This window comes from Pseudomonas sp. NBRC 111127, assembly GCF_001320345.1.
GTDB classification, from domain to species: domain Bacteria; phylum Pseudomonadota; class Gammaproteobacteria; order Pseudomonadales; family Pseudomonadaceae; genus Aquipseudomonas; species Aquipseudomonas juntendi.
The window spans coordinates 1-56,231 of the sequence record NZ_BCBD01000007.1 but is presented as its reverse complement, the minus strand read 5'-3'; the positions used below and the strand labels follow the sequence as shown (position 1 = coordinate 56,231).

Genomic DNA, 56,231 nt, shown 5'->3' with positions numbered 1-56,231 from the left:
GCCGAGGCGGCACCGATTCAGGAGACTGAAAACCTGCCCCTGGCCGAGGCGGAGGGCAGGGTACTGGCGACCGACCTGGTCGCCTCGCTCGACCTGCCGCCCTGGCCGAACAGTGCCATGGACGGCTATGCCCTGCGCCTGGCCGACTGGCAGGGCCAGCCGTTGCCTGTCAGCCAGCGCATCTTCGCCGGCCATGCGCCACAGCCTCTGCAGCCGGGCACCTGTGCCCGCATCTTTACCGGCGCCCCGGTGCCGGCAGGTGCCGATTGCGTCGAGATGCAGGAAAACACCCAGGTGCTGGAGGATGGCCAGGTATGTTTCGTCGAGGCGCTGCACGCCGGGCAGAACATTCGCCCGCAGGGCCAGGAAACCCGCAAGGGCGAGCAGGTGATGAACGCCGGCACGCGCCTGGGACCGATCGAACTGGGCCTGGCGGCGACCTTGGGCCACGCCCGGCTCGAGGTGGTACGCAAGGTCAAAGTGGCGGTGCTGTCCACCGGCGACGAACTGGTCGAGCCCGGGCTGCCGTTGGGGCCCGGCCAAATCTACAACAGCAATCGTCGGCTACTGGTCAGTTGGTTGCAGCGCCTGGGGTGCGAGGTGGTCGATGCCGGCATCCTGCCGGATGACCTGGCGCAGACCCGCGCCTGCCTGGCCGGGCTGGGCCACGTCGACCTGATCCTGTCCACTGGCGGCGTGTCGGTGGGCGAGGCCGATTACCTGGGGGCCGCACTGCGCGAAGCGGGCGAGCTGGCGCTGTGGAAGCTGGCGATCAAGCCGGGCAAACCGCTGACCTTCGGCCATTACCAGGGCGTGCCGGTGATCGGCCTGCCGGGTAATCCGGCCTCGACCCTGGTCACCTTTGGCCTGCTGACCCGGCCCTACCTGCTGCGGCGCCAAGGGGTGGGCAATGTCACGCCGCTGCGCTTCGACATGCCGGCGGGGTTTGACTGGCCCAAACCCGGTAGCCGCCGCGAATACTTGCGTGCGCGCATCGAGGACGGCCAGGTGCGCATCTACAAGAACCAGAGTTCGGGTGTGCTGCGCAGCGCAGCCTGGGCCGACGGGCTGGTGGAGGTGCGCGAAGGCAGCACGCCGAAAACGGGTGACAGCGTGCCATTCATTCCCTTCAGCGAACTACTTGGCTGAACGCCCCAGCCAGGCATCGGCCAGCGGCCCTGGCACCGGTGCTGCCTGGGTCAGGCGCATGTGCACGGTTTCCAGTTGATGAGCCGCCACGCTCCAGTCGTGGCGCTGGCGGGCGAACTGGCGCCCGGCCGCGCTCAACTGGCTCATGCGCCAGGGCTGGTTGAGCAACTGGGTGATCAGCAGGGCCAGTTGATCACTGTCATCGCTGCCCAGGTAATGCTCGCCGTTGTTCACCGCCAGGCCGGAAACGCCCTTGCCGGTACTGATGACCGGCAAGCCGGCAGCCATTGCTTCAAGAATTTTCACCTTCGAGCCACCGGCATAGCGCAGCGGCGCGAAAAACAGGGCTGAGCGGCTTTGCAGTTCACGCAGATCGGGTCGATAGCCGAGCCATTCGATCCGCGGGTCATTCCAGTGCAGCTTCCAGCTGGCCGGCATCGCATGCCCGGCAATCGCCAGGCGCACGGCCGGGTTGCTCAGCCACACCTGCGGCATGATGTCTTCCAGCGCCCACTCGATGGCTTCCAGGTTGGCGCCGTATTCAAAATTGCCGACAAACAGCAGGCGCTGGCTGTGCAGCGCCGGTTGCACCTGCTGGTAGAAATCACATTCCACGCCATTGACCACCACATTCACCGGGCGCCTGCTGATCTGCCCGATCAGCTCGGCGTCGTGAGCGCTGACGGCTACCAGCTCGGTGGGCTGGCCCAGCACGCGCTGTTCCCAGCGCCGGTAGCGCCAGCGGTCGAAGGCATTGAGCGGGCGTAGCCATAACGGCAGGCGGTCATGGCAGACGCTGCCGGTAACCGACTCCAGGTTGTGTTCGCTGAGCATGAAGGGCAGGCCGCGGGCCTGCAGGGCCTTCTCGAACGGCTGGAAGCTATAGCTGTGCTCGATCTGGATCACGTCCCAAGGTTCCTCCAGCAACTGCTCGAAGCGGTGCCGCAACGCTGCGCAAAGGCCGTTGATGATCGCCCGCATGGGGTAGTCGATGATCGGCGATGCCAGCAGGTTCAGCGGGCTATGCAGCGGCCTGCGCGGCAGGACTATCAGCCGTTCGAGGTACGGTTCCAGTGCCTCGCGTGCGGCGTCGCTGAGGGGTATCTTCGATTGCACCAACAAGGTGATGCGGTGGCCGCGCTGGGCCAGTGCCCGGATCAGGTGGTATTGGCGAGTCTTGCAGCCACTGGTGGTCGGCCAAGGCAGGTAAGGCAGTGTCCAGAGAATACGCATGACCGTGGTCCTCGCTGACGGCTGCAGAGGGCAAGACGCACCTGTCGGCCGGTTGCAGGAGAGGGCCGGGAGGTGCGTCCGTGGCGGGCAAGCCAGGGCATTTCACAGTCAAAATGCTGACTCGCCTGTGCTCATTCGCTTGTAGGGTCAAAAACCTGTCAAAAGTGTCTCGACTCAGCATAGCCGGGCATTGTCGGCTGTGGAAAAAATGCCATTATCTTCACTACCAGCCGAGCCGGCGCTGCTGCAGGGAACACCGCCTGCCACGCGCGACACGCCGCTGGCTGTTTTTGAACGCGACATGCAACGATCCACGCGTGCCCGTGGTCGAGATAGGGTTGGTCAACCTCAGGGAGATGCGCCTATGCAAGCGCGCAAGGCAATGCTGGTCCTGCACGGCAAGCAGGCGATGAACGACGAACTGCGCGATGCCGTGCACGACATGCGCGACAGAGGCTGGGTGCTGGATGTGCGGGTCACCTGGGAGGCGGGCGATGCCCAGCGCCTGGTGACCGAGGCGCTGGCGGCAGGTTACAGCCACATTGTCGCCGGTGGCGGCGACGGGACCCTGCGCGATGTGGCCGAGGCCATGGGGCAGGCCGGGACCGATGCCAGCCTGGTATTGCTGCCGTTGGGCACCGCCAACGATTTTGCCAAGGCCGCCGGCATTCCGCTGGAGCCTGCCGCTGCGCTGGCCTTGTTGAACGTGGCGGCACAGCCCATAGACCTGGGCCAGGCCGGCGACCAGCTGTTCCTCAACATGGCCACCGGCGGGTTCGGTAGTCAGGTCACGGCCAATACGTCCGAAGACCTGAAGAAGGTTCTGGGCGCCGCGGCCTATCTGTTCACCGGCCTCACACGCTTCAGCGAACTGCAGGCGGCTTCGGTCGAGCTGCAAGGGCCGGATTTCCACTGGCAAGGGGACCTGCTGGCACTGGGTATCGGCAATGGCCGCCAGGCGGGAGGCGGGCAGGAGCTGTGCCCGGATGCGGTAGTCGATGATGGCTTGCTCGATATCGCCGTGTTGCCTGCCCCACAGGAAATGCTGGGCACGTTGCGTGACCTGCTGGCCGGTGATGGCCTGTTCGTCCGTGCCAGGTTGCCCTGGGTCGAGATCAAGAGTGCCCAGGGCCTGGACCTCAACCTCGATGGCGAGCCCTTGCAGACTACCAACTTGCGTTTCGAAGCCCGGCCCGCAGCGTTGCGCCTGCACCTGCCTGCCGGGTCGCCGCTGCTCAGTCGTCCAGGCTGATGATCTTTTCGCGCACGGCAAACAGTACCAGGCCAGCCACGTCATGAATTTGCAGGCGCTTCATGATTTGCGAGCGGTGGGTTTCCACGGTCTTGATCGACAGGCCAAGGCCAGTGGCAATTTCCCGGGTCGACTTGCCGCGCACGATCAGGCGCAGGATCTCCAGCTGGCGCGCCGTAAGGTTGTGCCGGTCGCTGCCGCCCTGTGCGCCCGGCCTGTTGCGCTGCAGCGCCTGGTTGATGACGGTGTGGGCGATGGCCGGGCTCAGGTAGCGCTCGCCGTGGCGTACTGCCTCCAGCGCCTGCTCCAGCTCGGTGGCACTGGTGTCCTTGAGCAGGTAACCGTGGGCACCGCTTTCCAGGGCACGCATGATCAGGTCCGGATCGGTGTGCATCGACAGGATCAGCACCTTGCAGGTGCTGCCGCAGGCCCGCAATTGGGTCAGGGCGTCCAGTCCGCTGGTCGAGCGCATGGAAATGTCCAGCAGGACAATGTCCGGCGCCAGTGCGCGCACCTGCTCAAGCAACTGGCTGCCATCGTCGGCCTCACCGACCACGCTGTAGCCGGGAATATCGCAAACCAGCGCACGTACGCCGGCGCGGATCAGCGAGTGGTCGTCGACCAGCAGCAATCTACAGGTCATGGGCAACAGTACTCCTGGCGCGTTGCTGGGTGCGCGGTGGCCACGGGAACATCGCTTCTATCCGTGTACCCTGGCCAGGCTGGCTGGTGATCTGCAGGCTGCCCTGCAAGGCCGTTACCCGCTCCTGCATGCCGGCCAGGCCGCGCTGGTCGGCCTCGGCCGGGTGCCGGGCGGGGACGAAGCCGCGGCCATCGTCGTGAATCGACAACGCCAGCCCGGCAGGGGTGCGTTGCAGGCGCACAACCAGGTTGCGTGCCTGGGCATGGCGCAGCATGTTGGTGACCGCTTCCTGAGTGATGCGGAACACTGCCATGGCCACTGCATCGTCAATGCCGCCCAGACGTTGGTTGCACGCCAGGCTCCAGTGTACGCTGCTGCTGCCCAGCGTGCGGACCAAGTGCGCGCGCAAGCTGGCTTCCAACCCAAGACTCGCCAACTGCCTGGGGTTGAGCAGGCTCGACACGTTGCGTACCGTGCCCAGGGTGTCATCCAGGGTGCTGTGCAGCGCATCGCAGTGGCCCTGCAACTCGGCCGGCATGCGCCGTTTCAGCCACTGCAGTTGCAGTTTGGCGGCAGTCAGCAATTGGCCAATGTCGTCGTGCAACTCCCGGCTCAGGTGTTGCCGCTCGTCTTCCTGCACCTTCAGCATGCGCTCGGCCAGTTCAGCCGGCCGCAGGCTGATCGACCTCGCCCCCAATCCCAACTGCAGGGTGGCGGCCAGCGTTGCGGCCAACTGCAAAAGCAGCAGGCCAGCCGGGATAGCCAGGTTGGCCAGGTACAGCATCAGGTTGGTGACCAGCGAGGCCACACACAGCCCGACCGTCAGCCAGCGCAGCAGGGCAACGCGGCAGCAGCTACGCATGTAGAATTTCAAGCGTGGGAGCATAAATAGGGAAGCCACTGAAGTATTGCTGATAGAGGCCTTGCACAATGCGGGTCAGAGGCTTTGGCGCAGTACTTCCGCTGTTTGGTCGAGCACCTGATGTGCAAACTTTTTTGTGATTGCAAGTGTTTGTGGGGGCGCATATTACCACTTCGTACGGTGTCGGTCGCGGCTGGGTGACGCTCCGAAACGCCTGTTGGCAGGGCGGTGCCGGGTAGCAAAGTGCCACCCGCGGATCCCGCTGCTCGCACCCGCGCTGCAACTAAGGCGGTAATGATTCAACTTGGCCTTCCTGAAACTTTGCGAACTTTGCAAGTTCGACCAGCGCAGGGCTTGAGTGCATGTAGTTAGTTGCACTTCTGGTCAGGTTAATGCGCGCGGTACGACCGGCTGCCATGGCTGCCGGAGCGCATGACATCATGCGGGTGATCGCACGTTTTGCCTGCTTCATCGCAAGACGCGCAAGCAGGGGCAAGGGGTTGCTGCACGACCTTGGCCAGCTCGCCCAGCAGCACCAGTTGCTCGCCGATATCCAGGTTCAACCGCCCGGTTCGGCTGTCGAGCAACTCCAGTTGCCAGGCCAGCAGGGTCAGGCACGCCTCGATCGCAGGCAATGCCTCTGGCTGCAGGCAGCCGCTGTAGCAGGCTGGGGCCAGCAACTGGTGAAGCGCGGTGGCGTAATGGGCAACTTCGCGCGCGCCCAGGCGGGTGGCCTGCCCGGCGAGGCTGGCCAAGGTGCTGTCCAGGCAGCGGCAGGCGTCTGGATCGTTGTCGATCAATTCCAGATGCTGCAGGCATTCCTGGGCCTGGGTCAGCAGTACCTGGGCATCCAGCAGGAAGCCCTGCAGTGCGTTATCGAACGCTAAGGCAGTGTCCATGATCAGGTCCCCGCGCGTGGGGTAGGCGCAGGTGACGGGCACGCCGCAACGATAGCTAGCAAAAGCCTGACTCCATTCATGCAATGAGAATGGCGTCACATTAATGGCTAAAGGATATCGCGAATATCAGGTTTCACCTGACTGCCCCTAGGGGTTTCCCTGATACGGGTTGCCGAATTCGAGCGGGGTGCCGGCAGTAAAGCATGATGGTAAAGTGATATCAATTGCCGGGTCGGCATTTTCCCGCAAGGGTCAAGGTGTGCGGGAAGCCGCCGATACAGGGTAGATCAATTCACCTTTTTCGACTCAAGCCTGGGGGCTTTCCAATGGCTGGCATTCTCGACACGGTAGACCAACGCACGCAACTGGTAGGTGAGAACCGCCTGGAAATCCTGATGTTCCGCCTGTCGGGCCGCCAATTGTTCGCGATCAACGTGTTCAAGGTTCAGGAAGTGCTGCAACTGCCCAAGCTCACCCTGATGCCCCAGCGTCATGCGTTCGTCTGCGGTGTGGTCAACCTGCGTGGGCAGACGTTGCCGGTGATCGACCTGTCCCAGGCCATTGGCATGCGCCCGCTGCAACCCACGCCCGACAGCACCATCATCGTCACCGAATACAACCGCTCGGTGCAGGCTTTCCTGGTAGGAGGGGTCGACCGCATCGTCAACATGAACTGGGAGTCGATCATGCCGCCGCCGTCCAGCGCCGGACGCCAGCATTACCTGACTGCCATCACCAAGGTCGATGAGCAGCTGGTCGAGGTCATCGACGTGGAAAAGGTGCTGGCTGAAATCGTGCCTTACAACGCCCGGGTTTCCGGCGACAAACTGGCCGACCCCGTGCTGGCACGGGCGCGAGGCCGCGAGGTGCTGCTGGTGGACGACTCCAGTGTGGCCCTGGCGCAGTTGCGCGACACCTTGTCCCAGTTGGGCATGAAACTGCATGTGGCCAGTGATGGCCTGAAGGCACTGCGCATGCTCAAGGGTTGGGCCGATGCCGGCGAGGACGTGTGTGAGAAGCTGCTGATGGTGTTCACCGACGCCGAAATGCCGGAAATGGACGGTTACCGCCTGACCACCGAGATTCGTGGCGATGCGCGGCTGCGCCAACTCTATGTGGTGCTGCACACATCGCTGTCGGGCAGTTTCAATGAATCCATGGTCAAGAAAGTGGGCTGCGACAACTTCCTCTCCAAGTTCCAGCCCGATCGCCTGGTCGACGTGGTCAAGCAGCGCCTGTTGCTGGATACGGCCACCGCGTGATCGCCACGCCTGCCCGGTATAAGCTTGGCATTTGCCAAGACGCGAGGCGGCAGGGATGTTTCTGAGTGAGTTGTACCGATACCCGGTGAAGTCGTGCCAGGCGCAAAGCCTGCGCGCTTCGCCGGTGGGGCTGCTGGGCCTGCAGGGCGACCGGCGCTGGATGGTGGTCGAGGCAGAAAACGGACGCTTCCTGACCCAACGTGCCTGGCCACGCCTTGGCCAGATCGCGGCGCACGATGACGGCTGCGGCCAGCTGCTGTTGCAGGCGCCTGGGCGCGCCTCGCTGAGGGTGGCAGTGCCACCTGCCGATGAGGGCCTGCGTGGCGTGACGATCTGGCGCGATACCTTGCGCGTGCCAGACGCCGGCGATGGCGCGGCGGCCTGGCTGAGCGAGTGGCTGGGCAAGGCTGTGCGCCTGGTGCATTGCCCGGAGCAGCGTGCCCGTTATTTGCCCAACGGTTATGGCTTCAACAGCGATCGCGCGGCTTTTCCGGATGGTTTCCCCTTGTTGCTGATCGGCCAGGGCTCGCTGGACGAGCTTGACCGCCGCGTGGGGCGGCCCATGGAGATGCTGCGTTTTCGGCCGAACCTGGTAGTGCAGGGCGCCGAGCCTTTCGCCGAGGATGGCTGGAAGAGGATCCGCATTGGCACCCTCGAATTCCGGGTGCTCAAACCGAGTGTGAGGTGCATCTTTACCACTATCGACCCCGCCACCGGCGAGCGCAGTGAAGACCGTGAACCGATGGCCACGCTCAAGACCTTCCGCGAAAAGGAAGGCGATATCCTGTTCGGGCAGAATCTGGCGGTGGATGGCAGCGGGTGGCTTGAGGTCGGGATGGGCGTGGAAATCCTGGAATAGCTGTGTGCTGGCACCGGCCTGTTCACAGGTTTGCCCGTGAACAGGCCGGCAAGGGCTCAGCGAACCTTACATGTCATCGAAATACCGCTCATGCCAATCCACCAGCGGCTGCGGTGCATTCAGTTTCTGCCCGTAGATCACCGAATACGACAGCACGTTCTGCACGTATTGGCGGGTTTCGTCGAACGGGATCGACTCCACCCACACATCGAAACTCAGGTGCTTGGCGCCCCTCAGCCACTGGCGCACGCGCCCCGGCCCGGCATTGTAGGCTGCCGAGGCCAGGACCCGGTTGCCGTTGAACTGGCTGTGCACCTGGCTCAGGTAGGCGGCGCCCAGCTGGATGTTCTTGTCCGGGTTGAGTACTTGTGCCGGTGAGGCAAGCGGAATGCTGAACTTGCGGGCCGTTTCCTTGGCGGTAGCCGGCATCAGTTGCATCAGGCCGCTGGCGCCGACCGGGGAGCGTGCGTCTTCCATGAACGCGCTTTCCTGGCGGGTAATGGCAAATACCCAGCTCGAATGCAGGCCGCGCACGTTGGCTTCGCGCACCAGGGTATCGCGGTGGGCCATCGGGAAGCGGATGTCCAGGTCGTCCCAGTACTGGGCCTGGCTGATGGTGCGGATGGCCGGGAAGTACCAGCGCAATTCATAACCCAGGCGCGCCTGCGCCACCATTTCATCGCGGTTGAAGTGCCGGCTGACGTGGTACCACTCGCGGCGGCCTTCGACGATCTGGCCGCGGGCATGGAATTCCAGCGCCCGCTGGATGCCGGGCGTATTGCGTACTTTCTTCACCAGTTGCGGGCTCAGCAACAGGGGTTTGTTGTTCAGTTGGTACGGTGTCTTGGCCCGGTCGGCGGCGAGGAAACCATAGAAGTCACGCTCGCGCGCCACGGTCTTGTACAGCAGCGGGATCTGCGGGTTGTTCGGCTGTGCCAGCTCCAGGCTGCGCGCTTGCCAGTACTTCCAGCGGCTGCTGCTGGCCAGGTCCTGAGGCAGGCGCCGGGTCAGCTCGTAGGCGTCTTCCCAGCGGCCCAGGCGCAGCAGCAGGCGCAGGCGCCATTCACTGACGGTGTTGTCGCGCAGCTCAGGGTCGTAGCGGGTCATCAAGTCGAGCGCACGCGGGTCGTAGCGGCGGGCCAGGGTCAGGCCGATTTCGCGGGCGATGGCCACCTTTTCGTCGCGGGAGAAATGCATGCGCTGGGCGTAGTCGTCCAGCAGCGCCATGGCCCGCTCCGGGTCCTGGCGCGCCAGGCGGCGCAGGCCCAGGCTGACCACATCGGCCATCGCCTCGTTGGCCGGGGCAAAGCGTGATGGCTGGTTGAGCAGCTCAGGCTTCTGTGCCACGTCGACCAGCAGCCGGCCTTGTGCGCCGAGGGTGGTCAGGCCGTTGACCAGGCTGTTGGCCAGGCTGTAATTGCGCGCCTGGGCTGCCAGCTTGGTGCGCTGCCAGCGCTTGCTCTCGGTCAGCTGGCCTTCAGCGGCCCACATGCCGAACAGTGTGTCGCACGCGGCAGGTTGCGACTTGCCCACGTTCCACAGCTTTTCGGCGGTGGCGTTGGCTTCGGCACGCAGGCCATGGCTGAGCTGGTACTGGCCGTTGAGGCAATCGAGCTCGGTGAAGTTGAGCTTGGGGTCGTAGTACTTGACGAAGGTGTCCCACTCGCCGCGTTCGGCCAGCCAGCGCAACCAGCGCAGTTTCATCCAGTTGGCCTGGGGCAGGTCGCCATGCTTGGCGAGGAACGCCTCGATTTCCTGGTTGCTGGCGCTTTTCAGGCGGGCGGTGAGCTCGTCGTAGGCCAGGTACGGGGTCAGCGGGTAGTCGCTCAGAGCCTGGGCATAGCGCAGGTAGGGGCCTTTGTCGCCTTTGGCCAGCGCGCGTTTGGCCTCGTCGTAGTACTGGCGCTGCAGGGTGAGGTCGGTGGCCTGTGCCGCGCTGGTGGCAGCGGTCAGCAGCAGGCAGGAAGCAATTTGTAACAGGCGGCTGCGCATGATACGTCCGGGCAGTTGAACCATGGGGAAGTGACGGCGGAGCCAGCACTGTTGGAAGCTATTGCCTTAGCTTAGCCGTTTGCCGGCAGCAGGTGAAAGCACTGTGCTTGTATCGGCATATTAACGTCGACCGGATGTCGCCACGGGTGCATCGATTGGCCTGGCAGCTGCCGTCGGGGGCCCAACTCAGGTAGAATGCGCGCCCGATTTATGGAGACCAACATGACCCTGCTCAAATTCAGCGATGTGTCCCTCGCATTCGGCGCCATGCCGCTGCTGGACAAAGTGTCCTGGCAGATCGCTCGTGGCGAGCGGGTGTGCATCATCGGCCGCAACGGCACCGGCAAGTCGAGCATGCTGCGCCTGGTCAAGGGCGAGCAGAAGGGCGACGACGGGGAAATCTGGCGTGCGCCGGGCCTGAAGATCGGCGAACTGCCGCAGGAACTGCCGGTGGCCGATGAGCGCACGGTGTTCGACGTGGTCGCGGCCGGCCTCGACGGCGTGGGTGAACTGCTGGCGCAGTTCCACCACCTGAGCATGAACATCCAGGGCGACGATGACCTGGAAAAGCTCATGCACGTTCAGCACGAACTGGAAGCCCGCGACGGCTGGCGCCTGCAGCAGGTGGTGGAAAGCACCCTCAGCCGCCTGCAACTGCCTGCCGACAAGACCCTGGCCGAGCTGTCCGGTGGCTGGCGCCGCCGTGTGCTGCTGGCCCAGGCGCTGGTGTCGGAGCCCGACCTGCTGCTGCTCGACGAGCCGACCAACCATCTGGACATCGGCGCCATTGCCTGGCTCGAAGAGGCCCTGCGCGGCTTCAACGGCGCGGTGCTGTTCATTACCCACGACCGGTCGTTCCTGCAGAACCTGGCCACCCGCATCCTTGAACTGGACCGTGGCGGCCTGATCGACTGGAACGGCGACTACGCCAGCTTCCTGGTGCACAAGGAGGCCGCACTGGCCGCCGAAGAAACCGCCAACGCGCTGTTCGACAAGCGCCTGGCCCAGGAAGAAGTGTGGATTCGCCAGGGCATCAAGGCCCGCCGTACCCGCAACGAAGGTCGCGTGCGTGCCTTGAAGGCCCTGCGGGTAGAGCGTGGCGAGCGCCGCGAACGCCAGGGCAAGGCCAATATCCAGATCGAGGCGGCGGAAAAGTCCGGCAAGCAGGTCATGGTGCTGGAAAACGTGAGTTTCCATCATCCCGAAGGGCCGATGCTGGTCAAGGACTTCTCCATGGTCCTGCAGCGCGAAGACCGTATCGGCCTGCTGGGTGCCAACGGTACCGGCAAGACCACCTTGCTGAAGTTGATGCTCGGTGACCTGGAGCCCACTTCAGGCAAGGTCGAGCGCGGCACCAAGCTGGAAGTGGCCTATTTCGACCAGATGCGCCACCAGCTCGAGCTGGAAAAGACGGTGATCGACAACCTCGCCGAAGGCCGTGACTTCATCGAGATCGATGGGCAGAACCGCCATGTGCTCAGTTACCTGGGCGACTTCCTGTTCAGCCCCCAGCGTGCGCGCACGCCGGTCAAGGCGCTGTCGGGGGGGGAGCGTGCCCGCCTGCTGCTGGCCAAGCTGTTCAGCAAGCCGGCCAACCTGATGGTACTCGACGAACCGACCAACGACCTGGACGTGGAAACCCTCGAACTGCTCGAAGAGGTGCTGTCCAACTACAAGGGCACCGTGCTGATCGTCAGCCACGACCGGGCCTTCCTCGACAACGTCGTCACCAGCACCCTGGTGTTCGAAGGCGAGGGCAAGGTGCGCGAGTATGTAGGGGGTTATGAGGACTGGATTCGCCAGGGCGGCTCGCCGAAGCTGCTGGGCGTGACCGAGAGCAAGGGCGGCAAGTCGGCTCTCAACAGCGCGGTGGTGGAGAAGGTCGAGGCCAAGCCTGCGCCTGTTGCTGCGCCGGTGGTGGAAGAGGCATCGAAGAAAAAGCTCAGCTATAAGCTGCAGCGTGAGCTGGAGATGCTGCCGGGGCAGATCGACGCGCTGGAGCAGCGCATGGCTGAAGCTCAGGAAGAGGTGAATGCGGCGGGCTTCTATCAGCGGCCGATTGCGGAAACTTCGGCAGTGCTGGCCAGGATCGAGAAGTTGCAGGGTGAGCTGGATGTACTGGTGGAGCGCTGGGCTGAGCTGGAAGGCTGATAGTTGTTAGCCTGGTCCGGCCCTATCGCCGGCAAGCCAGCTCCCACAGGGACACCATAAGGCTTGAAATCCATGGTGCCTCTGTGGGAGCTGGCTTGCCGGCGATAGGGCCGGACCAGGTCGGATCAGTCTTTCTTCTGCAAGCGTACCGCCAGCACGTCACACGGCGCACCGTGCAGCACGTCATTGGCCGTGGACCCCAACAGCAACGCCAGGCCGTGGCGGCCATGGCTGCCGACCACGATCAGGTCGCAGTGTTGTTCCTTGGCAAGCTGGTGAATTTCCTGGCGAGGTTGGCCGTAGGTCAGGTGCGAGTCGCCCCGATTAATGTCCGGGTACTTGTTGAACAACCGGTCCATGCGCTCTTTGGCCTGGTCGAACTGCTGTTGTTGCAGTTGCGACAGGTCCATCGGCACATCGCCGCCAAACGCCATGGCCATTGGCTCGACGATATGCACCAGCGATACCTTGGCGTTCGATGGGGCGGCCAAGGCCATGGCGCGCTTGATCACCGGGTCGCATTCTTCGGTCAGGTCGACCGCGACCAACAAATGTTCGTAGGGCATGAGCAGTACTCCTGACAATCGCGATAAAGGAAGTATGGTCGCTTTCGGGCGGGTCTTCCGTGAAAAATGGCTAACCAGCTCATTTGCAACGCTTTATGGAATCTACTGATATGACGGTATTGCTGGTGGTGTCAATCCTTGCGCTGATTCTCAGCCCGTTTTCCTGGTTGCGCAGTTCGCGCAAGCAGAGCGAGCAGATGAAGCTGCGCCTGGAAGCCCGACGCATGGGGTTGGCCATGCAGCTGGCCCCGCAACAGTGGCCGCACTGGCTGGAGAAGGAGCCGCCAAGTCCTTGCCCGCAGTACCACCGGGCGCGCCGCCGTGGGCACCAGAACAGCTTCAGCTACTGGCAGGTCAGCCCGGGGGTGTGGTGGAACCAGTACCGCGAACCCTGCGAAGACCCGCGCTTCGTGGAGGCACTGGCGCGCTTGCCGGCGAGCGTTTACAAGGTAGAGGCCGATGCCCGGATGATCGCGTTGTACTGGACTGAACGGGGCGATACGGCTGTATTGCAGGATGTTGCCTACGTCCTCGAAACCCTCGCCTGAGTTCAGCTAAACACGATCCCTTTAGGAGTAACTCTCTTTCTCAAAATTTGAAAAGCCTGCGCGATTCACCTGTAGGAGCGGGCAAGCCCGCGAAGCAGGCGACGCGGTGGAGGGCACCGGCTGCGCCGGTGTTCGCGGGCATGCCCGCTCCCACAGGGGCTCTGCGCTGGCTTGGAGTGGCCGCCGTATTTGCAGCAGCAACTGTCTTTCTCAAAATTTGAAGCCTGCGCGATTCACCTGTGGGAGCGGGCAAGCCCGCGAAGAAGGCGACGCGGTGTCTGGCACCGGCTGCGCCGGTGTTCGCGGGCAAGCCCGCTCCCACAAGTGGAACGGTGAATGACCAGGTCTAATCCCCTCTCAAGACACAATGCCGCTCCTACAACGACAAAGCGGCGGCTTGGCATACCCCTGAAGGGGTGGGGTGCCAAGTCGCCGCTTTGCGTTCTGCTTTCGCAGAAAAGGCCAGGCAGGCCGGGTATTCATTCACGCAAGTGGCAGTGTAGCCATACCCGCTCGGCGCGCAAGCGAAAATGTGCAGCGCCTGTGCAATCCCGCGGGTCGATCGCTGGCATGAATGACCGGTGATCACTGTCATCATGGTTTGCTGCGCGCACGGTACAAAATGACCGGAAAGTCGCGTTTTCTTCGTGCTCGTGAGCATTTGACAACGCAGATCTTTTCGGAGAATGTGTGCACACCCAAATCAAACGGGCGTATGAATTGAGCGTTTGTATGTCACCACGCCAAGCCATACTTCCGACTAGCGCGCTGACGGGTGTGCCTGGGCGGGGCAGTTAGGCCTGCTTCCGCTGCAGCGATCGGCGTGTACAGTTCAGCTTCCATATCGTGGAGATCAGTTGATGATTTACGAAGGTAAAGCCATCACGGTTAAGGCTCTTGAAAGTGGCATCGTCGAGCTCAAGTTCGACCTCAAGGGTGAGTCCGTCAACAAGTTCAACCGCCTGACCCTGAACGAGCTGCGCGAGGCCGTAGGCGCCATCCAGGCCGACGCCTCGGTCAAGGGCGTCATCGTCAGCAGTGGCAAGGACGTGTTCATCGTCGGCGCCGACATCACCGAGTTCGTCGACAACTTCAAGCTGCCCGAGGCCGAACTGGTCGCCGGCAACCTGGAAGCCAACCGCATCTTCAACGCCTTCGAAGACCTCGAAGTGCCGACCGTCGCGGCCATCAATGGCATCGCCCTGGGTGGCGGCCTGGAAATGTGCCTTGCCGCCGATTACCGTGTCATGTCCAGCAGCGCCAAGATCGGCCTGCCGGAAGTCAAGCTGGGCATCTACCCGGGCTTTGGCGGCACCGTGCGCCTGCCGCGCCTGATCGGTTCGGACAACGCCATCGAGTGGATCGCTGCCGGCAAGGAAAACCGCGCCGAAGACGCCCTCAAAGTCGGCGCCGTCGATGCCGTGGTTGCGCCCGAGCTGCTGCAGGCTGGCGCCATCGACCTGATCAAGCGCGCCATCAGCGGCGAGCTCGACTACAAGGCCAAACGCCAACCCAAGCTGGAAAAACTCAAGCTCAACGCCATCGAACAGATGATGGCGTTCGAAACTGCCAAGGGCTTCGTTGCCGGGCAGGCCGGGCCGAACTACCCGGCCCCGGTCGAAGCCATCAAGAGCATCCAGAAGGCCGCCAACTTCGGCCGCGACAAGGCGCTGGAAGTCGAAGCGGCCGGGTTTGCCAAACTGGCCAAGACCTCGGTTGCCGAGAGCCTGATCGGCCTGTTCCTGAACGACCAGGAGCTCAAGCGCAAGGCTAAGGCGCACGACGAAATCGCCCACGACGTGAAGCAGGCTGCCGTGCTTGGCGCCGGTATCATGGGGGGCGGCATCGCCTACCAGTCCGCGGTCAAGGGCACCCCGATCCTGATGAAGGACATCCGCGAGGAAGCCATCCAGCTGGGCTTGAACGAGGCCTCCAAACTGCTTGGCAACCGCGTCGAAAAGGGCCGCCTGACCCCGGCCAAGATGGCCGAGGCGCTCAATGCCATCCGCCCGACCCTGTCCTATGGCGACTTTGCCAATGTCGACATCGTGGTCGAGGCCGTGGTCGAGAACCCGAAAGTCAAACAGGCGGTGCTGGCGGAAGTGGAAGGGCAGGTCAAGGACGATGCGATCCTTGCCTCCAACACTTCGACCATCTCCATCAACCTGCTGGCCAAGGCGCTCAAGCGTCCGGAAAACTTCGTCGGCATGCACTTCTTCAACCCGGTGCACATGATGCCGCTGGTGGAAGTGATCCGTGGCGAGAAGTCCAGTGAAGTGGCGGTGGCCACCACCGTGGCCTATGCCAAGAAAATGGGCAAGAACCCGATCGTGGTCAACGACTGCCCGGGCTTCCTGGTCAACCGCGTGCTGTTCCCGTACTTCGGCGGCTTTGCCAAGCTGGTCAGCGCCGGTGTCGACTTCGTGCGCATCGACAAGGTCATGGAAAAGTTCGGCTGGCCAATGGGCCCGGCCTACCTGATGGACGTGGTAGGCATCGACACCGGCCACCACGGCCGTGACGTGATGGCCGAAGGTTTCCCTGACCGCATGAAGGACGAGCGCCGCTCGGCGGTGGATGCCCTGTACGAGGCCAACCGCCTGGGGCAGAAGAATGGCAAGGGTTTCTACGCCTACGAAACCGACAAGCGTGGCAAGCCGAAGAAAGTGTTCGACGCCACCGTGCTCGACGTGCTCAAGCCGATCGTGTTCGAGCAGCGTGAAGTCACCGATGAAGACATCGTCAACTGGATGATGGTGCCGCTGTGCCTGGAGACCGTGCGCTGCCTGGAAGACGGCATCGTCGAGACCGCTGCCGAAGCCGACATGGGGCTGGTCTACGGCATTGGTTTCCCTCCCTTCCGCGGTGGTGCGCTGCGCTACATCGACTCGATCGGTGTCGCCGAATTCGTTGCCCTGGCCGATCGCTATGCCGACCTGGGGCCGCTGTACCACCCGACCGCCAAGCTGCGCGAAATGGCCAAGAATGGCCAGCGCTTCTTCAACTGAGCGGTCAACGAGCTAGAGCGAGAGATTTGATATGAGCCTGAATCCAAGAGACGTGGTGATTGTCGACTTCGGTCGCACGCCGATGGGCCGCTCCAAGGGTGGCATGCACCGCAACACCCGCGCCGAAGACATGTCGGCGCACCTGATCAGCAAGCTGCTGGAGCGCAACGGCAAGGTCGACCCCAAAGAGGTCGAGGACGTGATCTGGGGCTGCGTCAACCAGACCCTGGAGCAGGGCTGGAACATCGCCCGCATGGCTTCGCTGATGACGCAGATCCCGCACACCTCCGCTGCGCAAACCGTCAGCCGCCTGTGCGGCTCGTCGATGAGCGCGCTGCACACTGCCGCCCAGGCCATCATGACCGGCAACGGCGATGTCTTCGTGGTCGGTGGCGTGGAGCACATGGGCCATGTCAGCATGATGCACGGCGTGGACCCTAACCCGCACCTGTCCTTGCATGCCGCCAAGGCTTCCGGGATGATGGGCCTCACTGCAGAAATGCTCGGCAAGATGCATGGCATCACCCGTGAGCAGCAGGACCTGTTTGGCTTGCGTTCGCACCAGTTGGCCCACAAGGCTACGGTCGAAGGCAAGTTCAAGGATGAAATCATCCCGATGCAGGGCTACGACGAGAACGGCTTCCTGAAGGTGTTCGATTACGACGAAACCATTCGCCCGGAAACCACCCTCGAAGGCCTGGCGTCGCTCAAGCCGGCATTCAACCCCAAAGGGGGCTCGGTCACGGCCGGTACTTCGTCGCAGATCACCGACGGCGCGTCGTGCATGATCGTCATGTCTGGCCAGCGCGCCATGGACCTGGGTATCCAGCCGTTGGCGGTAATCCGCTCGATGGCGGTGGCAGGTGTGGACCCGGCGATCATGGGCTACGGCCCGGTGCCATCGACCCAGAAAGCCCTCAAGCGTGCCGGGCTGACCATGGCAGACATCGACTTCATCGAGCTCAACGAAGCCTTCGCTGCACAGGCCTTGCCAGTGCTGAAAGATTTGAAAGTGCTCGACAAGATGGATGAGAAGGTTAACCTGCACGGCGGCGCCATCGCTTTGGGGCACCCGTTCGGTTGCTCTGGGGCACGTATTTCCGGCACCCTGCTCAATGTCATGAAGCAAAATGGCGGTACCCTCGGGGTGGCGACCATGTGCGTCGGCCTCGGCCAAGGTATCACCACTGTCTTCGAACGCGTCTGATCGCGCCGCTGGACAGCAACCGGGGCCTTGTGCCCCGGTTTTGTTTTTTCAGGTTTTATTCAGGAGGGTGTGCAACATGCAGATACAGCCAGGCGTCTACCGGCATTACAAAGGGCCTGAGTACCGTGTCTTCAGCGTTGCGCGGCACTCCGAGAGCGAAGAGTGGATGGTTTTTTACCAGTGCCTGTATGGTGACTACAGCTTCTGGGTGAGGCCACTTTCGATGTTCCAGGAGTCCGTCGAGGTTGACGGCGAGCAGGTGCCACGCTTTGCTTTGGTCAAGGCCGAAGAGGGGCTGCCCGGGTTGCTGGGCAAGTCGCACGCATGATCGTTCGAACTTGACCTCACACTTTTGCCACTATATATAGCGGTGCCGCGTGTCGGCACCTGACGCGTTTTTCATCTTCAGATTCAGGAATACTCCGATCCATGGGCAAATCGCTGGTCATTGTGGAATCCCCGGCCAAGGCCAAGACCATCAACAAGTACCTGGGCAACCAGTACGTGGTGAAGTCGAGTATCGGCCATATCCGAGACCTCCCCACCAGCGGTTCGGCCAGCGCAAGCAAAGAGCCGGCCGCCAAGCGTGGTAAGGCTGCGGGTGAGGCCCCGGCGCTTTCACCCAAGGAAAAGGCCCGTCGCCAGCTGGTGTCGCGCATGGGTGTCGACCCCGACCACGGCTGGAAAGCCAAGTACGAGATCCTGCCTGGCAAGGAAAAGGTGATCGAAGAGCTGCGCCGCCTGGCCAAGGATGCCGACACCATCTATCTCGCAACCGACTTGGACCGCGAAGGGGAAGCCATTGCCTGGCACCTGCGCGAGGCCATCGGTGGTGACGACGCCCGCTACAAGCGCGTGGTGTTCAACGAAATTACCAAGAAGGCGATTCAGGAAGCCTTCTCGCAACCGGGCGAGCTGGACATCGACCGGGTCAACGCCCAGCAGGCTCGGCGTTTCCTTGACCGTGTGGTGGGCTACATGGTGTCGCCGCTGTTGTGGGCCAAGATTGCCCGTGGCCTGTCCGCCGGTCGCGTGCAGTCGGTAGCGGTCAAGCTGGTGGTAGAGCGCGAGCGTGAAATTCGCGCGTTCATCCCCGAAGAATACTGGGAAATCCACGCCGACCTCGGCACCGCGAAAAACGCCAAGGTGCGTTTCGAAGTGGCGCGCGAAAATGGCGAGGCGTTCAAGCCGCTGAACGAAGCCCAGGCCATGGCCGCGCTGGAGAAGCTCAAGGCTTCCAGCTACAGCGTGGTCAAGCGCGAAGACCGCCCGACCAGCAGCAAGCCGTCGGCGCCGTTCATTACCTCCACCCTGCAGCAGGCCGCCAGCAACCGCCTGGGCTTCGGCGTGAAGAAGACCATGATGATGGCCCAGCGCTTGTACGAAGCTGGCTACATCACGTACATGCGTACCGACTCGACCAACCTGTCGGCCGATGCCCTGGACATGGCACGCAGCTACATCGAGCGTGAGTTCGGCAAGCAGTACCTGCCGGATGCACCGCTGGTCTACGGCAGCAAAGAAGGCGCCCAGGAAGCGCACGAAGCGATTCGCCCGTCGGACGTGAATACACACCCGACCAAGCTCAGTGGCATGGAGCGCGACGCCGAGCGCCTGTACGAGCTGATCTGGCGCCAGTTCCTGGCTTGCCAGATGCCGCCGGCGCAGTACCTGTCTACCAGTGTCACCGTGGCTGCCGGCGATTTCGAGCTGCGCGCCAAGGGCCGTATCCTGAAGTTCGACGGTTATACCCGTGTGCTGCCACAGCAGAGCAAACCGGGTGAAGACGACGTACTGCCGGAAATGGTCCAGGGCGAAGCGCTGAAGTTGCTGCAGATCGACCCGAGCCAGCACTTCACCAAGCCGCCGGCACGCTTCACCGAAGCCAGCCTGGTAAAGGAAATGGAAAAGCGCGGCATCGGTCGCCCGTCGACCTACGCGGCGATCATTTCCACCATCCAGGACCGTGGTTATGTGACCCTGCACAACCGCCGCTTCTACTCCGAGAAAATGGGCGACATCGTCACCGAGCGCCTGTCGGAAAGCTTCTCCAACCTGATGGACTACGGCTTTACCGCCGACATGGAGGAGAACCTCGACGACGTGGCCCAGGGCGAGCGTGACTGGAAGAACGTGCTCGACGAGTTCTATGGCGACTTCAGCAAGAAGCTGCAGACGGCCGAGTCGAGCGAAGACGGCATGCGCGCCAACCAGCCGACCATGACCAATATTCCGTGCAAGGAATGTGGCCGGCCAATGATGATTCGTACTGCTTCCACTGGCGTATTCCTTGGCTGCTCTGGCTACAGCCTGCCGCCGAAAGAACGCTGCAAGGCGACCGTCAACCTGGTGCCCGGCGATGAGATCGCTGCGGACGACGAGGGCGAGTCCGAGTCGCGGGTGCTGTTGGGCAAGCACCGTTGCCCGATCTGCGCCACGGCGATGGATGCCTACTTGCTGGATGAGAAGCACAAGCTGCATATCTGCGGTAACAACCCGGACTGCCCTGGCTACGAAATCGAAGAAGGCAACTACCGCATCAAGGGTTACGAAGGGCCAAGCCTGGAATGCGACAAGTGCGGTAGCGAGATGCAACTGAAGACCGGCCGGTTCGGCAAGTTCTTCGGCTGCACCAACCCGGCTTGCAAGAACACCCGCAAACTGCTGAAAAGCGGTGAGGCAGCGCCACCGAAGATGGACAAGGTGGACATGCCTGAGCTCAAGTGCGAGAAGGTGGACGACACCTACGTGCTGCGCGATGGCGCCTCGGGGTTGTTCCTGGCGGCCAGCCAGTTCCCCAAGAACCGCGAAACCCGGGCACCACTGGTCATGGAAATCGTGCCGCACAAGCACGAGATCGACCCGAAGTACCACTTCCTGTGCGATGCGCCGCAGAAGGACCCGGACGGCCGCCCTGCAGTGATCCGCTACAGCCGCAAGACCAAGGAGCAGTACGTGCAGTCCGAGGTTGATGGCAAGCCTACCGGCTGGAAGGCGTTCTACGACGGTGGCGCGTGGAAGGTAGAAGACAAGCGCTGAGCCTTCAGTGCTGTAATTGGGGCCGCTTAGCGGCCCCAATCATTTATGATGCAGAAACTTGCCTTGCAGCCTGAAGGGAGGGCACAGAAATGGCCCAGGAAACCTACACCCGCACCAACCAGAAACTGTTCTTTGCCGGCCTCGCCCTCGAGGCCATGGCCAAGGCCGAGCAAAGCCAGGCCATGAATGCCCAGGGCCTGGTACAGGCCGAGCGCGAGTCGGCGCTGTTTCACCTGTACGGCGCGCTACTGGGCATGTGCCATGAAATTGGTGCTTTCTACCGCCTGCCGGTGGTGGCAACTGTGGAGCAGGCGCTGGCCGACGACAGCCTGAACGGTATTGCCATCCCCGAGGTGGCCGAGCTGCTGGAGCTGGCGCGCCAGCGTGAAACCTGGCTGGCGCAAATGCTCAGTGCTTATGCCGATTTGTTCCGACCACCTGTCGCCAGGAAAGCGCCAAAAACCGATGTTACTCAGCCGCTGATCCAAGCCGTGAACCTTGACGAGCCCGAGCAACCAGCGTCGTCCCGTGCCGAGCTGGAAAGCTGGCGCAATAACCTCAAAGGCCTGGTCAGGCGTTTTCGCGACGCGTTGAGTGAGTGCTGATCACGGCAACGGCTGATACAATACTGGCCTTTCGCGGAGAACTGCCATTTATGTCTACGTCTTTTCTGGAAATTGTCGAGTTGCCTGATGGCCGCATCGAACTGCGTCGCGCCGAGGATGAAGGCTCACTGGTAACCTTGGATTTCTCGGAAGACGCCAAGGTATTCCTGCAGGGTCAGCATGTTGAAGTGGCCAAGGCCATGCTCAGCGTGGGTGTGCAGATGGCCGGTCGCCTGATGGAAGGTGAGGCTGAGCGTGATGAAGGGCCGCGGGTGCTGCACTGAACCCTGAGGGTGCAGCAGGTGCCTGGCGTTTTGAAGTAACAGGCAAAGCCTGAACATCAGCCGAGGCGGATGTTCAGGCTTTGTGCATTTCCGGTAGTGGCTGCCCGTAGCAGTTGCTGGCGGGCAGTGGCATTCACGCTACCCAGCCAGCTGACCACTGTGTGGCTAAGGCCCAGGCGCAGGGCTTCGCAGGCCAGCTGCAATGGGCTCTGATTGCTACGGGGTTGCAGCAGCAGGATCCGTTCACGGTTGAGGCCTGCGTCGCGCAGCCAGGCCTGGGTCAGGCTCGACGGCGGCGCGATCAGGGTCAGCCAGCGGGTTTCGTCTTCTTCGCTCAGCTCACGCAGTACGGGTGCCAGCAGGTTTTGGCAGTGCCCTTGGGCGCCACGCAGCGACAGTTCGCTGAAAAGCTCGGGGTCGCTGTGCTTGCGTGCCAGTTCGCTGGCCTTTAAGCCAGGAAGTACGGGTTGGGCAAGGAATGCTTCGAACAACGGCAACTGGGCTTGCTCGGGTACGTGAATGAACTGCTGCATGACGCCTCCTGGATCAGCGGCGAATGACGCCGACGCTCAAGCCCTCGATCACCAGTTCCTGTTCTTTCAGGTCGACTTCGATGGGGGCGAATTCGGGGTTTTCGGCCAGCAGCCAGACTTTGCTGCCTTCGCGCTTGAAGCGCTTGACGGTCACTTCGTCGCCGATGCGGGCCACCACGATCTGGCCGTTGCGTGCTTCACGGCAGGTGTGTACTGCCAGCAGGTCGCCGTCCAGGATACCGACGTCCTTCATGCTCATGCCGTGCACGCGCAGTAAATAGTCGGCCTGGGGGTGGAAGAACGCGGGGTTGATGTTGCACGATTGCTCGATGTGCTGCTCGGCAAGGATCGGTGCACCGGCAGCCACACGGCCGATGATGGGCAGGCCGCTTTCTTCGGCCTTGGCTTCGAAGCCCGGGATGCGGATGCCGCGGGATGCACCTGGGGTCATTTCGATGGCACCCTTGCGGGCGAGGGCCTTGAGGTGTTCTTCGGCAGCGTTGGGCGATTTGAAGCCCAGTTCCTGAGCGATCTCGGCACGTGTGGGCGGGAAACCGTTGTCTTCCAGGCAACGCTTGATGAACGCGAGAATTTCGGCTTGGCGTGGCGTCAGTTTCAGCATGTTGGGCGCTCTGGCTTTTTGTACAGTGACTGGGATTATATACAGTACTGGATAAGCTTCAAGCCACACGTTGCAAGAAAAGTCGAACGCCCCCTCCCGGAGGCACGACGCGCGCTGTTTTCCAACGGCGACCGCCCGGTCACCGAGCCTTGACAGATGCAGGGCTGAAACGTATGTTTCAAACAACTATTTGTCTGGCGGAGTAGTCGGAGTAGTCATGGCCCAATCGGAAACCGTTGAACGCATTCTCGATGCTGCCGAGCAGCTGTTCGCGGAAAGGGGGTTCGCTGAAACCTCGCTGCGGCTGATTACCAGCAAGGCCGGGGTCAACCTGGCGGCGGTCAACTATCACTTCGGTTCCAAAAAAGCGCTTATCCAGGCTGTGTTCTCGCGCTTCCTGGGCCCGTTCTGCGCCAGCCTCGAGCGTGAACTGGAACGCCGCCAGGCCAAGCCCGAGCACAAGCCAAGCCTGGAAGAGCTGCTGGAAATGCTGGTGGAGCAGGCATTGGCTGTGCAGCCGCGCAGCAACAACGACCTGTCGATCTTCATGCGGCTGCTGGGCCTTGCCTTCAGCCAGAGCCAAGGGCACTTGCGGCGTTACCTGGAAGATATGTACGGCAAGGTGTTCCGCCGCTACATGCTGTTGGTCAACGAGGCGGCCCCCCGTATTCCGCCGCTGGAGCTGTTCTGGCGCGTGCACTTCATGCTGGGGGCGGCCGCGTTCAGCATGTCCGGCATCAAGGCCCTGCGGGCCATCGCCGAAACCGACTTCGGTATCAATACGTCCATCGAACAGGTCATGCGCCTGATGGTGCCGTTCCTGGCGGCCGGCATGCGGGCGGACAGTGGCGTCACCGACCCGGCCATGGCCACTGCACAGCTGCGCCCACGCACCAAGAGCAGCGCCGCCACGGCCAAGGCCTGAAGGCTGGGCGCGGCGGGGCGCTTGGGCTAAGCTAGCGCCGCTTCTGTTCAGTCTTCAATTAAGGAATACCCATGACCGTCAGTCTGCAAGGCTCCCTGATGGTGGACATCGCCGGTAAATGGCTGACCGCCGAAGACCGTCACCTGCTGCGCCAGCCCGAAGTGGCCGGCCTGATCATCTTCGCCCGCAATATCGACAGCCCGCGCCAGGTGCGTGAGCTATGCGCATCCATCCGCGCCATACGCCCCGATCTGATTCTGGCGGTGGACCAGGAGGGCGGCCGTGTGCAACGCCTGCGCCAGGGCTTTGTGCGCCTGCCCGCCATGCGCGCGCTGGCCGACAACGACAACGCTGAATACCTGGCCGAGCAGTGTGGCTGGCTGATGGCGACCGAAGTGCTGGCAGTGGGCCTGGACCTGAGCTTCGCTCCGGTGCTTGACCTTGATCACCAGCGCAGTGCCGTGGTGGGCAGCCGCGCCTTCGAGGGCGACCCGCTGCGTGCTACGCAGTTGGCCGGGGCGTTCATCCGCGGCATGAATGCCGCCGGCATGGCGGCCTGCGGCAAGCACTTCCCGGGGCATGGCTGGGCCGAGGCCGATTCGCACGTGGCCATTCCCACCGATGAGCGCAGCCTTGCGCAACTGCGCCAGGCCGACCTTGTACCGTTCAGCCGCCTGAGCGGGCAGTTGGCGGCGGTGATGCCGGCGCATGTCATCTACCCGCAGGTGGACGACCAGCCGGCCGGCTTCTCGCGCCGCTGGCTGCAGGACATTCTGCGTGGCGAGCTTGGCTTTGACGGGGTGATCTTCAGTGATGACCTGTCGATGGCCGGTGCCCACGTGGTGGGCGATGCGGCCAGCCGTATCGAGGCGGCATTGTCTGCCGGCTGCGACATGGGCCTGGTTTGCAATGACCGCGCGGCGGCAGAGCTGGCACTGAGCGCAGCGCAGCGCATGCAGGTCAGGCCCTCGCCGCGTATCGCCCGGATGCGCGGGCAGGGCTTTGCACGTACCGACTATCGCCAGCAGCCACGCTGGCTGGCGGCGTTGGGCGCGTTGAAAGAGGCGCAGCTGGTCGACTGACCTGTCGCCGCTGTAGCGGGTTTCTGGTTGCCAGTGAGATCGCCGCCGGCGCGGCGCTCGGCCTCACTGCCAGCCAACCCTCACGGCCGACCCGAGGGCATCAGCGCCCACGCTTGCCCGGCAACGGTGCAAACAGGGCATCGATCTCTTCATCCCCCAGCCGCCACTGCCCAGCCTGGCCGCCATCGAGCAGGCTCGCCGCCAGCGCGGCCTTCTCCTGCTGCAGTGCCTGTATTTTCTCTTCCACCGTGCCGCGGGTAATCAGCTTGAACACGAACACCGGTTTGTCCTGGCCTATACGGTAGGCGCGGTCGGTGGCCTGGTTTTCGCTGGCCGGGTTCCACCAGGGGTCGAAGTGGATCACCGTGTCTGCCGCCGTCAGGTTCAGGCCCACGCCGCCGGCCTTCAGGCTGATCAGGAACACCTCGCTGTCACCCTGCTGGAACTGCTGCACCGGCGCACGCCGGTCGCGGGTATCGCCGGTGAGCAGGCTGTAGCGGATCTGGCGCTTTTGCAGTTCCTGCTCGATCAGGGCAAGCATCGACGTGAACTGCGAAAACAGCAGTACCCGGCGGCCTTCGCTGAGCAGCTCATCGAGCATTTGCAGCAGTGCCCCCAGCTTGCCCTTGTCGGCCTGGTTACCCTTGCTCTCCACGCCTTTTACCAGGCGCAGGTCGCAGCACACCTGGCGCAGCTTGAGCAGCGCGTCGAGGATCACGATCTGGCTGCGCGCGGCACCGTTGCGGGCAATTTCATCGCGGACTTTCTTGTCCATGGCCACGCGTACCGCTTCGTAGGTGTCACGCTGGGCGTCGCTGAGCTCGACCCAGTGCACCATCTCGGTTTTGGCCGGCAGCTCGGTGGCCACCTGCTCCTTGGTGCGGCGCAACAGGAACGGCCGGACGCGGTTGGCCAGGTGGGCCATGCGCTCGCTGTCACCGTGGCGCTCGATCGGCGTGCGGTAGTCCTGGTTGAAGCGCTTCAGTTCACCCAGCCAGCCGGGCATCAGGAAGTGGAAGATCGACCACAGTTCGCCCAGGTTGTTTTCCATCGGCGTGCCGGTCAGGCACAGGCGCTGGGTGGCCTGCAGTTCGCAGGCGGCCAGGGCCGCCTTGCTGGTACTGCTTTTGATGTTCTGCGCCTCGTCCAGCACCAGCACGTGCCACGCGTGCGTGCGCAGGTGCTGCAGGTCGCGCGGCAGCAGCGCATAGGTGGTGAGGACCAGGTCGTAGTCGCCCAGCTTGGCAAAATGCTTGCTGCGCCCTGGCCCGTGCAGGGCCAGTACACGCAGGTCGGGGGCGAAGCGTGCGGCTTCGTCCAGCCAGTTGGGTATCAGGCTGGTCGGCATCACGACCAGGGCTGGGCTGACGAGGCGCCCGCTTTCCTTTTCCAGCAGCAGGTGAGCCAAGGCCTGCAGGGTCTTGCCCAAGCCCATGTCGTCGCCCAGAATGCCGCCGGTACCCATTTCGCGCAGGGCCTGCAGCCAGTTCAGGCCTTGCTGCTGGTAGGCGCGCAAGCTGGCCCGCAGCGCGACTGGCGGTGCGACCTGCAGGTCACGCGCGTCACGCAGGCGGCGCCCCAGGTCGCGCACATGCTCGCCACCTTCCCAATGCAGCGGCATGCCTTCGATCTGGTTCAGGCGCGCAGCGTCGGCGCGGTCCAGGCGCAGGGCCGGGCCTACGCTGCCTTCGTGCAGGTACAGCTCGCCCAGGGTGCCCATCACTGCCTTGATACGGCCATAAGGCAGGGCGACGCGCAAGGGCGAGGCATCCAGGCGGCCGCGGTTCAGGTCGATCAACAGGTGCTCGTCGTCACTGCGCCGGGCGAGTTCGCTGGGGCGTAACAGCTCTGGGCTGCTGCGCAGCAATTGCAGCACGATCGGCAACAGGCTGTGGCGCTGGCCATCGACCACGATGCCCAGTTCCAGGTCGAACCATTCATGGCCCGGCGCTTCGTCGATGGTCGCGTACCAGTCTTCCACCTCTTGCAGGTCGAAGGCGAAATCGCGGTGGGTATCGATGGCCCAGCCGGCTTCGCGCAGGCGTGGCAGGCCTTCGCGGGCAAAGTGCAGCCAGGCTTCGTCGTCGGGCAGTTGATACATTTCCCCGGCACTGTCGGGCAATGCCTTGCTCTGCCGGGTTGCAGGCCTGAAGCCGAAGTCCCGCAGCACTTTGCGCAGGGCTTGTTCAGCCTGGGGCTGGCGGCGGATGCGCTGGCTGGTGTTGCCTGCAAGGCGGGTCAGCGGCTTGTCGTCGCTACCGCTGGCTTGCAGGCCGTCATAGTCGAACGCCAATGCGGCGCGATGTTGCATCTGCCGTTGCATGCGCCCGGTTTTCGGCATGTAGGCGGTGTACTCGAGGCTGCCGAGGGCCAGAAGGGCCTGTGGCTGGATGTCCTCGATCACTTGCTCTCGCACGGGGGCAGGGGTCGGCACCTTGTGGCTCAGGGCATTGAGTTTGTGGCTCAGGGGCACGACCAGGTGTTCCGGCACATCGGGGGCGATGGTCAGCTGCACGGCCACATGCGGGTCAAGGGTGTGTTCGACCTTGCCCACCTCTTGCGCCTGCACATCGAAGTAGTACAGCGGCAGCAGCGGGATGACGCAGCGCAGCGGTTCCTCACCGCTGTACCACAGCCCCCGGTAGTTGCCGTTGTCCTGGCGTACCCAGCGGAACTCGGCTGGACGGGGCGGGCCTTCGTGCAGCAGGGGCATATTGACGTCGAACAGCATGCGCCCGGTCTCCAGTGCGCGCTGGAACAATTCGCCGCCTTCCTGGCCTTTGAGTTGGTAGCCGCGGTCCTGGCCGGCACCCTGGTTCAATGCCGCAAGCAGGCGCAGGATGCGCGTGTCCTGGTCGGTGACGAAGCGCGGCGGCTCGTAGAGAAAATCGTAAAGCGACTGCACCCGGCTGAAGCGGATGCCGTCCTCGCTGCGTGTGCCTTTGCGCACCAGCAGCGAACAGCCGGCAGCATCGGTCAGTTGCAGCTGGTAGCAGACCATGCGCCCGCGTTTGTCATCGGCTGCGCCGGTCTGGGCCGGCGGCTGCTCCAGGCCACTGAGCCAGTGCTGCAGTTCGGCCGACAGCATACCCGGTGGGCTCTGCACAGGCTCGGTGCTGATGTCGGGGCCGCTGAGGGTGAACAGTACCGCAGCGCAATGCTTGCAGTTTTGGCGTACCGGGCAGTCGCACTCACCCTCGACGTGGCAGCGGCCGCCTGCAATGTGCAGTTCGATGGTTTGCTGGTAGACATTGTCGCCGCTGCCTTCGCACCGGGCGGTGATGGTCTGGCGATAGATAGCGTCCAGTTCTACCCGGCCTTCATCGGCATAGCGTTCTGCGCGCTGCAGGGTGGCCTTGCTGAACGACTGGGTCCAGTTCGGGTATTGATTCACCAACTCGGCGGCATCTGGCTTCATGCGCTTACTGCTCCATCATCTCCGGGTCCATGGCCGGCATTTTCGGCGTGCCCGGTGGCGTGACCTTCAGCAGCACCGCCAGGTGCCCACCGTCGAGGAAGGTCAGCTGCCCACCTTTGACGTTACTGTTGCTTTGCTTGAACTGCTCGCTTTGCAGCACGCTGCCGTTGTCATCCAGCTGGTTGACCCAGAAGTTGGCCTCCACCGCGATAAAGCGCCCTTGGGCAATGCTCAGGTTGCCTTCGATAGGGAAATGGCCGAATTGCTCGGTGCCTTCGCCCAAGGCGATGCGGCTGGGTTGGTCGCCCACCTGTTGCCGCCAGGCCTTGTGCATCAGCACGGTGTAGTCTGCGGTCGCTTCCAGGCGGGTGGCTTCGTCTTCCAGCGCCGGGCGTTGCTCGGCGTCTTTGTGCAGGCGCGCAGCACCGCCGCTCCAGTCTTCCGGTGCGAACGGGCTGGTAAAGGCGGGCACGCTGTTCTGCCGCACCAGAATCATTTCTACCTGATACAGGCCTTCGGCGAAGGCGGCTGGCGCGAACAGCGCCAGCAGCAGGGTCAGGCAACGGATGGCACGCATGAATCTTCCTTAGGCAGGCTGTGGGGTCAGGCGCTCGAACAGCGCCTCCAAGGTGTTGAAGCGTTCGTCCGGGCGCTCCATTGGCACCAGGAAGCGGAACTGGGTCGCGCCTTCGAACTTGTAGCGTTTGGGCTGGCCCTGAATCAATTTGATCAAGGTCAGCGGGTCTACCGGGGTTTCGGCCTCGAACTCGAGCTTGCCGCCATTGGGGCCGGCATCGACTTTCTTGATGCCGAGCTTTTCCGCCTGCAGCTTGAGCGACGTCAGGCGCATGAGGTTCTTGGTGGGTTCCGGTAGCAGGCCGAAGCGGTCGATCATTTCGACCTGCAGGTCCTTGAGGCCCTCTTCGTCGGCCGCCGAGGCAATGCGCTTGTACAGGATCAGCCTGGCATGCACATCGGGCAGGTAGTCTTCGGGGATCAGCGCCGGCAGGCGCAGGTTGATCTCCGGGCCGCCGCCCAGTGGCTGTTCCAGGTTGGGCTGGGTGCCCTTGCGAATGGCCTTGACTGCGCGCTCGAGCATTTCCATGTACAGGGTGAAGCCAACGGCCTGGATCTGCCCACTCTGGCCTTCGCCCAGCAGCTCGCCGGCCCCGCGGATTTCCAGGTCGTTGGTCGCCAGCACGAAGCCGGCGCCAAGGTCCTGGGTGTTGGCGATCGCTTCCAGGCGCTTTTCGGCGTCGGCGCTGACCTTCTGCCGGGTGGGCGTGAGCAGGTAGGCGTAAGCCTGGTGGTGGCTGCGGCCAACCCGGCCGCGCAGCTGGTGCAGCTGGGCCAGGCCGAACTTGTCGGCGCGTTCGATGACGATGGTGTTGGCGCTGGGCACGTCGATACCGGTTTCGATGATGGTCGAAGCCACCAGCACATTGAAGCGCTTGTGGTAGAAGTCGCTCATCACCTGTTCCAGTTCACGCTCGCGCATTTGCCCATGGCCGATGCCGATGCGTGCCTCGGGTACCAGTTCGGCGAGGTCGGCTGCGCATTTCTCGATGGTTTTCACATCGTTGTGCAGGTAATACACCTGGCCGCCGCGCAGCAGTTCGCGCAGCAGCGCCTCTTTGACGGTGCTCTTGTTCTGCTCCATGACGAAGGTGCGCACCGACAGGCGGCGCGCCGGCGGCGTGGCGATGATGGACAGGTCGCGCATGCCCGCCACCGCCATGTTGAGCGTGCGCGGGATGGGGGTGGCGGTGAGGGTGAGGATGTCGACTTCGCTGCGCAGGGCCTTGAGCTGCTCCTTCTGGCGTACGCCAAAACGGTGCTCTTCGTCGATGATTGCCAGGCCCAGGTCCTTGAAGCGTACGTCGTCCTGCAGCAGCTTGTGGGTGCCGATCAGGATGTCGATCTTGCCCTCGGCCAGGTCTGCGGCGGCGGCGGCGACTTCCTTGGCGGACTTGAAACGGCTCATCACTTCCACGGTCACCGGCCAGTCGGCGAAGCGGTCGCGGAAGCTGTTGTAGTGCTGTTGGGCGAGCAGGGTGGTCGGCACCAATACCGCCACCTGGCGGCCGCTGTGCACGGCAATGAACGCCGCGCGCATGGCCACTTCGGTCTTGCCGAAGCCCACGTCGCCACAGACCAGGCGGTCCATCGGCTTGGGCGCGAGCATGTCGGCGCGCACGGCTTCGATGGCGGCCTGCTGGTCGGGGGTTTCCTCGAACGGGAAGCCGGCGCTGAACGTGGCGTAGTCGGCGGACGGGTCGGCGAAGGCGTAGCCTTTGCGCGCGGCACGCCGGGCGTAGATGTCGAGCAGTTCGGCGGCCACGTCGCGGACTTGTTCGGCAGCCTTGCGCTTGGCCTTCTGCCAGGCTTCCGAACCCAGCCGGTGCAGCGGCGCCAGGGCGTCGTCGCTGCCGGTGTAGCGGGCGATCAGGTGCAGGTTGGCGACCGGCACATAAAGCTTGGCGTTTTCGGCATATTCCAGGGTCAGGAACTCTGCAGCCTGGCCGTCGATTTCCAGCGTGGCCAGGCCCAGATAGCGGCCTACGCCGTGGTCAATGTGCACCACCGGTGCGCCTTCGCGCAGTTCGGTAAGGTTCTTGATTACCGCGTCATTGGCGGTTTCGCCACGTTTGTCACGGCGCCGGCGCTGCATGACGCGCTGGCCGAACAGCGGGCTTTCGGCGACCAGGGCAATGGCCGGGTCGTCCAGCAGCAGGCCTTCGTCCAGTGGGGCGATGGTGATGGCCAGGCGCTCGGCACCGGTGATGAAATCGTGCCAGCCATCAACGGTGTGCGGGCGCAGCTTCAGCCGTTCGAGCAGCTCCAGCAATACCTCGCGACGGCCCGCCGATTCAGCGGTGAACAGCACGCGGCCGGGGAACTGGTCGAGGAAGCTGGCCAGCTCGGCCAGTGGCTGGTTGGCCTTGGCCTCGATCGCCAGGTTGGGCAGGGCGCGCGCCGGGAAGCGCTCGCGCCCTGCGCCGGCTTCCAGGTCGTCGCTGCTGACCACCACCCGCGGCCACTGCTTGAGCCGGGCGAAGCAGTCTTCCACCGGCAGGAACAGCTCGGCCGGTGGCAGCAGTGGCCGGCTGAGGTCGCCACGGCGGTCTTCATAGCGCCCGCGCACGTCGTTCCAGAAGTGTTCGGCGGCCTGTTCCACCCCCGGCAGCGAAAACACCTGGGTGTCCGCCGGCAGGTAGTCGAACAGGGTGGAGGTTTCTTCGAAGAACAGGGGCAGGTAGTACTCGATACCGGCGGGGATGATGCCGCTGGCCAGGTCCTGGAAGATCGCGCTGCGGCGGAAGTCGACGTCGAAGCGTTCGCGAAAGCGTGCCTTGAAGCGGGTCACTTCATCCTTTTGCATGGGGAATTCGCGTGCAGGCAGCAGGCGCACGGAATCCACCTTGTCTATCGAGCGCTGGGTCTCGGGGTCGAAGGTGCGCAGGGTCTCGATCTCGTCATCGAACAGGTCGATGCGGTAGGGCAGCTTGCTGCCCATGGGGAACAGGTCGATCAGTGCACCGCGCACGGCGAACTCGCCATGCTCATAGACCGTGTCGACGCACCGGTAGCCGGTGGCTTCCAGCCGCGTGCGCATCTGCTCCACGTCGAGGGTCTGGCCCACGTCCAGCACCAGGCTGCTGCCCAGCAGAAAACGCGTGGGTGCCAGGCGGTGCAGGGCAGTGGTCACCGGCACCACGAGGATGCCGTGGCTCAGCTCAGGCAAGCGGTAAAGGCTGGCGATGCGCTGGGAGATGATGTCCTGGTGCGGCGAGAACAGGTCGTAGGGCAGGGTTTCCCAATCGGGAAACGGCAGCACCGGCAGGTCGGGTGCGAAGAAGCGCAGCTCCTGTTCCAGGCGGTCGGCGGCCTGGCTGTCGGCCGTCAATAACAGGGTGAAGCGGCCAGCGCTGCTGGCGGCCTCGGCGATGGCAAGGCTGAGGGCGGCACCGGGCAGGTTGCCCCAGGTTTGTTTGCCGGCCGTGGCCGACATTTGCGGTAGGCGCAGAACTGACACGGGAGATTGCACTCCAAGCGTTGCGGCAAAGAGACCGATTGTACCGGTGACGGTGCCGGCTGTCAGGCTCCAAAGGGCATGAATGCTGGCTTGGCTCGCTGCGACAGGCGCTCATTGCCGGTTCTGTGTTGGGGCGTCATAATGTAGCCCCTTTTTTCTGTCCCTACATGTGGAAGGTTCCCGTGACTCAGAAGCCCGACCAGTGTCTTGGTGAGTGGATCGATCGTGAAGCCCTGGCTGAAGCGATGATCCCGCTTATCGGTCAGCTCTACCGCAACAACAATGTGGTGAGCTCGATTTATGGCCGCAGCCTGATCAACCGTTCGGTTATCTCGATCCTCAAGGCGCACCGCTTTGCGCGTCATCGCCAAACCGACGAAACCGAACTGTCCGTCCACGAGACATTCCCCCTGCTCAAAGCCATGAGCGAGCTGAAACTGGGCGCCGCTTCGGTCGACCTGGGCAAGCTGGCCAACAAGTTCAAGCAGGAAGGCAATGGCCGCACTGCCGAGCAGTTCGTCCGTGAAGAGCTGGCCGACGTGGTTGGCCAGCAGAACGCTTCGGCGCGCAAAGGCACTGACGTGGTGCTGTACGGCTTCGGCCGCATCGGCCGCCTGCTGGCGCGCATCCTGATCGAGAAGACCGGTGGCGGCGACGGCCTGCGCCTGCGCGCCATCGTTGTGCGCAAGGGCGCCGAAAACGACCTGGTCAAGCGTGCCAGCCTGCTGCGCCGTGACTCGGTGCATGGCCCGTTCGATGGCACCATCACCATCGATGAAGCCAACAACACCATCACTGCCAACGGCAACCTGATCCAGGTTATCTACGCCAAGAACCCAAGCGAAGTCGACTATACCCAGTACGGTATCGAAAACGCGCTGATCGTCGACAACACCGGTGTATGGCGTGATGCCGACGGCCTGGGCCAGCACCTGGCCTGCCCGGGCGCTGCCCGCGTGATCCTCACCGCACCTGGCAAGGGCGCGCTGAAGAACATCGTGCATGGCATCAACCACGGCGATATCACGGCCGATGACAAGATCATCTCGGCAGCTTCCTGCACCACCAACGCCATCGTGCCGGTGCTCAAGGCCATCAACGACCAGTACGGCATCGTCAACGGCCACGTCGAAACCGTTCACTCGTTCACCAACGACCAGAACCTGATCGACAACTTCCACAAGGGCAGCCGCCGTGGCCGCGCCGCGCCGCTGAATATGGTCATCACCGAAACCGGTGCCGCCACCGCTGCTGCCAAGGCACTGCCAGTGCTCAAGGGCAAGCTGACCGGCAACGCCATTCGCGTACCTACGCCGAACGTTTCGATGGCCATCCTCAACCTGAACCTGGAAAAGGCCACTACTCGCGACGAAATCAACGAGTACCTGCGCCAGACCGCAATGCACTCGGAGCTGCACAAGCAGATCGACTACGTTGCCTCGCAGGAAGTGGTCTCGACCGACTTCGTTGGCTCGCGCCACGCCGGTGTGGTGGACGCTGAAGCGACCATCGCCAATGACAACCGTGTTGTTCTGTACGTGTGGTACGACAACGAATTCGGTTACAGCTGCCAGGTGGTTCGCGTGATGGAAGACATGGCCGGTGTGAACCCGCCTGCATTCCCACGCTGATTCGCGGGTAAGGCAATGAAGAAACGGGAACCTTCGGGTTCCCGTTTTTTTTGCCTGCTTTTCATGTTGCTGCGGCCTTTGCAGGTGCGTACGCCCGGTAAATCACTTGGGCTCGGATGACGAGCGGCACTATTTCGAGGACAATGGCCGGCGCTATTGGCACCCCCTTTCGATGCCCGTGTCCGGCGCCCGGTGCGCATGACCGTGCCGCCGTTCGGGTGACTCGGGCCGGGGGTGGCTGTGTCTCCCGAGCTACGCCCGCGTTTGCGCAGGCGGTGAAAGGCGAGTGAAAGCGCAAGCAGGGATGATTGCCGCCAGGGATCGGTAAAGCATATGTAGTGCGGGCGAAATTGGCCTACGACGCGACCAAGGGTTAATGTGCGCGGCGTTCACGCTTGATTAGACTGCACCCGAATTTTCTCATGGCGCCCCGGCGGCATGATCGCGTCCCGCGAGCGACCGTGGCTTGCGGGCCAGTTCTGAAGGAGTACGCATGGCTGTCTACAACTACGACGTAGTGGTGCTGGGTTCCGGCCCGGCCGGTGAAGGCGCGGCAATGAATGCCGCCAAAGCAGGGCGCAAGGTTGCGATGGTCGATGACCGTCGCCAGGTCGGTGGTAACTGCACCCACCTGGGCACCATCCCGTCCAAGGCACTGCGTCACTCGGTGCGGCAGATCATGCAGTTCAACACCAACCCCATGTTCCGTGCCATTGGCGAGCCGCGTTGGTTTTCGTTCCCGGACGTGCTGAAAAGCGCCGAGAAGGTCATCGCCAAGCAGGTGGCTTCGCGCACGGGATACTACGCCCGCAACCGGGTTGACGTGTTCGTCGGTACCGGCAGTTTTGCCGACGAGCAGACCGTGGAAGTGGTGTGCTCGAACGGCGTGGTGGAAAAGCTCAATGCCAAGCACATCATCATCGCGACCGGTTCACGCCCCTACCGCCCGGCCGACATCGACTTCCACCACCCGCGCGTCTACGACAGCGATACCATCCTCAGCCTCAGCCACACCCCGCGCAAGCTGATCGTTTACGGCGCCGGCGTGATCGGTTGCGAATACGCTTCGATCTTCAGTGGCCTGGGTGTGCTGGTAGAGCTGGTGGACAACCGCGGCCAGTTGCTGAGCTTCCTCGACTCGGAAATTTCCCAGGCGCTGAGCTACCACTTCAGCAACAACAACATCACCGTGCGGCACAACGAAGATTATGAGCGCGTCGAAGGCCTGGACAACGGTGTGATCCTGCACCTGAAGTCGGGCAAGAAGATCAAGGCCGACGCCTTGCTGTGGTGCAACGGCCGTACCGGCAACACCGACAAGCTGGGCCTGGAGAACATTGGCATCAAGGTCAACAGCCGGGGCCAGATCGAGGTCGACGAGGCCTACCGTACCAGCGTGCCGAACATCTACGGCGCCGGTGACGTGATCGGCTGGCCAAGCCTGGCCAGTGCCGCCCATGACCAGGGCCGCTCGGCCGCTGGCAGCATCGTGGACAACGGCAGCTGGCGCTTCGTCAATGACGTGCCGACCGGCATCTACACCATTCCGGAAATCAGCTCGATCGGCAAGAACGAACAGGAGCTGACCCAGGCCAAGGTGCCGTACGAAGTGGGCAAGGCGTTCTTCAAGAGCATGGCGCGGGCGCAGATTGCCGGCGAGCCGCAAGGCATGCTGAAGATCCTGTTCCACCGCGAAACCCTGGAAATCCTGGGTGTTCACTGCTTCGGCTACCAGGCCTCGGAGATCGTCCACATCGGCCAGGCGATCATGAACCAGCCAGGTGAGCAGAACAACCTGAAGTACTTCGTCAACACCACGTTCAACTACCCGACCATGGCCGAAGCCTACCGGGTAGCTGCCTACGACGGGCTGAACCGGCTTTTTTGAGCGGCTCCGACCGGTGGCCTGAGCCGGTCGGAGAGACCGATTTCAACCCTGCCCGAGGGTGGTCTTGGCCAAACCGGGAAAGTCTGTAATCAGGCTGTCCACGCCAAAGTCAGCCAGCCGGCGCATCAGTGCCGGCTCGTTGACCGTCCACACCGACACGTGCAAACCCTGGGCCTGTGCTTTGAGCAGGCGTTCGGGTGTGCATAGCGTCCAGTTCAGGGCCAGCAAGTCGCAGCCGTAGTTCTGGGCGACCTTCAACGGGTCGAGCCAGGCGTACTCCGCCACCAGCCCACGTTTCACATCTGGCACCAGCTCCTGGGCTGCACCCAGTACTTCGCGCGAGCTGGAGGTGATGGTGACCTTGTCCAGCAAGTTGTACTGCTGGGCCAGCTCGCGGATGGCCAGAACGGTGGTGGCAGCGCGCGTGCGCGAGGCGCTTTTCACCTCCAGTTGCCAGTGCTCGAACGGGCATTTCTGGAACAGCTCTTCCAGCGTGGGAATCGGGCAGGGCTGCACGTGGCCTGGCCCGCCCTTGCGGGCATCGACCTTGACCAGGTCGGCGGCCGGGTGTTCGACCACCTTGCCGCGCCGGCCGGTGGTGCGCTTGAGGGTGGCGTCGTGGATCACCATCAGCTGGTTGTCGGCTGACAGGTGCAGGTCCAGTTCGCAGCGGGTCACGCCGTGTGCCAGGCACTGCTGGAAGCTGGTCAGGGTATTTTCGGGTGCTTCGCCCTTGGCGCCGCGATGGCCGTAGATCAGGGTCACGTTCGTTCCTTCAGATCAGAGAAAACAGGTTCAGGATGCAGGGCTGTTCTGTTCCAGTTGCTGGCGCCGTTGCTGCTGTTGGCGCTGCAGGATGTAACGGGCCAGCAGTTGCCGTTGGGCGTCGGTCATGTCGATGAACTCGGTGCCGACGTCGTAACCGCCCCCGGTGCGCTGGTCGCAGTGGGTGACTTTACCGCGCAGCAGTAGGCCGTGGGCACGAGGCATCAGCACCATTTTCACCTTGACCCGGGTGCCGGGGGCAAGCGGGTTGCGCTGGGTGAATTCGATACCGCCTTCGGAAATGACCACTGGCTGGGGTTGCCCGACTTCGCCGAGCAGGGTCTGGGCAACCACTGCGCTGAGCAGGTCGAGGCGTTTGTTCTGCGCGCGCAGGAAGGCGGCCAGGGTGCGGTCCTTGTCGCTCAGCTGGCGCAGCAGGTGCTGCGCCTCGAAGTCCGACAGGTGCAGCTCGCTGAGCAGGTTGAACAGTGGGGAATCATCTTGCAATACATCTGGGTCAAGGGCTTCGGCCGCGCTTAGGGGGCTTATTTGAAGTGCGATCCGATCGTCGATGCGGTAGTATTCGCGGCGATCTTCTTCGTCTAATGTCGTCATGGCGAACCCAAGGTAGCGGCGGTGGTCCGAGTGTAAAGCCGCCGTAGGCGCCTCGCCACAAGGACGTTCCCTTTCATCCGAACAAGCCCCGACATGTTCAGACCTCTTTTCGCATTTATCGGTACGCGTTATACCCGTGCCAAACGTCGCAATCACTTCGTCTCGTTCATTTCCCTGACCTCGATGATCGGCCTCGCCCTGGGCGTGGTGGTGATGATCGTGGTGCTGTCGGTGATGAACGGTTTCGACCACGAGATGCGTACCCGCGTGCTGGGCATGATCCCGCATGCCACGCTGGAGAGCGGCCAACCCATTGCCGATTGGCAGGCCCTTGCCCAACAAGTAAAGCAGAATCCGCAGGTGGTGGCGGTTGCGCCGTTCACCCAGATGCAAGGCCTGCTGACCCACGATGGCAAGGTGCAGAAAGTGCTGCTCAATGGCATCGACCCGGCCCGCGAGCGCGAGGTGTCGATCATCGACAACTTTGTCTTGCAGGGGCGCCTGGACCAGTTGGCGCCGGGCGAGTGGGGGATCATGATCGGTGACAAGGCGGCGGCCAAGCTGGGTGTGGCCATCGGCGACAAGCTCACCTTCGTCGCCCCCGAGGTCAGCGTGACCCCGGCCGGCATGTTCCCGCGCATGAAGCGCTTCACCGTGGTCGGCACCTTCCACGTTGGCGCGGGCGAGATCGACGGCTACCTGGGCTTGACCAACATCAGCGACCTGTCGCGCCTGCACCGCTGGAAGCCCGACCAGGTGCAGGGCCTGCGCCTGAAATTCGACGACCTGTTCCAGGCGCCGCGGGTAGCCTGGAGCATCGCCCAGCAGTTGGGTGACCAGGCGTTCTACAGCCGCGACTGGACCCGTACCCACGGTAACCTGTACCAGGCGATCCGCATGGAAAAAGCCATGATCGGCCTGCTGTTGCTGCTGATCGTGGCGGTGGCCGCGTTCAACATCATTTCCACGCTGGTGATGGTGGTCAACGACAAGCGTGGCGACATCGCCATCTTGCGCACCCTCGGCGCGACGCCCGGGCAAATCATGCTCATCTTCATGGTCCAGGGCACGGTGATCGGGGTGATCGGTACCCTGATCGGCGCCGTGGTCGGCATTCTTGCGGCACTGAATGTCAGTGCCGCCATCGCCGGCATCGAGAAACTGATCGGGCACAAGTTCCTCAATGCCGACGTGTATTTCATCGATTACCTGCCGTCGCAGATCCAGGCCCAGGACGTGTACATGGTCTGTGGCGCGGCGCTGGTCCTGAGTTTCTTCGCCACCTTGTACCCGGCCTGGCGTGCGGCCCGCACCCAGCCTGCCGAGGCGCTACGTTATGAGTGAGTCGCGCATGAGTGATAAAGCCGTTCTGAGTTGCCGCAACCTGGGCAAGTCCTACGACGAGGGCCCGGAGTCGGTACAGGTGCTGTCCGGCCTCAACCTGGAGCTGCACGCCGGTGAGCGCATTGCCATTGTCGGCAGCTCGGGCTCTGGCAAGAGCACCTTGCTGAACCTGTTGGGCGGCCTTGACCGGCCCACCCAGGGCAGCGTCTGGCTGGCGGGCGAAGAGCTGTCGGCGCTGGGTGAGCGTGCCCGCGGCCTGCTGCGCAACCGTGAATTGGGCTTCGTCTACCAGTTTCACCACTTGCTGCCGGAATTCACCGCCATCGAAAACGTGTGCATGCCATTGCTGATCGGCCGCACGCCCATCCCCGAGGCCCGTGAGCGGGCCGAAGCACTGCTCAAGCGCGTAGGCCTGGGCCACCGCCTCAACCACAAGCCGGCCGAGCTGTCGGGTGGCGAGCGCCAGCGTGTGGCCATTGCCCGGGCCCTGGTCAACCGCCCTGGCCTGGTGATGCTCGACGAGCCTACCGGCAACCTCGACCACCATACTGCCCAAGGCATTCAGGAGTTGATGCAGGAGCTGTCCAGTGCTTCGCGCACAGCGTTCCTGGTGGTAACGCACGACCTCAGCCTGGCGCGCCAGATGGACCGTGTATTGAAGCTCGACGACGGCCACCTGGTGGCGATCTGAGCGACTGTACGGGGTAACAGGCGTTGCCCCGTTTTCCTGTTTTCATTGGGTGATTTCGTACATGTTCAGACCCTTGCCCATTTTCATCGGCGCGCGCTACACCCGAGCCAAGCGCCGCAACCACTTCATCTCGTTCATCTCGATGACCTCGATGATCGGCCTGTCGCTGGGCGTGCTGGCGATGATCGTGGTGCTGTCGGTGATGAACGGCTTCCAGCGCGAAATGAGCTCGCGCATCCTGGGCCTGGTGCCGCATGCCGCCATCCTCGGGGTGCAGCCACTGGACGACTGGCACAAGGTTGCCGATGCGGCGCTGCAGAACCCGGCAGTGATGGCCGCCGCGCCCATTACCGAAATGGAAGGCATGCTCTCGTACAAGGGGGCGATGCAGCCGATTCAGGTGAGTGGTATCGACCCGGCCGAGGAGAGCAAGGTCTCGATCGTCGGGCAGCACATCGTCCAGGGCCGCTTGCAGGACCTGCAGCCGGGCGAGTTCGGCGTGGTCATCGGTGAGCTCACGGCCCGCCGTTTCCGCCTGAATACCGGCGACAAGCTGACCTTGATCGTGCCGGAAATCAGCAAGGAGCCGGGTGGTATCACCCCGCGCATGCAGCGCCTGACCGTGGTCGGCATTTTCAAGGTCGGCGCCGAACTGGATGGCTCGCAGGCCTATATCCATATGGCCGATGCTGGCCAGATGCAGCGCTGGGTGCCGGGCCAGGTACAAGGCGTGCGCCTGAAGCTGCACGACCTGTACGCCGCGCCGCAGGTGTCCAAGGCCATCGCCGCCGGGCTGGGCGATGCCTACCGTGCCGATGACTGGTCGCACACCCAGGGCAGCCTGTTCAGTGCGATGAAGATGGAAAAGACCATGATCGGCCTGTTGCTGATGATGATCATTGCAGTGGCGGCGTTCAACATCATCGCCACCCTGGTGATGGTGGTGAACGACAAAGGCCCGGACATCGCCATTTTGCGCACCCTGGGCGCCACGCCAGCGCAGATCATGGGTACGTTCATGGTCCAGGGCAGCCTGATCGGTATTGTCGGCACGCTGATTGGCGGGGTGCTGGGCGTGATTGCCGCGCTGAACGTCAGCCAGATCGTCGGCTGGCTGGAGCGGGTGAGCGGGCAGCACATCTTCACCTCGGATGTGTACTTCGTCAGCAGTTTGCCGTCGCAGCTGGAGGGGAGCGATGTGTTGATGATCTGCACCGCCGGCCTGGTGATGAGCTTCCTGGCAACCATCTACCCGGCTTACCGGGCTTCGCAGGTGCAGCCGGCCATTGGCCTGGCGGTTTGAGCCACAGCTGAAGGCTTGCGCAGCGGGCTGCAAGGCAGCCTGTTTCACCGGCCTTCAGTGAATTCGATCACGAAGCGCGTCCACCCCTGCGCGCACTCCGCGCGAATGCAGCCGCCATGGGCCTGCACGATCGACCGGGTAATCGCCAGCCCCAGGCCGGCATGCTCGCTACTGCCTTCACGCCGTGCCGGGTCTACCCGGTAGAAGCGGTCGAACAGCCGTGGCAGGGCCGCGGGCTCGATGGCCGCGCCGGTATTGGCCACGCTGATGCTGGGCCCCGCTGCCAGGGCCACCCGTATCTGCCCGCCTGCCGGGGTAAAGCGCAGCGCGTTATCCAGCAGGTTGGACAGGGCCCGGCGCAGCATGTGCCGGTCGCCGTGCAGCACGGCCTCACCTTCGCGCAGCATCTGCACGTCGCCGTCTTCGGCCAGCGGTGCGTAGTATTCCAGCAGCGCATCCACTTCCTCATGCAGTGCCAGTGGCGCTTGCCCAGGCACCAGCAGCCCATGGTCGGCCTTGGCGAGGAACAGCATGTCATTGATCATCTGCGCCATCCATTGCAGCTCCTCCAGGTTGCCATGCAGGGCCTCGCGGTATTCTTCCAGGCTGCGCGGGCGGGTGAGGGTGACCTGGGTGTGGGTCAGCAGGTTGGACAGCGGTGTGCGAAGCTCGTGGGCGATGTCGGCGGAGAACGCCGACAGGCGCTGGAACGCATCGTCCAGGCGCTGCAGCATGGCGTTCATGGTGCTGGCCAGTTCGGCCAGTTCTACGGGCATCTGGGCCACTGGCAGGCGGGTGGTGAGCGAGCGAGCCGACACCCCAGCGGCCACCTGGCCCATTTGCCGCAACGGCCGCAGACCGCTGCGGGCCGCCCAGGCGCCCAGCAGCGCGGTGGCCAGCGCCGACAGGCCGACGGTCAGCCAGATCAGGCGCTGCATGCCTTGCAGGAAATGCTGGTGGTGCGTGATATCAAGGTACAACGCCAGTTGTGGCGATGCGTTGCTGCCCGGCGCCAAGGGCGCGGTCAGGCTGCGGTAGTCCGCCCCTTGGGCATGCTGGGTGCCCAGCCCGGTCGGCAGCACTGCCGGCGGCAGGCCGCTGCGGCTGGCGAACCAGGGAGTGCCGTCGGCGCCGCTGATGCGCATGGCCAGGTCGGCTTGATGGCTCAGCGCTTCGCGCAGGGCGGGCAGGCGCGCCTTCAGCGCTTCGGCGGTAGTGATGCCGTCCAGTTGCGTGCGCAGCAGCGACAGCCGTGAGGCGAGTAGTTGTTGATCCAGTTCGATGAAGTGCTGCTCACTGGCCCGGTTGAACAACAGGCCGGCGCCCAGCGAAACCGCCGCGGTGCAGGCGGCGAACAGCAGCGCCAGGCGGCTACCGAGGGATACCCGGCGCATCACGCTGGCCGCACTTCGAGTACATAGCCCATGCCGCGCACGGTGTGGATCAACTTGTTGGGGTGCGGGTCGTCGATTTTCAGGCGCAGGCGGCGGATTGCCACTTCGATCACATTGGTGTCGCTGTCGAAGTTCATGTCCCACACCTGTGAGGCAATCAGCGACTTGGGCAGCACCTCGCCCTGCCGGCGCAGCAACAGTTCCAGCAGGGAAAATTCCTTGGCGGTCAGGTCGATACGGCTGCCTGCGCGCTCGGCGCGGCGGCGGATCAGGTCCAGGCGCAGGTCGGCCAGGCTCAGGGTAGTGTCCTGGCTCGGGCTGGCGCCACGGCGCAGCAGGCTGCGCACCCGCGCCAGCAGTTCGGAAAAGGCGAACGGTTTGACCAGGTAATCGTCTGCGCCCAGCTCCAGGCCATGTACCCGGTCCTCGACGGCATCGCGCGCGGTCAGGAACAGCACAGGCGTATCCCGACCGGCCTGGCGCACGGCCTGCAGGATCTGCCAACCGTCGCGACCGGGCAGCATCACATCCAGGATCAGCAGGTCGTGGTCGCCGCTCAGGGCCAGGAACTGGCCGGTCTCCCCGTCGCTGGCCAGTTCGGTGGCGAAGCCGGCCTCGTTCAGGCCCTGGCGCAAGTACTGGCCGGTACGGGCCTGGTCTTCGACGATCAGCAGTTTCATAGAGGTACCAAGGTTTCAGCTGGCTTGCGGTGGCGCTGGAAACGGGCGCGCCCCGTGCGTAAGCCGCAGGGGTGGCTGAAATGATACGTGACGATGTGTCTGCATGCCCAACCTGACAAAGTTGTAATCTTGCTGTCAGCCAGTTGCCAGTCACCGGTGACTAATGTGGCTGCACCCTGTCGTGTATTCCCGGAGTCATCATGAAACGCCTGTTCCTCGCCGCCACCCTTGCCATGGCCAGCCTGCCGGCCCTAGCCGGCCAGGCCGGCACCTTTGCCTTCGGCGAGCCAGCCCCGGCGGCCAAGGCCACCCGCACTGTAGAGGTGGTACTCAAGGACATCGCCTTCGAGCCCAAGCGCCTGCAGGTAAAAGCTGGCGAAACCGTACGTTTCGTGCTCGTGAATGAAGGCAAGCTGCCACACGAATTCAACCTGGGCGACAAGGCCATGCACGCCGAACACCAGAAAGAAATGCTTGCCATGCAAGGCAAGCTGTTCAATGAGGGCATGAACCACCAGGGCATGGACCATGGCCAGGCGATGGACCCTGGGCAAATGATGGGCCATGAACAGATGAACGATCACGGCGGTGGGCACGCGCACGGCGGCGGCAACACGGTGCTGGTGATGCCTGGCCAGCGCGCCGAACTGACCTGGACCTTCCGCAAGTCGGCGCCTATCGAGTTCGCCTGTAATGTGCCGGGGCACTACCAGGCCGGTATGGTCGGGGCACTGACCATCGAGTGACGGGGCCTGCAAGGCGGGGTGCAAAACCGGTAGACTAGGGGTAATTCCGAACCTCCAGGTCAGTTTACATGCATCCCGCTGCCGAACACTCCCCGCTGGGCAAAGCCAGCGAATACGTCGCTACCTACTCCCCGGAGCAACTGTTCCCGATCCCGCGTACGGCCAAGTGGGCCGAGCTGGGTGTTACCGCCCAGACCTTGCCGTGGCACGGTGTGGATTACTGGAACTGCTTTGAGCTGAGCTGGCTGCTGCCTTCTGGCAAGCCTGTGGTGGCGATTGGTGAGTTCGCCATTCCGGCCGATTCGCCCAACATCATCGAGTCCAAGTCGTTCAAGCTGTACCTCAACTCGCTGAACCAGACAGTCTTCGCCACCCTCGACGAGCTGCAGGCATGCTTGGCGAAGGACCTGTCGGCAGCAGCGGGCAAGCCGGTTGGGGTGAAGGTGCGCACTTTGGCAGAGGTCGAGGCCCAGGGGGTGGTGGCGTTGCCCGGTCTGTGCATCGATGCGTTGGACGTTGCCATCAGCAACTACGCACAGCCGCAGCCAGAGCTGTTGCGCTGCAGCCCTGAGCGGGTGGTTGAAGAAACCGTACACAGCCACTTGCTGAAGTCCAACTGCCCGGTTACCGGGCAGCCGGACTGGGGTAGCGTGGTCGTCGAGTACAAGGGCAGGGCGCTGGACCACGCCAGCTTGCTGACCTACCTGATCAGCTTCCGCCAGCATGCCGACTTCCACGAGCAGTGTGTGGAGCGTATCTACCTGGACTTGAAGCACTTGCTGCAGCCGGAGCACCTGACCGTGTATGCACGGTATGTGCGCCGCGGGGGGCTGGATATCAACCCGTACCGCAGTACCGATGCTATCAGCCCGGATAACCAGCGGCTGGTTCGCCAGTAAGGGCTGGGAACGCAGGAGGGGTGCAATGCACCCCTTCGTGGTGTCAGATCCCCATGCTGTGCAACGAGTTGGCAATGCTGCGCAGGGTGGCGGTAAGGTCGGGGTGTTCGGCCTCGAAGCGCTCGATCGCCAGGTTCACGCCATCCACCAGGTTGTTGTCCGGGGTGGCTTCCTCCAGTTTCAGCTGTGCCTCGATCTGGCGCGCTTCTTCGTGCAGTGCGGCCAGCTCTTCTTCCGAGAGCGGTACGTTACGGTCCAGTTGCTCGCGCAAGGTGTTCAGGCGCTCTTGCAATTCGCGGGCAGGCATTGGCTTTTCTCCATCAATGGCTTGGCTAGCCATGGACCTCAGCGAAGCGGCAAAGGTTCTGGCCTGCTTTCAGCGTAATCCACCTGCCACTGCTTTGCATGATCCGCGTCAACATGGCTGTATCAGGGTTTTTCACCTTTGGCACGGCGCCGGGCGATGTCCTGCAGGCAGGTATCCAGCGCTTCCAGGTGGTCGATCACCGAATGCACGCCCAGGCTGAACAACGCCAGGGTCGCCTTGCCGCGCGCCAGGTCCTGCTCCGCAGGGGGTAGCGCTTGCCATTGGGCGGAACCGGGTTCGCACAGTGGGCTGCAGGCAGCCAGGCCGATCGTCCACAGCCCGGCGTTGAGCCCCGCCTGCAGCAACCGCGGGTCGCCGCTGACCAGTACACAGCCTGCCAGGCGTTGGCTGCCCAGCTGCATTAGTGCTTGCCAGCAGGCATTGGGTGCTGGCAAGCACGGGTCGGTCACCGTAAGCCCCGGGAGCCAGTCAGGCAGCACCTGGGCCATGCGCTGGCTCGGCGGGTCGGCAAGCTCATCCAGCCAGATACAGGGGACGTGGCGCTGATGCAGGTTGGCGAGGATGGCCAGCGCGCCGGGGGCCGGTGCGGGTGCGCCGTTGGCACTCTGTACCAGGCAACCGCGCAGGCCGAACAGCACAGCGGTGAGGGCGGGTGTAGCGTGCATGGCGGCGTCCCCAAATACGCCGCAGGCTATTGGCTGATTGTTACCGCCCTGTGACAGCGGGGGCTGGTGCAACAGTTGTTCACAAAATATTGAGCAAAAATGTGTAAAGCTGTCTAACAGCCCGTAAGCCTCTATACTGCCGCCTTAACGCCACGCGACCCGTGCGCTGGCGGTCGAGAAACCCGATGGAGAGACATCTATGCGTAGGATCGGTGCCAGTGTGATCGATCGAGTCACCCAGGCCTGTGTCTGTGCCGGCATGCTGCTGGCGCCCGTGGCCGCCACCCAGGCGGCCACCGAGGAAGATCCTTGGGAAGCGGTCAACCGCCCGATCTTCCGTTTCAACGATACGGTCGACACCTATGCCCTCAAGCCATTGGCCAAGGGCTATGAGGCCGTTACCCCGCAGTTTCTCGAAGACGGTATCCACAACATCTTCCGTAACCTGGGCGATGTGACCAACCTGGCCAACAATATCCTCCAGCTCAAGCCCCACGCAGCCGGCGTGGACACTGCGCGGCTGATCGTCAACACCACCTTTGGCCTGGGTGGGTTCTTCGATGTGGGCACCAAGATGGGCCTGCAGCGCAGCGACGAAGACTTCGGCCAAACCCTGGGCTACTGGGGCGTGCCGAGTGGCCCGTACGTGGTCATCCCGCTGCTGGGCCCGAGCACCGTGCGCGATGGCGTGGCCAGGTACCCGGACACCTATACCAAGCCTTACCGTTACATAGACCACGTGCCGACCCGCAACTCGATCTTCGCCCTGGACGTGATCGACACCCGCGCCAGCCTGTTGTCGGCCGAGAAGCTGATGCAAGGCGACAAGTACATCTTCATTCGTAATGCCTACTTGCAGAACCGCGAGTTCAAGGTCAAGGATGGCGAAGTCGAAGACGACTTCTGACCGTTCACGCTGTGCAGGGGCGCCCGCGCTAGGCCGCCCCTGCTGGCTTCGGGTGCCGCTTCAATGCATTGCCAGAATCTTCAGGCCGAACTTCTGCTGGCCGTCTGGCTGGTCAGCGATCCACACCACCTCGGTGCTGGCGTGCAGCCCCTTCAAGGCCGGGTGGTCGGAGTCGATCCGCACTTCGAGCTGCTGACCTACCTGAAAATGCTCTGGCGCCTGCACCTGCATGCCGCCGCTGGACAGGTCCAGGCAGCGCGCGGCGATGACCTGGCCTTCGTGCAACAAACTGACTTCGGCGTCGATGCGCATGCGGATGAAATCGCGTTTCTCGCTGTGGCTGGAGGGCGTGTGGGGCATGCTGCATCCTTCCCATCGGGTTGCGCTGGTCGACTTTCTTATAACTCCCGGCGATTTGCCCTGTAAAGAGCGATGAGGTCGACCCACGCATGCTTGAAACCCCTGGCGGATGGGAGTACCGTCTGCGCCTTACAAGGTTGCTCTCACAGTTGCCGACAGTTGCTGGGCAGGTGTTCTTGTCCTACAACTCAAGTAGAGTATGACCACAAAGAATTCCCGTAGCTGGCCGTCTGCCTTGCCGACACCGCTGCACCAACCTAAATCGGCGCCGTTCGCCCACATGCAGAATACCAGTGCAACGCTGCTGATCATCGATGACGACGACGTGGTCCGTGCGAGCCTCGCCGCGTATCTTGAAGACAGTGGTTTCAGCGTGCTCCAGGCCGGTAATGGCCAGCAGGGGCTTCAGGTCTTCGAAGAGCACCAGCCCGACCTCGTGATCTGCGACCTGCGCATGCCGCAGATGGGCGGGCTCGAACTGATCCGCCAGGTCAGCGAGCGTGCGCCGCAGGTGCCGGTGATCGTGGTGTCCGGTGCCGGCGTCATGAGTGATGCGGTAGAGGCGCTGCGCCTGGGGGCTGCCGACTATCTGATCAAGCCGCTGGAAGACCTGGCCGTACTGGAGCACTCGGTGCGCCGCGCCCTCGACCGCTCGCGCCTGGTGCTGGAAAACCAGCGCTACCGCGACAAGCTCGAAGCCGCCAACCGCGAACTGGAGGCCAGCCTGCACCTGCTGCAGGAAGACCAGACCGCCGGCCGCCAGGTGCAGATGAACATGCTGCCGGAAAGCCCGTGGGGTGCCGGCGAGTTCGCCTTCGAGCATCAGATCATCCCGTCGCTGTACCTGTCGGGTGATTTCGTCGACTACTTCCGCGTCGATGACCGGCGTATCGCCTTTTACCTTGCCGATGTTTCAGGGCATGGCGCGTCGTCGGCCTTTGTCACCGTGCTGTTGAAATTCATGACCACACGCCTCATGTTCGAACTCAAGCGCAACAAGATGCGTGAGTTCAAGCCATCGGAAGTGCTCAGCCACATCAACCGCGGCCTGATCAACAGCAAGCTGGGCAAGCACGTGACCATGGTAGGTGGCGTGATAGACGAGGATTCGGGCCTGCTGACCTACGCCGTTGGCGGCCACTTGCCGCTGCCGGTGCTGTACACCCCAGGCAACGCCCGCTACCTGGAAGGCCGTGGCCTGCCGGTGGGGCTGTTTGACGAGGCCACTTACCAGGACCTGGTCGTGGAGCTGCCGCCACAATTCAGCATCAGCCTCATGTCCGATGGCATTCTGGACCTTTTGCCGGGTGATACGCTCAAAGATAAAGAAGCCGCCTTGCCGGAGATCGTCAAGGCAGCAGGTGGTAGCCTGGATGGGCTGCGTCAACGTTTTGGATTGGCTACGCTTGGGGAGATGCCGGATGATATCGCCCTATTGGTGTTAAGCAGGAACCTTCAATGAGTACCGGTAGAATCCAGTTCGCCGAGCAGAGCGGTACCTTTGTACTGAAATTTGTCGGTGAAGTGCGCCTGACCTTGTGTTCGGCGCTGGATGCAACGATCGAGAAGATTTTCACGGCGCTGAACTTCTCGGCCATTGTCATCGACCTGACCGAAACCGAGAGCATCGACAGCACCACCTTGGGCCTGCTGGCCAAGCTGTCGATCCTGTCGCGCCAGAAGGTAGGCCTGCTGCCGACGGTGGTGACCACCAATCCGGACATCTCCCGGCTGCTGCAATCGATGGGCTTCGATCAGGTGTTCAATATCGTCGATCGGCCAATTCCCTGCCCCGAGTGCCTGACCGACCTTCCGTCGCAGGACCAGAACGAAGACGTGGTGCGTTCCAAGGTGCTGGAGGCGCACAAGATCCTCATGGGCCTGAATGACTCCAACCGCGAAGCGTTCCATGACCTGGTGAATGCGCTGGAGCGCAGCTAGGCACTGTGCCTTGAGGGGCGTGCGCGATTGTAGCGGCGCCACTTCGCAAGAGCCTGGCCCACGCGCTGGCCACGCTGCCTGGCTACGGGCCCCCGATAAACTCGGTTGCCTGCGCGCCACCCGCATCCAGCTGATACACGCGTACCGGCCGCCCCTGCCGATCAAAAAACACCTGACCCAGCCCCGCGCCGTTCCACAGCCGTTCCCCGGCCTTGCTGTGGCTGGGCGTGCGTGGCACGACCTCCATTTCCCGGCGTTTGGTAAACCAGTTAAGCGGCGAGCGCGGCGAGTACAGCCAGCGGTTGAGGCGGTCCAGCACGTCCAGCAGGCGCCGGGGGAACTCGTTCTTGATGCCGCTGCTGGTCACTTGCCACAAGTGGGGGCTGCGTTGGCGGTGGCGAATCAGCACTTCGTAGACGAATGAATAGTGCACATCGCCCGACAGCACCACGTAGTGCCCGGGTGTGCGCGAGTGGCGGAATATGTTGAGGATGACCTGTGCCGCCCCGCGGTGGGCCATCCAGTTTTCGGCGTCGACCAGCAAGGGGTAGCCCAGCCAGCTGAAGACCTTCTGCACCGTCTCGATCAGTTTCACGCCGAAAATCGGCGCCGGTGAAACGATGACTGCCGATGGGTGATCGAGCAGCGCCTGCTGCAGTTCACTCAACGCTTCCCAGTCCAGCAGGCCGGATGGCCTGGCCAGGTTGCTTTCGCTACGCCAGCGGCGGGTACGGGTGTCCAGCACCAGCAAGGGCGGCTCGGTAGGCAGGCTGAACTGCCAGCCCTGAAAGCGCAGCAGCTCACCGATCACTGCATCCTGGTTGTTGCCGGTCAGTGCCTGGCACTGGCCGAGCAGCGGCTTGCAGGTGTCCGGGGCATTGCCCCAGGCCTGGCACAACAGGTAGCCGAGCAGGGCATTGCCGATGATCCGCCGTGAAAACGGGTGGCCGTAGGCGGTCTGCTCCCATTGTGCCGACAGGTTCCAGTCGTCGGTGATGTCGTGGTCGTCGAAGATCATCAGGCAGGGCAGGTGGGCCATGGCCCTGGCCACTTGGCCAAGGTTGTCGGCAAACCCGCGGACCAGCGGCAGCTCGTGCTGGTAACGGGCCTGGTGCTGGTCGCTGAGCCCGGCTGGCATGGCCAGGTCGACCAGCTGCCACGGCACGGGTGACCACACCAGCAGGTACATGGCCATGACTTCGGCGAAGGTCACCAGGTGGTTGTCAGCGTTGCTGGAAGAGAAGATCGGTTTGCGCTTGCCACCGAAGAACCGCTCGCGCAGGGTTTCGTTGAGCTTCTGTGCCGGCAACAGGTCTGCGCGGTGATAGTAACTGGCCGGGTGCTGGTACAGCGCCTGGCTGTCGGTGACCACCGCACCTTCAAGTTGCTCGTCGAACAGGCCCAGGCGCGCGATCAGGCTGTGGATGGCACGCAGCATCGGCCCGGCCACGTCGTCGGCATACACCTGGTCGCCGGTCATCAGCAGCACGGCGGGGCGGTCTTGCGGGGTTGTGCAAGCCTGCAGCAGGCGGTCGGCGCACAGCAGGCCGTCGGCCGCAGGGTGGTGCGGTTTGCGGCAGGAGCCATGCAACAGGTGGTCGAGGCGCTCGCGCAACACCAGGTTGGGGCGCTGGTTGCCGGGGTAGAGCAGGTGAGGTGCCCAATCGGCGATGCCCCTGCCATCGATCAGCAGGTCATAGTCCAGCAGCTGGTTGCAGGGCAGCGGGCCGCTGAAATGGATGTCCAGCAAGTGAATGAAGGCCTGCTTGCCTACGGCTACCACCTGGCAGTCGACCTGGGCCTCGCTGGCGGTGCAGACGAATTGCGCGTGCAGCGGTTCGGTGGCGACCAGCCAGATAGCCAGGCGCTGGGGTTCCAGGCGCCGCAGGACCGGGCCGGCGAGTACGAGGGGCAGCAGTGTAGGGGCGGTCATCAACAGCTCGGGAAGGGCATGGGGCGCAAGGTGCTTGGCACTTTACGCCCGCCTGGCAAGACTGAAACTACTCAGGCGTTTTCAGCCATCAATTTTTCCAGCTTTTCCTGGTCCCGGGCAAACTGGCGGATGCCTTCGGCCAGCTTCTCGGTGGCCATGGCATCTTCGTTCATTGCCCAACGGAACTGGCTTTCGTTCAGCACCTGCTTGGCTTCGCCAGCATTGCCGGGCTTGAGCATGCGCGGCAACTCACCCTGGTCGCTGCTCAACTGGTCGAGCAGGTCAGGGCTGATGGTCAGGCGATCGCAGCCCGCCAGTTGTTCGATCTGGCCGATGTTGCGGAAGCTGGCACCCATGACGACGGTGTCGTAGCCATTGGCCTTGTAGTAGTTGTAGATGCGCGTGACCGATTGCACACCCGGGTCTTCGGCGCCCACGTAGTCCTGACCGGTGCTTTTCTTGTACCAGTCGTAGATCCGGCCCACGAACGGCGAAATAAGGAATACCCCGGCATCCGCACAGGCCTGGGCCTGGGCGAACGAGAACAGCAGGGTAAGGTTGGTCTGGATACCTTCCTTTTCCAGCTTCTCGGCAGCGCGAATGCCTTCCCAGGTCGAGGCCAGCTTGATCAGCACGCGGTCACGGCCGACGCCGGCTTTTTCATACAGGTCGATCAGCGCCCGGGCCTTGGCCAGCAGGGCCGGTTCGTCGAATGACAGGCGGGCATCCACTTCGGTGGAGATGCGCCCGGGAATGACCTTGAGGATGCCCGAGCCCACGGCCACGGCAAACTTGTCGCAGGCCAGGTCGACATTGCCCTTGGCATCTGCCTTGACCTGCTTGAGCAGGTCCGCGTAACCCGTGATGGCAGCGGCTTTGAGCAGCAGCGACGGGTTGGTGGTGGCATCGACCGGTTTCAGGCGGGTGATGGCGTCCAGGTCTCCGGTATCGGCGACCACGGTGGTGAACTGCTTGAGTTGTTCCAGCTTGGAGGTCATGGGCGTGCTCTGTCCTGTGCAATGACTCGACATTACCCGAGCCCCGACGGCCGCTCAAGGGCCGGTAGGCGCGGGCCTGCCACGAAGGGTGGTGTGAAGATGATATTCGAGTCCGGCGCCACCCCGAGGTTCCGCACACCACCGCGCGTGCTGGCGTCATCTGCACCCGCTGTCGCTACACAGCGCATCAGCGCCCCTGAAGCAACTCCACTGCCTGGTCGAACACGGCCAGCGGCTGCGCCGCCTTGTGAATATCCGCCGACAGCAGCTGACGGAAGCGCCGGGCGCCCTTGAACCCCTGGGCCAGCCCCAGAATGTGCCGGGTAACATGGTGCATCGCGCCCCCACTTTCCATGTGCGCCACGATGTACGGCCGTAGCTGCGCCAACGCCTCGCTGCGGCTGATCACGGCAGCTTCGCTGCCGAACAGTTGCTGATCAACCTCCGCCAGCAGGTACGGGTTGTGATAGGCCTCACGCCCCAGCATCACCCCGTCGAAGGTTTGCAGGTGCGCCTGGCACTCGCCGAGGGTTTTGATTCCGCCGTTGAGCACAATCTCCAGGTCCGGGAAGTCGGCCTTCAGTTGTGCTGCCACGTCGTAGCGCAGCGGTGGAATCTCGCGGTTTTCCTTCGGCGAAAGCCCTTCCAGAATCGCGATGCGCGCATGCACGGTAAAGCTGCGGCAGCCCGCCTCGCGTACTTGGCCAACGAAGTCGCACAGCTCGGCGTAGCTGTCGCGCCCATTGATGCCGATGCGGTGCTTGACCGTCACCGGGGTGGCTACCGCATCGCGCATGGCCTTCACGCAATCGGCCACCAGCGCCGGGTGGGCCATCAGGCAGGCACCGATCATGTTGTTCTGCACCCGGTCGCTCGGGCAGCCGACATTGAGGTTGACCTCGTCGTAGCCGGCTTGCTCGGCAAGGCGGGCACAGGCCGCCAGGTCGGCAGGCACGCTGCCGCCCAGCTGCAGGGCCAGCGGATGCTCGGAAACGTCATGGCGCAGGAAACGGTCGGCGTCGTTGTGCAGCAGGGCGCCGGTGGTGACCATTTCGGTGTAGAGCAAGGTTTGCTTGGACAGCAGGCGCAGGAAGAAGCGGCAATGGCGGTCTGTCCAATCCATCATGGGGGCAACGCTGAAGCGGCGTGACGGCTCAGGGCGCGTGGTTTGTGGCTGGGAGCCTGATGTGGCAGTCATTTCGTTCAACGTGTTCTGTACCGGTTTCGGGGGTTCGAGGCGTTTTTACCTAGGCGTTTGGTACAAAGTACCAACCGACATACGACATGTACCAATCGTGGAAAAGGGTCGATGGCAGCACCCGCTACCCCGTCCAGTCCCGCACTGATCGCGACAAGGCGACAGTCTACCAAGAGAGCCGGGTGTTCGCCTGGAAACACGTCGCGATGGCCTGGGCGAAGCGACGGTACGCCGAGTTGAAAGAGGCGAGGGCTATCGGGGGGGCCGGTAACGCGCCTCGACCAGGAAGGCTGAAACGCTGGCGCGATCCACCGGTAGCCAAGCCCTGTTGGCCCGCATACAGTAGAGCACCCATGATCGATGCAACGGTTACCGACTCACCAGCAGGATCAACAGCCACAACGCGCCCCGCGTGAACCAAGGAAGAAAGTGATGAGCCAACCCCCCAATGATCTGCCCATCTACCGAGTGCTGACCGGCCCCGACAACGCCGCCTTCTGCCGGCGGGTCAGCGAGGCCTTGGAAATGGGGTACCAGTTACATGGCGCACCTGCCGTCACCTTCAATGGCAGCGATGTGATCGTGGCGCAGGCCGTGCTCTGGCCTCGAACCGGTGACTGATAATCGGCCGCCTTGCATGCCTCTTCAATCCCCCGAAGGGGCCAGCTTAGCGTGTGTGGTCAGTTCTTCATTGATGAAGGCCGCGATCATCGCCCGGTAAACCTGCTCCACCACCTCGGCTGAAGCGCCGGTTTGCTCCGCCATTTCGCGAACCTTCGTTATCACCTGCTCGACCCGCGCAGGCGCACGCACGTCATCGGTCGTCTTCTTGAAGGCGGCCGCTTGCGTCACGAGTCGGCCACGTTGGGCGAGAAGCGAAACCAGGCTGCGGTCAATTGCATCGATCCCTTGGCGGACTTCTTCCAGTGAGGTGCAACGTACTTCCATTTGCGCGACTTCCTTTTCATGAGACTGCGGTTGATTGGGGAGATCACTTGCACTGGCCCGGGCCGGCCAGCTCCGCCGGCTACGGCAATCGAGCAAGGGCCACCATTTAACTCGCTACGGCCCATGATTCCCAGACTTTCTGTGGCGTACCGTTTCTGTCTCTCGCCGGCCGGCAGGCAAAGGGGTCAAATCACTTTCACCGCCCGGCCTATGAACTTGACCGGCCCCGTTGGCAGGCCGGTAGGCGAGCCGCCGGCTTTCTCCAGTGTCAGCTCGAACAACTGGTCGGCTTCCAGCGGTGGCAGGCTCTGCAGGGGGACCCGGTAGGGTTCGCCGGGTTTGACCAGGCCCAGGGATACTGGCGCCCCCCACTGCGGACCCTTGGTCCAGAACTGCAAGGCCATGCCTTCAGGGAGCGCATCCTTACCGAGCGGGAGAAGCTCGATGGTGCGGCTGTCGCTGGTCTGCACCACCCAACCCGGGGCCTGGCTGCTCGGTGCCACCAGCACCACCACGAATTGCGTCGCGGGTGGGGGCGTTGTCAGCAAGGTGAACGCCAGCACTACACTGGCCGCCAACCCGGCGGCCGTGGTTGCTTGCCACAGGCCCAGGCGTTGCCACCACTTGGCTCGCCGCTCGCTGGCCGGGTGCGCCAGCTCGTTCAGGCTGCGCTGAATACGGCCCCACAGGCGCAGGCTCGGTGGCTGCGGCGCGGCCAGCGCGGCCAGTTCCAGCAGGCGCGACTCCCAGGCGTCCACTGCGGCGCGTAGGGCTGAGTCGGTACGCAGGCGCTCAGCCACTGCCGTGTGTTGCTCCGGCGGCAAGGTGCCCAATACGAACTCGCCGGCGAGGGTGTCCAGCGCTTCGTCAGTCTCCGGCTTCATTCCAGGCACTCCCGCAGTGCTTTCAGGCTGCGCTTGATCCAAGCCTTGACGGTGCCAAGGGGGGCGCCCAGCAGAGTGGCGATTTCGGCGTGGCTGCAGCCGTCCACATAAGCATGCAGGATGCAGTGCTGCGGGCCGGGCTGCAATTGTTCCAGGCAACGGTAAATCTTTGCCGAGCCTGACCACAGGGCCAGGTCATCCAGCCTGCCCGGCAAGGTGGGCACGGCAGCCATGTCGGCATCGTCCAACACAGTTTCACGCCGAGTATCGCGTATCGAATTCAATGCCAGATGGCGTGTGATGCTGTAGATCCAGCCGCGGGCCGAGCCGCGCGCGGGGTCGTAGCTGGCAGCGCCAGCCCAGATGCGAATGAACGCATCGTGGACGATGTCTTCGGCCGTGGCGTTGTCACGCGCGATACGCCGGGCTACGCCCAGCAGGCGTGGCCCTTCGTGATCGTACAGCGCTTGCAGGGCTCGCCGGTCACCCTGTGCGCAGGCCTCCAGGCAGTGGTGGAAGTCGAATGGGGTGACAGGCGAATTCAAGGTGTACGGCTTCCTTGTGTCTGGCGAGGTACCCCGGCCATCCAGCCGGGGGCTTGCCATCGAGCTTAGATCATCCGCTGCTGGATGTTGGCGCCGGCGCGCGTTACCTGGCTGTCCAGAACACATAGTCGGCCTGGTACTGGACGACCTGCCTGGCCCCCTTGTTCTGGGCCGTGCAGTCGCTGGTAGGGGCCACGCCGCCGCGGGTGGCCAGACGCTGGATGTAGCTGACCCCTTGCATGGCGCCTTTACCTTCGGCCGGGTTGGCCTTGACCAGTTGATAAGGAATGGCGCCTTTGTCTGCCGGGGCCAGCGCCAACTGGTTGCCGGTGACTTTCGAGCCATCCTTCGCTTGCCAGGTGGCGGGAGGACCAAAGTAGTCGCCCACTTGTTTGCCGCTACGGTCATTGAGCACGGCCTTGGGCCCAACGAAGGTCCATTCGGTCTGGCCGGCCGCATCGGCTTTGTCGCGGCACTCATAGGTGATCTCGCCGACCCCGACGGTCTCCAGCATAACGCGATGCCCCTCGGGCACCTGGACTGCTGTGGGCACGGCGGTTCGCGCGTGGGCGGTCTGCAGCGCCAGGGCAAGGCTGCAGGCGAGCAGGCAAGCGGAGTATGTATGGCTCATGGTAATGCTCCTGACAGGTCATTTGGCTGGGCGGTCATGGTCCACCCATCAGCAATACCCACCACGGGGTCTATTGGATGCACGGGGACAAAAAAATAGTTGCCTGCAAATGGCCGGCCGGCAGCGGGCAACCAAAGCCCGGGAGTAGGGTGGTGTCGTCTGGCGCGGTTACGTGGGTGGCCCTGCGGGCCAGGCGGGTCGCGGGGCATGTGCGCCAGGAAGATGCCAGGGGCGCGCAGTGGAGGTACAGACCTCTTTACACGCGTGCATCCGTACGGGCTAAGGGCCAGCATCACTGGCCCTCATCAGTCGGCTGATGGTGCCCCGATCAGTGATGCGCGCTATCCACCGCAATGCTCTCGCCGTCCACCGCGAGGTAGCTGGCGTTGCGGTTGGCGAGGGCGTAGTGGATCAGCCCACCCAGGCCGGCGCCGAAGAACCAGGAGAACTGCGACAAGGTGTCGAAGGCTGGGACCAGCGCCAGCACGATGGCGATCAGTGCCGCCGGCACGAATGCCGCAACGGCACGCAGGTTGACGCCGCCGCTGTAGTGGTAGGCCGCCTGCCTGCTTTCGCTGTAGAGCTGCGGCAGGTTCACCCGGCTGCGGCGTACCAGGTAGTAGTCGGTGACGATGATGCCGTACAGCGGGCCGAGCAGGGCGCCCAGGCCACCGAGGAAGTACACGATCACTGAGGGGCTGTTGTAGAGGTGCCAGGGCAGGATCACGACCGCAATGGCGGCACTGAGCAGGCCTGCGCGGT

The 56,231-nt window shown here is 63.3% G+C and carries 51 protein-coding genes and 1 pseudogene (1 of these 52 running past the window's edge); 26 read left to right on the top strand and 26 right to left on the bottom strand.

Annotated features, from left to right (window positions below):
- Positions 1-1,149, top strand: partial view of a gephyrin-like molybdotransferase Glp gene (gene glp / locus APH30_RS02845; protein WP_054911658.1) — the 3' portion only. 78 nt of this gene lie to the left of the window's left edge; only the last 1,149 of its 1,227 coding nucleotides appear in the window; the start codon falls outside the window, past its left edge; its stop codon occupies positions 1,147-1,149.
- Here glp and APH30_RS02840 read toward each other — a convergent pair.
- Positions 1,138-2,382, bottom strand: a complete 1,245-nt coding sequence (locus APH30_RS02840) for a glycosyltransferase family 4 protein (protein ID WP_054911657.1) — start codon at positions 2,380-2,382, stop codon at positions 1,138-1,140. The genes glp and APH30_RS02840 overlap by 12 nt on opposite strands.
- A 364-nt stretch (positions 2,383-2,746) precedes the next feature.
- Between APH30_RS02840 and yegS the strand changes: the two genes are divergently transcribed.
- On the top strand, positions 2,747-3,634 hold the full coding sequence (gene yegS / locus APH30_RS02835) for a lipid kinase YegS (RefSeq protein WP_054911656.1): 888 nt from the start codon (positions 2,747-2,749) through the stop codon (positions 3,632-3,634).
- On the opposite strand, the gene APH30_RS02830 is transcribed toward yegS, so the two are convergent.
- The 3 genes from APH30_RS02830 to APH30_RS02820 all read right to left on the bottom strand — a co-directional run bounded on the left by APH30_RS02830 (position 3,618) and on the right by APH30_RS02820 (position 6,038).
- Complete coding sequence (locus tag APH30_RS02830) at positions 3,618-4,277, bottom strand: response regulator transcription factor (RefSeq protein WP_029887253.1); 660 nt, start codon at positions 4,275-4,277, stop codon at positions 3,618-3,620. The two genes, yegS and APH30_RS02830, sit on opposite strands and share 17 nt — an antisense overlap.
- Complete coding sequence (locus tag APH30_RS02825) at positions 4,267-5,163, bottom strand: sensor histidine kinase (protein ID WP_054911655.1); 897 nt, start codon at positions 5,161-5,163, stop codon at positions 4,267-4,269. The genes APH30_RS02830 and APH30_RS02825 overlap by 11 nt, the downstream gene beginning before the upstream one ends.
- Positions 5,164-5,528: 365 nt before the next feature.
- Positions 5,529-6,038: a hypothetical protein gene (locus APH30_RS02820; RefSeq protein WP_009686268.1), complete on the bottom strand. Its 510-nt coding sequence runs from the start codon at positions 6,036-6,038 to the stop codon at positions 5,529-5,531.
- A gap of 326 nt (positions 6,039-6,364) precedes the next feature.
- Here APH30_RS02820 and APH30_RS02815 point away from each other — a divergent pair, with 326 nt between their 5' ends.
- Together APH30_RS02815 and APH30_RS02810 are read left to right on the top strand one after the other, a co-directional pair.
- A complete protein-coding gene (locus tag APH30_RS02815) occupies positions 6,365-7,300 on the top strand; it encodes a chemotaxis protein CheV (RefSeq protein WP_054911654.1) in 936 nt (311 codons plus the stop codon).
- A 55-nt stretch (positions 7,301-7,355) separates the two neighbouring features.
- Positions 7,356-8,159: an MOSC domain-containing protein gene (locus APH30_RS02810; RefSeq protein ID WP_054911653.1), complete on the top strand. Its 804-nt coding sequence runs from the start codon at positions 7,356-7,358 to the stop codon at positions 8,157-8,159.
- A 66-nt stretch (positions 8,160-8,225) separates the two neighbouring features.
- Here APH30_RS02810 and APH30_RS02805 read toward each other — a convergent pair whose 3' ends face one another.
- The gene (locus tag APH30_RS02805) at positions 8,226-10,151 is read right to left on the bottom strand and encodes a transglycosylase SLT domain-containing protein (protein WP_054911652.1); all 1,926 of its coding nucleotides are present in this window, start codon (positions 10,149-10,151) and stop codon (positions 8,226-8,228) included.
- Between the two features lie 222 nt (positions 10,152-10,373).
- Between APH30_RS02805 and APH30_RS02800 the strand changes: the two genes are divergently transcribed.
- Positions 10,374-12,302 (top strand): ATP-binding cassette domain-containing protein, encoded by a 1,929-nt coding sequence (locus APH30_RS02800; protein WP_054911651.1) that lies wholly within the window; start codon positions 10,374-10,376, stop codon positions 12,300-12,302.
- A 125-nt stretch (positions 12,303-12,427) separates the two neighbouring features.
- Here APH30_RS02800 and APH30_RS02795 read toward each other — a convergent pair whose 3' ends face one another.
- The gene (locus APH30_RS02795) at positions 12,428-12,868 is read right to left on the bottom strand and encodes a universal stress protein (RefSeq protein WP_009686273.1); all 441 of its coding nucleotides are present in this window, start codon (positions 12,866-12,868) and stop codon (positions 12,428-12,430) included.
- A gap of 110 nt (positions 12,869-12,978) precedes the next feature.
- Here APH30_RS02795 and APH30_RS02790 point away from each other — a divergent pair, with 110 nt between their 5' ends.
- The 7 genes from APH30_RS02790 (at position 12,979) to APH30_RS02760 (ending at position 21,559) form a co-directional block, all read left to right on the top strand.
- Positions 12,979-13,416 (top strand): hypothetical protein, encoded by a 438-nt coding sequence (locus APH30_RS02790; protein WP_029887011.1) that lies wholly within the window; start codon positions 12,979-12,981, stop codon positions 13,414-13,416.
- 860 nt (positions 13,417-14,276) lie between these two features.
- A complete protein-coding gene (gene fadB, locus APH30_RS02785; protein ID WP_029887012.1) occupies positions 14,277-16,424 on the top strand; it encodes a fatty acid oxidation complex subunit alpha FadB in 2,148 nt (715 codons plus the stop codon).
- Between the two features lie 31 nt (positions 16,425-16,455).
- Entirely contained in the window at positions 16,456-17,631 is a 1,176-nt protein-coding gene (fadA, locus tag APH30_RS02780) for an acetyl-CoA C-acyltransferase FadA (protein ID WP_054911650.1), read from the top strand.
- 76 nt (positions 17,632-17,707) lie between these two features.
- Entirely contained in the window at positions 17,708-17,959 is a 252-nt protein-coding gene (locus tag APH30_RS02775) for a DUF1653 domain-containing protein (RefSeq protein WP_025754461.1), read from the top strand.
- Positions 17,960-18,060: 101 nt separating this feature from the next.
- Positions 18,061-20,670: a type I DNA topoisomerase gene (gene topA, locus APH30_RS02770; RefSeq protein ID WP_009686278.1), complete on the top strand. Its 2,610-nt coding sequence runs from the start codon at positions 18,061-18,063 to the stop codon at positions 20,668-20,670.
- Between the two features lie 89 nt (positions 20,671-20,759).
- Positions 20,760-21,275 (top strand): DUF6586 family protein, encoded by a 516-nt coding sequence (locus APH30_RS02765; protein WP_054911649.1) that lies wholly within the window; start codon positions 20,760-20,762, stop codon positions 21,273-21,275.
- A 50-nt stretch (positions 21,276-21,325) separates the two neighbouring features.
- Complete coding sequence (locus APH30_RS02760) at positions 21,326-21,559, top strand: hypothetical protein (protein ID WP_009686280.1); 234 nt, start codon at positions 21,326-21,328, stop codon at positions 21,557-21,559.
- Between the two features lie 56 nt (positions 21,560-21,615).
- On the opposite strand, the gene sulA is transcribed toward APH30_RS02760, so the two are convergent.
- The gene (gene sulA / locus APH30_RS02755; protein WP_009686281.1) at positions 21,616-22,092 is read right to left on the bottom strand and encodes an SOS-induced cell division inhibitor SulA; all 477 of its coding nucleotides are present in this window, start codon (positions 22,090-22,092) and stop codon (positions 21,616-21,618) included.
- 13 nt (positions 22,093-22,105) lie between these two features.
- Positions 22,106-22,714, bottom strand: coding sequence for a transcriptional repressor LexA (gene lexA, locus APH30_RS02750; protein WP_029887015.1), 609 nt, complete (start codon positions 22,712-22,714; stop codon positions 22,106-22,108).
- A gap of 217 nt (positions 22,715-22,931) precedes the next feature.
- Between lexA and APH30_RS02745 the strand changes: the two genes are divergently transcribed.
- Both APH30_RS02745 and nagZ read left to right on the top strand, forming a co-directional pair.
- Complete coding sequence (locus APH30_RS02745; RefSeq protein ID WP_009686283.1) at positions 22,932-23,639, top strand: TetR/AcrR family transcriptional regulator; 708 nt, start codon at positions 22,932-22,934, stop codon at positions 23,637-23,639.
- Between the two features lie 83 nt (positions 23,640-23,722).
- Positions 23,723-24,721, top strand: a complete 999-nt coding sequence (gene nagZ, locus APH30_RS02740; RefSeq protein WP_172828394.1) for a beta-N-acetylhexosaminidase — start codon at positions 23,723-23,725, stop codon at positions 24,719-24,721.
- A 100-nt stretch (positions 24,722-24,821) separates the two neighbouring features.
- Here nagZ and APH30_RS27465 read toward each other — a convergent pair whose 3' ends face one another.
- The 3 genes from APH30_RS27465 to mfd are packed head-to-tail and all read right to left on the bottom strand — an operon-like array spanning position 24,822 to position 32,175.
- The gene (locus tag APH30_RS27465) at positions 24,822-28,139 is read right to left on the bottom strand and encodes a DEAD/DEAH box helicase (protein WP_082416105.1); all 3,318 of its coding nucleotides are present in this window, start codon (positions 28,137-28,139) and stop codon (positions 24,822-24,824) included.
- A gap of 4 nt (positions 28,140-28,143) precedes the next feature.
- A complete protein-coding gene (locus tag APH30_RS02730; protein WP_054911648.1) occupies positions 28,144-28,716 on the bottom strand; it encodes a CsiV family protein in 573 nt (190 codons plus the stop codon).
- A 9-nt stretch (positions 28,717-28,725) separates the two neighbouring features.
- On the bottom strand, positions 28,726-32,175 hold the full coding sequence (gene mfd, locus APH30_RS02725) for a transcription-repair coupling factor (RefSeq protein ID WP_009686288.1): 3,450 nt from the start codon (positions 32,173-32,175) through the stop codon (positions 28,726-28,728).
- Between the two features lie 167 nt (positions 32,176-32,342).
- Between mfd and APH30_RS02720 the strand changes: the two genes are divergently transcribed.
- From APH30_RS02720 to sthA, 3 genes and pseudogenes are all read left to right on the top strand, one after another.
- Positions 32,343-33,806 carry a glyceraldehyde-3-phosphate dehydrogenase gene (locus APH30_RS02720; RefSeq protein ID WP_009686289.1) on the top strand — a complete coding sequence of 488 codons (1,464 nt, stop codon included), beginning with the start codon at positions 32,343-32,345 and terminating at the stop codon, positions 33,804-33,806.
- A 76-nt stretch (positions 33,807-33,882) separates the two neighbouring features.
- A pseudogene (locus tag APH30_RS29400) lies at positions 33,883-34,096 on the top strand (FAD:protein FMN transferase); the annotation flags it as partial.
- 203 nt (positions 34,097-34,299) lie between these two features.
- Positions 34,300-35,694 carry a Si-specific NAD(P)(+) transhydrogenase gene (gene sthA / locus APH30_RS02715; RefSeq protein WP_009686290.1) on the top strand — a complete coding sequence of 465 codons (1,395 nt, stop codon included), beginning with the start codon at positions 34,300-34,302 and terminating at the stop codon, positions 35,692-35,694.
- Between the two features lie 42 nt (positions 35,695-35,736).
- Here sthA and APH30_RS02710 read toward each other — a convergent pair whose 3' ends face one another.
- Both APH30_RS02710 and APH30_RS02705 read right to left on the bottom strand, forming a co-directional pair.
- Positions 35,737-36,459, bottom strand: a complete 723-nt coding sequence (locus tag APH30_RS02710) for a glycerophosphodiester phosphodiesterase (RefSeq protein ID WP_009686291.1) — start codon at positions 36,457-36,459, stop codon at positions 35,737-35,739.
- Between the two features lie 30 nt (positions 36,460-36,489).
- The gene (locus APH30_RS02705; RefSeq protein ID WP_054911647.1) at positions 36,490-37,074 is read right to left on the bottom strand and encodes a PilZ domain-containing protein; all 585 of its coding nucleotides are present in this window, start codon (positions 37,072-37,074) and stop codon (positions 36,490-36,492) included.
- Between the two features lie 93 nt (positions 37,075-37,167).
- Here APH30_RS02705 and APH30_RS02700 point away from each other — a divergent pair, with 93 nt between their 5' ends.
- The 3 genes from APH30_RS02700 to APH30_RS02690 all read left to right on the top strand — a co-directional run bounded on the left by APH30_RS02700 (position 37,168) and on the right by APH30_RS02690 (position 40,412).
- Complete coding sequence (locus tag APH30_RS02700; protein WP_047149820.1) at positions 37,168-38,418, top strand: lipoprotein-releasing ABC transporter permease subunit; 1,251 nt, start codon at positions 37,168-37,170, stop codon at positions 38,416-38,418.
- Positions 38,419-38,425: 7 nt separating this feature from the next.
- Entirely contained in the window at positions 38,426-39,109 is a 684-nt protein-coding gene (gene lolD / locus APH30_RS02695; protein ID WP_172828393.1) for a lipoprotein-releasing ABC transporter ATP-binding protein LolD, read from the top strand.
- A 61-nt stretch (positions 39,110-39,170) separates the two neighbouring features.
- Positions 39,171-40,412 carry a lipoprotein-releasing ABC transporter permease subunit gene (locus APH30_RS02690; protein WP_054911661.1) on the top strand — a complete coding sequence of 414 codons (1,242 nt, stop codon included), beginning with the start codon at positions 39,171-39,173 and terminating at the stop codon, positions 40,410-40,412.
- A gap of 44 nt (positions 40,413-40,456) precedes the next feature.
- Here APH30_RS02690 and APH30_RS02685 read toward each other — a convergent pair whose 3' ends face one another.
- A complete protein-coding gene (locus tag APH30_RS02685) occupies positions 40,457-41,809 on the bottom strand; it encodes a heavy metal sensor histidine kinase (protein WP_054911646.1) in 1,353 nt (450 codons plus the stop codon).
- Positions 41,806-42,486, bottom strand: a complete 681-nt coding sequence (gene cinR, locus APH30_RS02680) for a two-component system response regulator CinR (protein ID WP_054911645.1) — start codon at positions 42,484-42,486, stop codon at positions 41,806-41,808. Before cinR ends, APH30_RS02685 begins: the two co-directional genes overlap by 4 nt.
- Positions 42,487-42,686: 200 nt before the next feature.
- Here cinR and APH30_RS02675 point away from each other — a divergent pair, with 200 nt between their 5' ends.
- Both APH30_RS02675 and queF read left to right on the top strand, forming a co-directional pair.
- Positions 42,687-43,232 (top strand): plastocyanin/azurin family copper-binding protein, encoded by a 546-nt coding sequence (locus APH30_RS02675; RefSeq protein ID WP_009686298.1) that lies wholly within the window; start codon positions 42,687-42,689, stop codon positions 43,230-43,232.
- Positions 43,233-43,300: 68 nt separating this feature from the next.
- Entirely contained in the window at positions 43,301-44,131 is an 831-nt protein-coding gene (queF, locus tag APH30_RS02670) for an NADPH-dependent 7-cyano-7-deazaguanine reductase QueF (RefSeq protein WP_054911644.1), read from the top strand.
- 43 nt (positions 44,132-44,174) lie between these two features.
- Here queF and APH30_RS02665 read toward each other — a convergent pair whose 3' ends face one another.
- Positions 44,175-44,438 (bottom strand): DUF4404 family protein, encoded by a 264-nt coding sequence (locus APH30_RS02665; RefSeq protein ID WP_009686300.1) that lies wholly within the window; start codon positions 44,436-44,438, stop codon positions 44,175-44,177.
- A gap of 122 nt (positions 44,439-44,560) precedes the next feature.
- On the bottom strand, positions 44,561-45,124 hold the full coding sequence (locus APH30_RS02660; RefSeq protein WP_054911643.1) for a hypothetical protein: 564 nt from the start codon (positions 45,122-45,124) through the stop codon (positions 44,561-44,563).
- 199 nt (positions 45,125-45,323) lie between these two features.
- Between APH30_RS02660 and APH30_RS02655 the strand changes: the two genes are divergently transcribed.
- A complete protein-coding gene (locus APH30_RS02655) occupies positions 45,324-46,031 on the top strand; it encodes a VacJ family lipoprotein (protein WP_054911642.1) in 708 nt (235 codons plus the stop codon).
- 60 nt (positions 46,032-46,091) lie between these two features.
- Here the strand turns inward: APH30_RS02655 and APH30_RS02650 are convergent, their stop codons facing one another.
- The gene (locus APH30_RS02650; protein ID WP_054911641.1) at positions 46,092-46,391 is read right to left on the bottom strand and encodes a PilZ domain-containing protein; all 300 of its coding nucleotides are present in this window, start codon (positions 46,389-46,391) and stop codon (positions 46,092-46,094) included.
- Positions 46,392-46,671: 280 nt separating this feature from the next.
- Between APH30_RS02650 and rssB the strand changes: the two genes are divergently transcribed.
- Entirely contained in the window at positions 46,672-47,853 is a 1,182-nt protein-coding gene (gene rssB / locus APH30_RS02645) for a two-component system response regulator RssB (protein ID WP_054911660.1), read from the top strand.
- Positions 47,850-48,332, top strand: a complete 483-nt coding sequence (gene rssC / locus APH30_RS02640) for an anti-sigma factor antagonist RssC (protein WP_009686305.1) — start codon at positions 47,850-47,852, stop codon at positions 48,330-48,332. The genes rssB and rssC overlap by 4 nt, the downstream gene beginning before the upstream one ends.
- An 82-nt stretch (positions 48,333-48,414) precedes the next feature.
- Here rssC and APH30_RS02635 read toward each other — a convergent pair whose 3' ends face one another.
- The 3 genes from APH30_RS02635 to dusA form a co-directional block, all read right to left on the bottom strand.
- Positions 48,415-50,265 carry an alkaline phosphatase D family protein gene (locus APH30_RS02635; protein ID WP_054911640.1) on the bottom strand — a complete coding sequence of 617 codons (1,851 nt, stop codon included), beginning with the start codon at positions 50,263-50,265 and terminating at the stop codon, positions 48,415-48,417.
- Between the two features lie 71 nt (positions 50,266-50,336).
- Positions 50,337-51,263, bottom strand: a complete 927-nt coding sequence (gene tal, locus APH30_RS02630; RefSeq protein ID WP_054904173.1) for a transaldolase — start codon at positions 51,261-51,263, stop codon at positions 50,337-50,339.
- A gap of 187 nt (positions 51,264-51,450) precedes the next feature.
- Positions 51,451-52,461, bottom strand: a complete 1,011-nt coding sequence (gene dusA, locus APH30_RS02625; protein ID WP_009686308.1) for a tRNA dihydrouridine(20/20a) synthase DusA — start codon at positions 52,459-52,461, stop codon at positions 51,451-51,453.
- A 432-nt stretch (positions 52,462-52,893) separates the two neighbouring features.
- On the opposite strand from dusA, the gene APH30_RS02620 reads away from it, so the two are divergent.
- Positions 52,894-53,082 (top strand): DUF1737 domain-containing protein, encoded by a 189-nt coding sequence (locus tag APH30_RS02620; RefSeq protein WP_054911639.1) that lies wholly within the window; start codon positions 52,894-52,896, stop codon positions 53,080-53,082.
- Between the two features lie 24 nt (positions 53,083-53,106).
- Here APH30_RS02620 and APH30_RS02615 read toward each other — a convergent pair whose 3' ends face one another.
- The 5 genes from APH30_RS02615 to APH30_RS02595 all read right to left on the bottom strand — a co-directional run.
- Positions 53,107-53,409: a chorismate mutase gene (locus APH30_RS02615; protein WP_054911638.1), complete on the bottom strand. Its 303-nt coding sequence runs from the start codon at positions 53,407-53,409 to the stop codon at positions 53,107-53,109.
- Positions 53,410-53,594: 185 nt separating this feature from the next.
- Positions 53,595-54,293 (bottom strand): anti-sigma factor domain-containing protein, encoded by a 699-nt coding sequence (locus tag APH30_RS02610; RefSeq protein ID WP_054911637.1) that lies wholly within the window; start codon positions 54,291-54,293, stop codon positions 53,595-53,597.
- Positions 54,290-54,838 (bottom strand): sigma-70 family RNA polymerase sigma factor, encoded by a 549-nt coding sequence (locus APH30_RS02605; RefSeq protein ID WP_054911636.1) that lies wholly within the window; start codon positions 54,836-54,838, stop codon positions 54,290-54,292. Before APH30_RS02605 ends, APH30_RS02610 begins: the two co-directional genes overlap by 4 nt.
- 103 nt (positions 54,839-54,941) lie before the next feature.
- Positions 54,942-55,469: a DUF3455 domain-containing protein gene (locus APH30_RS02600; RefSeq protein WP_054911635.1), complete on the bottom strand. Its 528-nt coding sequence runs from the start codon at positions 55,467-55,469 to the stop codon at positions 54,942-54,944.
- 328 nt (positions 55,470-55,797) lie between these two features.
- A partial coding sequence (locus APH30_RS02595) for a cytosine permease (protein WP_177333703.1) occupies positions 55,798-56,231 on the bottom strand: 434 nt, incomplete at its 5' end.

Bases quoted from the DNA above. Each gene is read 5' to 3' on its own strand.
- rssB (WP_054911660.1), top strand. From the start codon at position 46,672: ATGCAGAATACCAGTGCAACGCTGCTGATCATCGATGACGACGACGTG.
- APH30_RS02805 (WP_054911652.1), bottom strand. From the start codon at position 10,151: ATGCGCAGCCGCCTGTTACAAATTGCTTCCTGCCTGCTGCTGACCGCT.
- queF (WP_054911644.1), top strand. From the start codon at position 43,301: ATGCATCCCGCTGCCGAACACTCCCCGCTGGGCAAAGCCAGCGAATAC.
- APH30_RS02700 (WP_047149820.1), top strand. From the start codon at position 37,168: ATGTTCAGACCTCTTTTCGCATTTATCGGTACGCGTTATACCCGTGCC.
- fadA (WP_054911650.1), top strand. From the start codon at position 16,456: ATGAGCCTGAATCCAAGAGACGTGGTGATTGTCGACTTCGGTCGCACG.
- APH30_RS02795 (WP_009686273.1), bottom strand. From the start codon at position 12,868: ATGCCCTACGAACATTTGTTGGTCGCGGTCGACCTGACCGAAGAATGC.
- APH30_RS02650 (WP_054911641.1), bottom strand. From the start codon at position 46,391: ATGCCCCACACGCCCTCCAGCCACAGCGAGAAACGCGATTTCATCCGC.
- APH30_RS02840 (WP_054911657.1), bottom strand. From the start codon at position 2,382: ATGCGTATTCTCTGGACACTGCCTTACCTGCCTTGGCCGACCACCAGT.
- APH30_RS02675 (WP_009686298.1), top strand. From the start codon at position 42,687: ATGAAACGCCTGTTCCTCGCCGCCACCCTTGCCATGGCCAGCCTGCCG.
- APH30_RS02690 (WP_054911661.1), top strand. From the start codon at position 39,171: ATGTTCAGACCCTTGCCCATTTTCATCGGCGCGCGCTACACCCGAGCC.
- APH30_RS02615 (WP_054911638.1), bottom strand. From the start codon at position 53,409: ATGGAAGTACGTTGCACCTCACTGGAAGAAGTCCGCCAAGGGATCGAT.
- dusA (WP_009686308.1), bottom strand. From the start codon at position 52,461: ATGACTGCCACATCAGGCTCCCAGCCACAAACCACGCGCCCTGAGCCG.
- fadB (WP_029887012.1), top strand. From the start codon at position 14,277: ATGATTTACGAAGGTAAAGCCATCACGGTTAAGGCTCTTGAAAGTGGC.
- APH30_RS02800 (WP_054911651.1), top strand. From the start codon at position 10,374: ATGACCCTGCTCAAATTCAGCGATGTGTCCCTCGCATTCGGCGCCATG.
- APH30_RS02610 (WP_054911637.1), bottom strand. From the start codon at position 54,293: ATGAAGCCGGAGACTGACGAAGCGCTGGACACCCTCGCCGGCGAGTTC.
- APH30_RS02765 (WP_054911649.1), top strand. From the start codon at position 20,760: ATGGCCCAGGAAACCTACACCCGCACCAACCAGAAACTGTTCTTTGCC.
- APH30_RS02815 (WP_054911654.1), top strand. From the start codon at position 6,365: ATGGCTGGCATTCTCGACACGGTAGACCAACGCACGCAACTGGTAGGT.
- APH30_RS02820 (WP_009686268.1), bottom strand. From the start codon at position 6,038: ATGGACACTGCCTTAGCGTTCGATAACGCACTGCAGGGCTTCCTGCTG.
- APH30_RS02660 (WP_054911643.1), bottom strand. From the start codon at position 45,124: ATGCACGCTACACCCGCCCTCACCGCTGTGCTGTTCGGCCTGCGCGGT.
- tal (WP_054904173.1), bottom strand. From the start codon at position 51,263: ATGACCTCCAAGCTGGAACAACTCAAGCAGTTCACCACCGTGGTCGCC.
- APH30_RS02730 (WP_054911648.1), bottom strand. From the start codon at position 28,716: ATGCGTGCCATCCGTTGCCTGACCCTGCTGCTGGCGCTGTTCGCGCCA.
- APH30_RS02790 (WP_029887011.1), top strand. From the start codon at position 12,979: ATGACGGTATTGCTGGTGGTGTCAATCCTTGCGCTGATTCTCAGCCCG.
- APH30_RS27465 (WP_082416105.1), bottom strand. From the start codon at position 28,139: ATGAAGCCAGATGCCGCCGAGTTGGTGAATCAATACCCGAACTGGACC.
- cinR (WP_054911645.1), bottom strand. From the start codon at position 42,486: ATGAAACTGCTGATCGTCGAAGACCAGGCCCGTACCGGCCAGTACTTG.
- APH30_RS02655 (WP_054911642.1), top strand. From the start codon at position 45,324: ATGCGTAGGATCGGTGCCAGTGTGATCGATCGAGTCACCCAGGCCTGT.
- topA (WP_009686278.1), top strand. From the start codon at position 18,061: ATGGGCAAATCGCTGGTCATTGTGGAATCCCCGGCCAAGGCCAAGACC.
- APH30_RS02665 (WP_009686300.1), bottom strand. From the start codon at position 44,438: ATGCCTGCCCGCGAATTGCAAGAGCGCCTGAACACCTTGCGCGAGCAA.
- APH30_RS02635 (WP_054911640.1), bottom strand. From the start codon at position 50,265: ATGACCGCCCCTACACTGCTGCCCCTCGTACTCGCCGGCCCGGTCCTG.
- lexA (WP_029887015.1), bottom strand. From the start codon at position 22,714: ATGCTGAAACTGACGCCACGCCAAGCCGAAATTCTCGCGTTCATCAAG.
- sthA (WP_009686290.1), top strand. From the start codon at position 34,300: ATGGCTGTCTACAACTACGACGTAGTGGTGCTGGGTTCCGGCCCGGCC.
- APH30_RS02705 (WP_054911647.1), bottom strand. From the start codon at position 37,074: ATGACGACATTAGACGAAGAAGATCGCCGCGAATACTACCGCATCGAC.
- APH30_RS02775 (WP_025754461.1), top strand. From the start codon at position 17,708: ATGCAGATACAGCCAGGCGTCTACCGGCATTACAAAGGGCCTGAGTAC.
- APH30_RS02760 (WP_009686280.1), top strand. From the start codon at position 21,326: ATGTCTACGTCTTTTCTGGAAATTGTCGAGTTGCCTGATGGCCGCATC.
- APH30_RS02620 (WP_054911639.1), top strand. From the start codon at position 52,894: ATGAGCCAACCCCCCAATGATCTGCCCATCTACCGAGTGCTGACCGGC.
- APH30_RS02745 (WP_009686283.1), top strand. From the start codon at position 22,932: ATGGCCCAATCGGAAACCGTTGAACGCATTCTCGATGCTGCCGAGCAG.
- lolD (WP_172828393.1), top strand. From the start codon at position 38,426: ATGAGTGATAAAGCCGTTCTGAGTTGCCGCAACCTGGGCAAGTCCTAC.
- sulA (WP_009686281.1), bottom strand. From the start codon at position 22,092: ATGCAGCAGTTCATTCACGTACCCGAGCAAGCCCAGTTGCCGTTGTTC.
- rssC (WP_009686305.1), top strand. From the start codon at position 47,850: ATGAGTACCGGTAGAATCCAGTTCGCCGAGCAGAGCGGTACCTTTGTA.
- APH30_RS02600 (WP_054911635.1), bottom strand. From the start codon at position 55,469: ATGAGCCATACATACTCCGCTTGCCTGCTCGCCTGCAGCCTTGCCCTG.
- yegS (WP_054911656.1), top strand. From the start codon at position 2,747: ATGCAAGCGCGCAAGGCAATGCTGGTCCTGCACGGCAAGCAGGCGATG.
- APH30_RS02720 (WP_009686289.1), top strand. From the start codon at position 32,343: ATGTGGAAGGTTCCCGTGACTCAGAAGCCCGACCAGTGTCTTGGTGAG.
- APH30_RS02830 (WP_029887253.1), bottom strand. From the start codon at position 4,277: ATGACCTGTAGATTGCTGCTGGTCGACGACCACTCGCTGATCCGCGCC.
- APH30_RS02825 (WP_054911655.1), bottom strand. From the start codon at position 5,163: ATGCTCCCACGCTTGAAATTCTACATGCGTAGCTGCTGCCGCGTTGCC.
- APH30_RS02810 (WP_054911653.1), top strand. From the start codon at position 7,356: ATGTTTCTGAGTGAGTTGTACCGATACCCGGTGAAGTCGTGCCAGGCG.